We start from the raw sequence: 57671 nt of genomic DNA, 5'->3' as shown, positions 1-57671 counted from the left end.
GGCGCTGCTCAGACTAAAATCGTTAAGAAATTGTCTGGGGGCATTCGTACTGCTCTGGCTCAATATCGCGAACTGGCAGCGTTTTCTCAGTTTGCTTCTGACCTTGATGATGCAACCCGTAAGCAGTTGGATCATGGTCAAAAAGTAACTGAATTGCTGAAACAGAAACAGTATGCGCCAATGTCTGTTGCACAACAGTCGTTGTCTCTGTTTTCTGCGGAACGTGGTTATCTGGAAGATATCGAAATTGCTAAGGTTATTGATTTCGAATCTGCGTTGCTTGCATATGCCAACCGTGAACATGCTGATCTTCTGAAAGAGATTGACCAGTCTGGTGGTTACAACGAAGAGATCGAAGCAAAGCTGAAAGCTCTGCTGGATTCCTTCAAGGCAACTCAATCCTGGTAACACTATTCGGCCCGGTTTAATTAAACATGGGCCGTCTGGTTAATGAGGAGAATCAGGAATGGCCGGCGCAAAAGAGATACGTACCAAGATCGCCAGCGTGCAAAACACGCAAAAAATCACTAAAGCGATGGAGATGGTTGCTGCGTCCAAAATGCGTAAAACGCAGGATCGCATGGCGGCCAGTCGTCCTTATGCAGAAACCATACGCAGCGTGATTGGTCACCTTGCGTTAGGTAATCTGGAATATAAACATCCATACCTTGAAGAGCGTGAAACCAAATGTGTCGGGTATCTGGTTGTTTCTACCGATCGTGGCTTGTGCGGTGGTTTGAATACTAATCTGTTCAAAAAACTGCTTTCAGAAATGAAAGACTGGTCTGATAAAGGTGTCCAGTGTGATCTGGCGCTTATCGGCTCTAAAGCTACCTCTTTCTTTGCTTCTGTTGGGGGCAACGTTGTTGCTCAGGTAACAGGCATGGGAGATAACCCTTCACTGTCTGAATTGATCGGGCCAGTGAATATCATGCTGCGGGCATACGATGAGGGACGTCTGGATAAACTGTATGTGGTGACAAACAAGTTCATCAATACAATGTCCCAGGAACCGACTATTACTCAGTTATTACCTCTGCCTGCCGGAGATGATGAAACACTGAAGAAGAAATCCTGGGATTATTTATACGAACCTGATCCTAAGGCGTTGCTAGATATACTGCTGCGTCGTTATGTAGAATCGCAGGTTTATCAGGGCGTCGTTGAAAACCTGGCTAGTGAACAGGCCGCACGAATGGTGGCGATGAAAGCCGCAACTGATAATGGTGGTAGCCTGATCAAAGAGTTGCAGTTGGTTTATAACAAAGCTCGTCAGGCCAGCATAACTCAGGAGCTGACCGAGATTGTCTCGGGCGCTTCCGCGGTTTAACAGCTAGGTTTATGAATTACGTAGAGGATTCAAGATGGCTACTGGAAAGATTATCCAGGTAATCGGCGCCGTGGTGGACGTCGAATTCCCTCAAGATACCGTACCAAAAGTATACGATGCTCTTGAGGTTCAAAACGGCGAAGCTAAGTTGGTGCTGGAAGTTCAGCAGCAGTTGGGCGGCGGCGTTGTTCGTTGTATTGCAATGGGTACTTCTGATGGCTTAAGCCGTGGTTTAAGTGTCACTGATTTAGGCCATCCAATTGAAGTTCCGGTTGGTAAAGCGACATTGGGCCGTATCATGAACGTATTGGGTGAACCAATCGACATGAAAGGCGATATCGGTGAAGAAGAGCGTTGGGCTATTCATCGCCCGGCTCCAAGCTATGAAGAGTTATCTAACTCTCAAGAACTACTGGAAACCGGTATTAAGGTAATGGACCTAATTTGCCCATTCGCTAAGGGTGGTAAAGTTGGTCTGTTTGGTGGTGCGGGTGTAGGTAAAACCGTAAACATGATGGAGTTGATCCGTAACATTGCGATTGAGCATTCGGGTTACTCTGTATTTGCCGGTGTAGGTGAACGTACTCGTGAAGGTAACGACTTCTACCACGAAATGACAGACTCTAACGTACTGGATAAAGTATCTCTGGTATATGGTCAGATGAACGAGCCACCAGGAAACCGCCTACGTGTTGCGCTGACTGGTCTGACAATGGCTGAAAAGTTCCGTGATGAAGGCCGCGATGTTCTGTTATTTGTTGATAACATCTATCGTTATACTTTGGCGGGTACTGAAGTATCTGCGCTGCTTGGTCGTATGCCATCTGCGGTAGGTTATCAGCCAACTCTGGCGGAAGAAATGGGTGTTCTGCAAGAACGTATTACTTCTACCAAAACCGGTTCTATTACCTCCGTACAGGCTGTTTATGTACCGGCGGATGACTTAACTGACCCATCTCCGGCAACGACTTTTGCGCACTTAGACGCAACCGTAGTTTTGAGTCGTCAGATCGCTTCTTTGGGTATTTACCCTGCGGTTGATCCGTTAGATTCTACCAGTCGTCAGCTCGATCCATTGGTTGTTGGTCAAGAGCACTATAATGTTGCTCGTGGCGTTCAGTCTATCCTGCAACGTTATCAGGAGCTGAAAGATATTATCGCCATCTTGGGTATGGATGAACTGTCAGAAGACGATAAGCTGGTAGTTGCGCGTGCTCGTAAGATCCAGCGCTTCCTGTCTCAGCCATTCTTCGTTGCAGAAGTCTTTACTGGTTCACCAGGTAAGTTCGTTTCCCTGAAAGACACTATCCGTGGCTTTAAAGGTATCTTAGACGGCGACTATGACCACTTACCAGAACAGGCGTTCTACATGGTTGGCACCATCGAAGAAGCTGTGGAAAAAGCGAAGAAACTTTAATACGGCTGACCGGAGGTTGACATGGCTGCAATGACTTACCATCTGAATGTTGTCAGTGCTGAAAGCCGGATGTTTGAAGGTTTGGTACAGAAAATTCAGGTGACAGGTAGTGAAGGTGAACTGGGCATTTACCCAGGACATGCTCCGCTACTGACTGCCATAAAACCTGGCATGGTACGTATTGTTAAGCAGTTCGGTGAAGAAGAGGTCATTTACCTTTCTGGGGGTATCCTTGAGGTACAACCGAGCGGCGTTATCGTACTGGCTGACACTGCGATCCGTGGTAAAGATTTGGATGAAGCTAAGGCGTTGGAATCTAAACGTAAAGCTGAAGAACACATCCGTAATTCTCACGGTGATGTTGACTATGCTCAGGCATCAGCTGAATTGTCTAAAGCGATTGCGAAACTTCGTGTAATCGAGTTAACAAAAAAAGCGATGTAATACAGGCAGTTAAATAAAAAAGCCAGTTGGTGTGAGCTAACTGGCTTTTTTGTATTGCGAAATATGTAGTAATTTATCTTATAAACAGGTTTACTTTTCTCTCTTAAATTAGAGTTATCGGGTTTCTTATGTCTAACAGTGCAAAAAGTGTTGTGATCCTTGCCGCGGGTAAAGGAACCCGCATGTACTCTGATCTCCCTAAAGTGCTGCACTTGCTGGCCGGTAAACCTATGGTTCAGCATGTGATTGATACTGCAATGGCAATAGGGGCTAAAAATGTTCATCTGGTTTATGGACATGGAGGAAACCTGATGAAGCAAACCCTTTCTGATCAAACACTAAATTGGGTATTACAAGCAGAGCAGTTAGGGACTGGTCATGCAATGCAGCAGGCAGCGCCATATTTCGCTGATGATGAAGATATTTTGATACTGTATGGTGACGTGCCTCTTATTGGTACAGATACCCTTGAACGCCTGCTAGCGATTAAACCTGACGGTGGTATCGGTTTATTAACGGCAATTTTGGATAATCCAACAGGTTATGGTCGTATTGTTCGTGAAAACGGAGAAGTAACTGGTATCATTGAGCAAAAAGACGCGACTGAAGAACAACGTAAAATCAATGAAATAAATACAGGTATTCTGGTTGCTAATGGTGGTGATTTAAAACGTTGGTTGGCCCAATTGGATAATAACAATGTTCAGGGTGAATACTACCTGACTGATGTGATTGCACTAGCTTATAAAGAAGGTCGAAAAATTGAAGCGGTGCACCCAACTCGCTTGAGTGAAATGGAAGGTGTAAATAACCGCCTTCAACTTTCCGCTCTTGAGCGTATTTATCAATCTGAACAAGCGGAACAATTATTACTAGCGGGTGTTATGTTGTTGGATCCTGCTCGTTTTGATTTACGTGGCACACTAATTCACGGCCGTGATGTGGTTATTGATACTAATGTCATTATTGAGGGTAATGTAGCCCTTGGTAATAACGTACAGATTGGTACCGGTTGTGTGTTGAAGAATTGCATCATTGGTGATGATTCTATTATTAGCCCCTATACAATAGTTGAAGATTCTGAAATGGAAACTAGTTGTACTGTTGGGCCTTTTGCACGTTTACGTCCTGGTTCTAAACTCGCTGAAAAAGCCCATGTAGGGAATTTCGTTGAGATGAAGAAATCTTATTTGGGTAAAGGTTCTAAAGCTGGACATTTGACTTATCTTGGCGACGCAGACATTGGCCGTGATGTAAATATTGGTGCAGGTACTATTACCTGTAACTACGACGGCGCTAATAAATTCAAGACCATTATTGGTGACAATGTTTTTGTTGGTTCTGATACTCAGCTTGTTGCTCCGGTGACTGTTGCTAAAGGCGCTACAATCGGAGCGGGGACAACAGTGACAAAAAACATCGCTGAAAATGAGCTGGTTGTAAGTAGAACTAAACAAACACATATTCAAGGGTGGAAACGCCCGGTGAAAGAAAAAAAATAAAATAATAATCCCCACTCTACAGGCTCGGGGACCGGAAAAACCGGAAAACAATCAGGCTCTTGACATATAAAGGGCTTTCATCAGCCCTATTTTTAGGAATAAAACTGATGTGTGGAATTGTTGGTGCAGTAGCACAACGAGATATTGCAGAAATCCTGATTGAAGGACTTCGTCGTTTGGAATACCGAGGTTACGACTCCGCTGGCTTGGCGGTTGTTGATAACGAAAAAAATATGTTTCGCCTGCGTGAAGTCGGTAAGGTACAAGTACTTGCTGATGAGGTTGGTAAGCAGCCAGTCCTTGGTGGGACAGGTATTGCTCATACCCGTTGGGCTACACACGGCGAACCAAACGAGAAAAATGCTCACCCGCATGTATCTGATTATATTGCTGTTGTTCACAACGGTATTATTGAAAACTATGAAGAATTACGCGTTCAATTAATTGCACTCGGTTATCAGTTTATCTCGGATACTGATACAGAAGTTATTGCCCACCTTGTTCATTGGGAACAAAAACAAGGTGGTACTTTGTTGGAAGCTATTCAACGAGTTATTCCTCGGTTGCGTGGTGCTTATGGTGCAGTCATCATGGATAGCCGTGATCCTGGAACAATAATTGCTGCAAGATCGGGTAGTCCTTTGGTTATAGGCTTGGGCGTTGGAGAAAACTTTCTGGCGTCTGATCAGTTGGCGCTATTGCCTGTTACTCGTCGTTTTATCTTTCTTGAGGAAGGGGATATTGCTGAAGTAACTCGTCGTACTGTGCGTATTTTTAATGCTCAGGGCAAACCGGTTGAACGGGAACAGATTGAATCCAATATTCAGTATGATGCTGGTGACAAAGGTGTCTACCGTCATTACATGCAAAAAGAGATCTATGAACAGCCAATGGCAATTAAAAGCACTCTGGAAAGACGCTTGAGTCATGGGCAGGTAGATTTGTCTGAGCTTGGTCCTAACGCAGCTAAATTATTATCTAAAGTAGAGCATATTCAGATAGTTGCTTGTGGTACATCCTATAACGCAGGTATGGTTTCCCGTTATTGGTTTGAAGCATTGGCTGGTATTCCTTGTGATGTGGAAATTGCTTCTGAATTCCGTTACCGCAAATCAGCACGCCGTTCAGGAAGCTTACTTATCACCTTGTCTCAATCGGGCGAAACCGCAGATACATTGGCAGCCTTGCGTTTATCTAAAGAACTTGGCTATCTCACATCATTGACTGTTTGTAACGTAGCGGGTTCTTCTTTAGTACGTGAATCTGATTTTGCTCTGATGACCAAAGCCGGTGCAGAAATTGGCGTTGCTTCAACTAAGGCGTTTACAACTCAGCTAACAGTATTATTGATGCTGGTGGCTTACCTTGGACGCTTGAAAGGTGTTGATGCAGAGCAGGAGCAAGAAATTGTTCATGCATTACATGCACTGCCAAGCCGTATCGAAAGCATGTTATCGAAAGATAAAATTATTGAAGCGCTGGCGGAAGATTTTTCTGACAAACACCATGCTTTATTCCTTGGTCGTGGTGATCAATATCCGATTGCGGTTGAAGGCGCTCTGAAATTAAAAGAGATTTCTTATATCCATGCTGAAGCTTATGCTGCTGGTGAATTAAAACATGGCCCACTGGCACTGATTGATGCAGATATGCCGGTTATCATTGTAGCTCCGAATAATGAACTGTTAGAAAAACTGAAATCTAATATCGAAGAAGTACGTGCTCGTGGTGGATTGCTATATGTTTTTGCTGATCAGGACGCGGGTTTTACTGATAGTGAAGGAATGAAGATTATTCCGTTGCCGCATGTTGAAGAGCTGATCGCACCAATATTTTATACAGTACCACTGCAATTGCTTTCCTATCATGTTGCTCTGATCAAAGGAACTGATGTTGATCAGCCTCGTAATTTGGCTAAATCAGTGACCGTAGAATAATCGTTTTATAATAAGAAGTTGAAAAAAGCCTCTGTATTTTCAATGTACAGAGGCTTTTTTTGAGCTGAGAAAATTTATCATTATTTTGTTGCTGATAAAAATAAATCACGCCATTGTAATGTTATATTATTATAATTTGGCGAAATTATGAAGCCAGATATCCATCCAAACTACTGGGTAGTTGTATTTTAATACCTACTTTGCAATTGGCTGAGCGATTCCAGAAAAAATTCGGGCGTTTTATTGATAGAACTCACAGCTTATAACTTCGGGTTTACTGTCCATATTTAATTTTACTTCTGATTATCTTGAAAATAACTGACCTAAACTTTGTTTGGCAATGGAGTTAGCATAGTTGAATTTAATATAAATAAAATTTATATTTTATGCAAAATGAAATCTCATAAATGCTTGTTGTATAGTATAAAATTAAATCTTCAATTGGTTGTTTTTACTACAAATTTATCCTCGAAAATAGTTCATAATTTACTCTTATCAACGCATTTTTTCATAAACCACCGTTCTGGTCATTTATTGGCACCTGAATATAGCCAATCTTTGCCATATATACCCCCCGCTTAGTACCAATACGAGACTATTCTGTTGGAAATTTCACGGATTAGTGAGTTTTGAAAAATCTTCTATATCAGGAGATGTATCAGCTTTTAACCCAGATGGAATGAGTGTAGCTGAGGTAAGTAATCTGCCTGATTCTTGTGATATTTCTGGCAAATGGCAATATATAAATGGCGCTATTATTCCGCGTAAGTACACAAAGGGCGAGTTAGTTGCTCAAGCAGAGAGACATAAAGAAGAATTGCTAGCCCTTGCCAGCAAGGATGCTGTTGATCTAGATGAAGCAACTCTGGAAGAGATAGAGCGGCTCAAAGCCTGGAAAAAATACCGAATACAAGCAAACCGCATTAATCCCACCATAGCACCAGATATTGAGTGGCCCACACAACCGGTATAAATAATATAGGCCTGTCGTTCACAAACCGCAGGTCTTTTTCTACTCTGACTCTTTAGGTTAATCAATAAGTGTTTACCTAATGCGCCAGGTCTTATTGGAATGGAAAAAATACCTAGCCATACTTAACCAGGTTGATACTTCAAAAGCATCGAAAATCGACAGGCTAACATAGCCTGTCATCACTGAAAAAAGACCGGGGACAGAATAATGCTCGGTCTTGATAATTGTATTATTCTGGTATTTGTGGCCACTCAATATCTGAAACCATTGAAGTATCAACACGGCTCAGTAATACCACATATTTCTTCCAGGCAAGCAATAATGCTTTTTCTGTGTCTGAGGCCATCTCAGTCTCAATAGCATATTGTAATAAAGTCATGGCTTCATCAGCCTGTTGGCGAAGGTGATAACGTTGTTGTTCTGCTTGTTTAATCTGATTGGCTTTTTGAGCTTCAATGTCCGTTACCCATCTTTCACCGTCCCACTTATCAAAATCAGTGCTTGGCTGTTTGAACGTTAGAGTTTCTGGTAATTCACCTGGTTTAATGATCTCCTTCTGTTCCCCAGTTTGTGTGTCGTAGGCTATTTTTCCTCGATAATCCGGTACAATTTGCCAACTGGTTAAATCAGATGAACGGCAGGCGACATATCCCACTTGGGTTTCAGGTGGCACGTCTGTGCAGGAATTAGCAGGAAGACCGACACCAACGGGAAGATACTCATCAGAACTGTTTAAATATTCCAGCGTAATCGCATCGTAATTAAACACAACGATACTTCCGGTAATGATAGCAATATTATTTTTATCCAGTTCAGCCTTATTCATCAGGCAATCCTCACAATGTAATTAAATGCCACATTTCGTGGACGTGTTTCTATTCCTGTTGAAGCAGCAATCGCATTATCCATATAACCGAAACCACCCGCTCCCATTCCTATAGCGATGCCTAGTCCGCGCGGATCAATGCCGTAGTTAACGTTTTAGTAGACACTATTGAGAATATAGCTTGGTGTACCCACCTTCTCGGTTCCACCATTTGAGTTGGACCACATCCGTCCAATCCTGTGACTATGTGGAGCAATGTCTGCCAATTGAGAAGATAGGAGATATCGACCAATATCCACCCCACGTCCATCATCCCAGCCCCGAATAAATTCACCACGTAAATCAGGTAATTTACCACTGGGATAAGTTTCCGCTAATTTTGGATATAAAGACTTATCAAAGATTGCCCCATTACATTTCACCCCCCTATTTGGTGGTATGTCAGTCGGCCAAGGCAGTGGTATTCCTACCGGGATCTCTTCAAGTACAGACATAAACATTATGCTGCCCTTACAATATAGTTAAACGCTACATTACGTGGCCTTGATACCCCTATATAAGCTGCATTGGTAGTCCAAGTTGTTGCTGAACCTCCAGAAGCTCTAGCTCTTAATTGAATATCTTTATTTTGGGGAGTATCCCATTGTAATTTCGTACGCTCATTAACTGAGAAGTTAACAACATTATCAGCAGCTTGTTGAATTTCCTGTAGTAAATAAGACCCTTCTTGCCATACCAATAATGTACGATCCGGATCAACACCACGCTTATCATCCCAACCGCGAATAAATTCCCCTCGCAAATCGGGCAAATTACCACCAGGATAAGCCTTGGCTAATTCCGGAAATTTCGCTTTATCAAAGGCCGCACCATTGCATTGCAACCACCCATCCGGCAGTGTCGCCGTCGGCCAAGGAAGTGGTACACCTATCGGAATCAGCTTTTCTAATAAACCAAGGTTTTTCACAAAAGCATTTTTATCTAGGATATCCGCGCCATTTTGGTTTTTTGCCAATTTACTATTAGCATTATCATAAGCTACTTTTACCGCTTTGGGTGTTGCTGCTGTAGTTTCATCATTACTGTTAATGGCACTATTAAGTTTTGTAAAACCTTTCTCTGTCAACGTGGCATCTGGGTGATTACGGCTTTTTTCATGTTTCTGAATAGAGCTATCTACATAATCACGAGTTGCTAAAACTACAGAGGGATCGATTTTCAGCGTTACCGAATCCGTATTGCTGACAATCAAGATCATTCTGATAGTTTGTGTTCTACCCGAACCTTCCTGTAATTGTGGTTTATAGGTTTCCGGACAGTTTGCTACTGCAATCAAGTTACCTTCACTGTCAAACAGACCAATTTCACGCATCCACCAACCACCCTCACTTTCAGGGATAATTTGTTCGGCAATAATTTGGTTGGTGTTTACCGGGTCGACGCCTAATGTATTAATTGCAGCACGACGCTTTTCATTAACTAATTTTGTCTGATTGACATCAGGATCTGGTAATTTACCGCCACCGTCACCAACAGCCATGTGAGTAATATCGACTTTTGTCCCCAAAGCAGCAGCGTTCGCCAGTTTCGCCGCTCCCAGGTTGGTTAAAATTGCAAAGTATTTCATGGTGAAACCCTCAATGTATCTGTCTCGATCAAATGAATTGCTGCCCCTAAAGGAGCATTGTCGCTAGTTGTTATGACATCAGGGAGATATTGGTAAACAGTGAGGTCATCTCCACTATAACTCGTTGCAGCACAATAAAATTCGCCCTTAACATCCAGGTTGATTGACAAACCTATCAAATGACGACTTACAGGCTTGGCATCAGAAATTAGCCGTTCCAGCTCTAAAAAAGTTTCTTCGGTGATCCCGTTTTCCTGTACTCCTATCGCCAACCGGAATGTGCCCGGTGTTTCGTTGTTCAGCCACCATTCCTTTATTTGAATGAGATAACCAAGCGGTTCTACCACGCGACGGACGGCACCAATGGTTCCCTTATGTTTGTGTAGAAACAGCGAGTTTTTTATCACGTCTCGCTTAGTGCTTACCGACCACTTTTCGTCCCAGCGATCAACCGACCACGCCCACGCCAGATAGGGTAATAACTCTTCAGGGCAAGTATCAGGATTCCAGAGTTGGCGAAGCGGTACTGGAATATTTTGCAATTGTGAACATGCCTTAGCAGCAGCCAACTCCAAAACCGTAGAACCTGTTGGTAACAGGCGGTCATTCATCAGAACCTCCCACTATCAAACCTGGATTTGGTTTGGAACAATCAGCAGTTTGTGTTTTACCTATTTCCAGTTTTGCACCAGTACAATAAGGAGCTTGATCTTTACACAGAATTATGTCCTTCGTCGGGGCTCTCAGTTCTACCTGTTGTACTCCTGAGACATGCAGGGCAGCATAAATGGCAGATAACCGAATATCTCTCCCCAATTTATGTTGATCTAGCACGTACTTATCCATATTTTGTTGAGCCAATTTACGGATAGGTTCAGATTCAGGTGTCGGATAAAGATAAAGCACAGCATCAATTTGATATTCCACTATGTTGGCTGACTGCACTTTTACCCGATCAGCAACTGGTCTGACGTTTTCGTCATTAAGTGCCGCAATCACTTTGTCCAGTAACTCTTGTGAAGCTACACCGCTATGCTCTTTATCTTCTTCGTCTTCTTTATCTTTTTCCCATTTCCATTTCCGCGACAAAACAGTCACCGTCACATTGGCTGGTGATGGGCTGATGACGGAAACATCTGCGACAGTTTGATATTCACCTTTATATTCACTTTTATTTGCATGAATACTTTCATTAACCTTAAGAGCATGATATTCATACGCACCTATTGGCCCTGCAACACTTAGCCCTTCGAAGGCTCTTTGGATGCGATCACGGAAGGTGCTATCAGGCTCCATAACTGCTCGGGTAACGTTATAGTTCGCTCCTAACTGGTCTAAATCGCTATTGGTTGCATAGGCCAACATTACTGCACGAGCAGCTTCATTAACCCGCTGGCGCAATATCAATTCCCGGTAAGCATTTTCCTCAAGTAACTTAACCAGAGGTTCGGATTCCAATTCCAATGTTCGTGTAATAGCATCCCGTTGCTCTTCAGGATAAAGAGATATTAATTTGGCTTTACGTTCAGCCAACAGGCTTTCATAATCCAGTGGCTCGACTACATCAGGTGGCGGCAACTGGCTTAGATCAATGGTCGGCATTGTTTTACCTCACAGGGATAGATAGAGAAACCCCCCCAGGGGACAGCTGATAATGACCAGAGATATCTACTGTCATTTTGCCGTCTTGTTGGGTATTTATGGTGATAGCTGTCAGATTAATTCGCGGTTCCCAGCGGCTAATAGCTGTATAGGTGGCTGCCATAATTTGCAGGCGTAGAGCCGCGTTCTGTGGCCAGTCAATTAATTCAGGTAGCAGAGAACCATAAGTACGACGAGCTAAACGACTACCAATGGGGGTTAGTAAGATGTCGCTGACAGACTGGCGTACATGATCCAGATCCGTCAGGCTACGACCGGTTTGTCGATTCATTCCAAGGTACATCATTATACTGGGCCTCCTGTTGTCGCACCGCCTGCCATAACGCCGGTATGTTGGTGAGAATGTAAGGTCACACCATTAGAACTGAGTTTTCCGCCTGTATTTTCAACATTACCTTCCAGTTTCGTGTTTCCTTTCAACGTCAGTTCTGATGCCTTCAATTCGATTTTTTCTTCTGCTTCACACTTGACTTCATGTGATTTCATTTTGAGTTCTTTTGTTGCATCTAGCCCAATTTCGTTGAGTGCTTTCAATTCAATTTTGTTTTTTGCATCCAGTTTAATCTCGTTATATGACTCCAGTTTTATTTCGTTGTATGCCTTTAGTTTTATATTTGTCGCTTCAAGATCTATGGAATATAAAGCCTGTACCTTAGCAGTCTTTATACCAGTTACCTTTAATGCACCAGATAACGGTTCATACTCCATTACTGCTCCATCAGGAAAAGCTATATGGACAGCTTCGGAAGAAGCTGATGGCGCTGGAAATTGATCAGAATATACAGCCGGTAATACAAAGGAGGTGGTCAATTCTCCACCAACGGATAGTAATAAAACCTGTTCACTAACACTAGGAGACCACCAAGTACGGGAATGACCTGCTCGCATTGTCAACCAAGGTCGCCAATCGGTTTCAAGATTACCTGTCGCGACTCGGCACATACCTCGGGCATGATCTACCTCGGTAACAACACCAGTTCTGATCAGGTTACGCAATAAGCGCAAAAGTTCTGTTAGTTGTGTATCCATGTTTGGAAAAATGCCATTTGGTGGTTGTGGATTTATGTATGAAAGAATGCCAGCAAAGACAGCTGCCAACATCAAAGAGGAATTGTAAGAAAGACAAAACAAGTTTCTTGAAAAGGGAAAATATAACAACATAAATTAAAAAGCCCTTCCCGTAATTGAGAAAGGCCTTTATGTAATCTATGTTACTAGGTAATTCTTTTGTTAAAGTTTGACTCTAATAGTTCAAAAAATTCAAATTTTCGCTGCTTGATTATATATTAAGTATAACGTTCCAGTTCAACTGTTTATTTATCTAGCCAAAATAGATAAGTTTAATTTCCTGATATATACCTGTCATCTTTCAAGTTGCTTCTTTGTTGGCTGCACTCACTCACCCCGGTCACATAGTTATTATGCTCCCGGGGATTAGCTCCCTTGCCGTCGCGATGCATCTTGAAATCCATTGGGTATAGAGTGATAACTCTGTTTAAAACCATCAAATTAGTATGGGTATATTTAATCCCATAGTTGCAAAATAGGTTTCGTTGTAGCTGTCATAATTTCCGGCATCTCAACTTCTGTGCCATGTGGCAGAATTACACCATATTCGGCCAAGCCTGGGTTAACTAATAGTACCTGTTCTGTCATGCCTTGAGTCCGACCATAATGACGCCAGCATAAAGCATCAACAGTATCATTCTGCTGTGCAATTATTTTCATTAGGTATACCCCCTCTAATTTAGTCAATATTGTTAAGAGCCTATCTCAATAGGCGTAATTGTTGCAGGCAGTTTGAACACGGACAGCGCGGAAAAACCGGAGCGTACACGTAGTACGTGAGGATTTTGAGCACTGTCCAGGTTCAAAATGGCAAATAAAATAGCCCTATTGAGATAGGCAGTAAGTTAAAGTGTTATGGTGCGCTGAATAGTGGGAGAGAACCAATGAAACAATATTGTTAAGGAAACAGTACAAATGAGAAGCAAGAAGCCACTTTTCAGTGGCTAATTTAATAATTAATCATATCTTCCAAAATTTGCAGAATTCATAGGTAAAGTCTATTTCTCAGCTCATTTTCCAATACAATCATTATCAACTTAGAAACTTTAGATTATTTATCATACAGAATTCCCACATTTATCTGCCGCATTTATTCTTCAAGCGTTTCGTGGTGGTTAATAAGTTGTTTTGCAAGTGGTGTCGACAACTCAGCAATCCAAACTAAAGCAAGTTCTTTATCTTCAGCATGATTACATTCACTGCTCGTTGCCATTCTAGCTATAAAATTAATACGTTGCGCTATTACTGATTCCATAAGAAAGTCCACTGACAAACTTACCTCCGTATAACATAACTGTATATAAGAACAGTACACGTTGATTAGAAAAATTTAAAGTGATTTTTCATCTTTTTTGAGAACTATATTTGATAGTGTTAATATATTAATTATTGTTTTTATTGAAATAATTAATGGTTAAAAAGGTTTCTTTCCGATCACAATCCATTGTAATTAATAAGTTTTTCTTATTTTATCGATTGGAAGATTTTTTCTCTTTATTTAGATGACATAGTTTCACAAAGTATATAGATTGAAATTTATATGCCCATGATGCAATATCCCCTATCGAATCTAATAAATTTATTTGGGATCACTATAGCCCTTAATCAGAGGGCTTTGTGGAGACGGCAAACTCACCAAACTGTACTTTCAATGAAAAAAAACATAACTGAGATAAAAATGGGTGCAGATAGTGGAGGAAAGCAAGCTATCGAACGCCTTGTTAGTGCATATGGGTTTAAATCACGTCAAGCATTGAGCGACCATTTAGGTGTGTCTAAAAGCACAATGGCAAACCGTTATTTAAGAGACAGCTTTCCAGCCGATTGGGTTATTCAATGCAACCTTGAAACCAATGCTTCATTGTTATGGCTAAGCACAGGACAAGGAGAAATGTTCCCTGATGGAGAAGAGAAAAAGGAATCTTTAAAAAACATTATTACCCCGAAAATACAACGCGTTAAATTGGTTGGTGGAAAGCTGAGCGATGACGATCCAGTGATTTTAGATAATCAACTGATTGCCAGAGAAATAAAAAAACCTCTTATTGTCGATAACAATAAAACCTGGTATTTGCTAGATACAAAAGAACCTGATGTTCAAGATGGTTTATGGTTAATTGATATTGAGGGCATGCACAGCATTAAAAAAATTACAAAAATCCCAGTCAGTAAGATCCGAGTTTGTGATAACGACGTAACTTTTGACTGTGCAATTAATGAAATCAACTTTATTGGTCGCGTTTACCTGGTGATTTCCAGGTACTGACACACTTTTCAATTGTAAATAAATTAATTTACTTAGATGTGTAAATCCTATGCTGATGGCAATTCTTTACCCAAAAACGTCCAGATGCAGTGGATTTCATACACAATAGACTCTTTTGCTAGCAATAGCTGATTGTCAACTTATTCCGTTGTTTCTTTATTGTATGTATAGTGCGGCGGAAGTTTTTTGCATAGATAAAGAAACTTGATATATTTTGCATAAATTAAGAACCAATTAGCCTTGGATATTACTAATACAAAATTAAACGTTTAACTAGCCGCACTGCAAACATTAATTTGATCGACAATTTACTTTATTTACTGGAAAATATTTATATATTGTAGATAACGATATGTTGTAAATTAATGATAACTGTTTCCGTGTGTGGCCTTTTGCCAGCAATCTTGCTGCTTGTTGTTGTTCAATGAATGAAAGTGACACTGGTCTACCACCAATTCTCCCTTGGGCACGAGCCGCTATTAATCCTGCATTCGTTCTTTCAACGATTAATTCCCGTTCCATTTCAGCCAGCGCACTCATAACGTGAAAGAAAAATCGCCCCATAGAAGTGCTGGTATCAATGCTATCAGTCAAGCTTTGAAAATGAATACCGCGTTCACTTAAATCAGAAATTAAAGTTACCATATTTTTTACGCTACGCCCCAATCGATCCAGTTTCCAAACAACCAGAGTGTCACCTTTTTTAAGTTGTTTTAAAGCTCGTTTTAAACCTGGTCTGTTGGATGTTTTTCCGCTAATTTTATCCTCAAAAATTTGCTCACAATTTATACTTATCAATGCGTTTCGCTGTAAATCACTGTTTTGGTCATTTGTTGACACCCGAACATAGCCAATCTTTGCCATATGTAACCCTGCCTAATACCAATATGAGACTATTATTATTGAAATTATCACGAATTGGCGAGTTTTTAAAAACCTTGGTTTGGTGGAAACCGTGAATTTGGCGAAAAATGCTCTTCCTAAGGACTCAACTGAATCATTCACGTCAGGCAATCACAATATTAAAACAGGTGGAAATTATTCCAGTTTGTCACTAACAAAAAGCGATGGTCGATATGTCTTCATAGAAGCCACTTCTCATGAAGCAGATTCTTTTTGTGCAATAGGATATCGTGAGTCTGACTCCTCAAATATAAATGTTGTTCAACTCCCTCGAAAGAACGGCTATGTTGCAATAGCTAATGAGCATTATTCTAAATCAGAGTCTGACAGTCGATTTATTCAATTGAATACGGATACAAAAACATCAGGTTATATATTAGCTAAAACTGCAAACTATTATGATGATCCTAATTCACGTCATTTGGGACGTTCAGGTTTTTTAAGACCTAATGGAATTGGTAATTTGGGTGATTTAGCAATTCATATAGCTCACCCTAACGTTGATAGCCCTCAGCATGCTCGCGGGCTTTCTTTCGGGTATGGGGGTTATTCAGAAGCATTCAGCATTTCCACTTATGCTTTTGATAAAAATGGTAACTTCAGGGGGAAACGTAAAATATTAACAGAGGATGATATTCTTGTTGGTATTCCATTACCGTGGTCTAAGCCAACTGCACCAGCAGGTTATCTTATTTGTAGTGGCCAGCAGTTTGACAAATCTATGTACCCTAAATTAGGGGAAGCGTATCCCTCTGGCACACTCCCTGATCTACGTGGTGAATTTATTCGAGGTTGGGATAATGGGAGAAGTATTGATTCAGGAAGGGAGATATTATCCCACCAGAATTCAACAAAGTTACCTAATCTTTACACCCATGCAGCCTCTGCAAATATAGGATTATTGGTATCTCCTCCTATTAATCGTTTTTCAAGTAATTATCCATCAGAAATTATGGCTAGTGATTTTGAGGAAGCAGAATTCGGGAGCGGCCAATATTTTTCGACCCCATTAAATCCTACTGGTGCAGTTTCATTATCTACATTTAGAGTACGTCCCCGTAATATCGCATTTAACTACATAGTGAGAGCAGCGTAATGACAACACAGAAACAAAAATATTCCTTAGAACCAGAAACCGCAATATTGGGAAATAACGGATTAGCAACCAAGTCTGGGTGGTTGACAATCTACAATGCAGAGCCTTATTCCAGAGAATTTATTGGTGCCAGACCAGAATATCTAATGGAAGGAGTAGGACTTCCAGCTAATTCTTATCCAGATGCACCAAAACTTCCAGATTCTGATGACATGGCTGTTTGCCGCAACGAAGATAAAAGTTATTGGCAAATTGTACCTGATTACCGAGGAAAAATAGCTTATAACATGCAAACCCTAGCACAATATGAAATTACTGCTATAGGTGAACTACCAGAATATCTGACATTCAAACAACCTGTCACTGATTTTGATAAATGGGATGGTAAACAGTGGGTAACTGATAAATATGCTATAAAGGATAGCCAGATTAAACAGGCAGAGCAGCAGAGGGCAGCACTATTACGACAAGCGAATGAAACAGTTACATTGTTACAACATGCTGTAGATATTGAATTCTCCTCAGAAAAAGAAAAGCTATTGTTGTTAGATTGGAAAAAGTATTTAGTATTACTGAGCCGAATTGATATTTCATCAGCGCCAGATATTAACTGGCCTGAAAAGCCAGAATAAAATAATAACGGCCTGTTTTTCAGGCCGTAGATTTAAAACTTATAAACTAAATTTTAATTATTTATCGTTTCTGAAACTATTTTTATATTAAATTCATTAACATCTTTTTCAGAAAACGTTTTTAATTCTTGAAGTTAAAAACTCATAATTAATTTCAGAACTTTATGTATCTATATTTAATTAAATATTATTGTAATTAAACCAGTAACACTCAATGTCTCCTGGTAATCCATAAAAATCACTAATAATAAGAAGAAAATTATAAATAATAATTTCTCTGCAATAAGAATTGATGACTATAAAATCAGCGGTATTATTTGGAATATATAATGAAAAAATTTAAATTATATAAATAGCCAACTTAATATGGCTGGCTATTTATAGATGGTAATATTAAATTTAATTAAAAATTACCACCATAAAAATGATTCATTTTATTCTGGTTGTTCTGGCCATTCAATATCTTGTGCCGTGGTATCCATTCGATTTAATGCAACGCGATATTTCTTCCACTCCATCAACATTGTTATTTCGTTATCAGTAGCAATGCCTAAATCAATGGCATCTTGCAATGGTGCCATTTTAATTGTTGCTTGTTCTAATAAATAATATTTTTGGCGGTGATAGGCTTTATTTTTCTGTTCGATAATGGCCTTCTGATATAATGCTTTAGCTTCTTGAACACTGAAACCCATTGAGATTAATTGATGGGGTTCAGCTGGCACATTAACATATTCATAGCCATTTTTGTCTATTAGTTTATTTAATATTATCATATATCCTCATTATGGTTTCTTTTGATAACGTGTGTCATAATCCAGAGAATAAGGTATTGTATTATCAGTATATTCTTCACCTAATAATGGATCATTGATGGCTAATGATTTCACCATCCACTTCATTTCCCGCTTAAGATCTTCACTTGACCATCTATGTATTTCTGTCTCTCCTTCTTCACGTGAATAACGGATTGACTGAAAATTGCTGGTCGTAAAATAGGTTAAACCACCACGTAAATAACAACCACTATAAACGTAACAATCTACAATATCACCGGATTTTACATCGCCATAAAGGGGATATTTGCCGTCAACGGGTCTGGCGATGCTTATCATGGCGTGACGGATTGCTTTTACCGTTTTACGATAGGTTTGATTTATGCGTTTAATATTAAGATAGCGGGCATCACCTCCCCACGGAACATCCCCCCTTCTATTTGTGCAAGTAATCCGGCAACATGTGTCACACCTTCACCGAATGGTTTTTTTTCTGCATCATATGGATAGGGTCTATGAAGTGTTAACCAAGAATTCGCTCCGACATTAGGTGGGAGGCTCCACCAAACCGGATAATAACGTTCAGTATTTAGGCCAGTAAGATCAATCGTGGTGGTATCGCGCGGTTCACTCTGAATATCCGACGCGGTGGGTTTATTAAGCGTGTTATATTCTTGGGCCCAAGGTGTCCATGGTAAATTGTGATATTGGCTGCGTGTATATATCCGGCTGCTGTTATAAACAAAATAACGTTGAGTCACAGCATTATTTTTCAGAACGACAAGTGAACCAGCAAGCGATTCAGGGTAGTTAGCACCATTTTGGGCATAAATATTGTAATCTTGGTAATAAATCCCTGGTATTTTGTAGTTATCCAAATTTGCCTTATCACCCAAATAAATCGCCTGCTCATTAAAAATATCCTGAGACGTAATGTTGATATCCTCAGTCAGAACTTTGCTATTCACTTTCCGGCTATTTGGTACTGCTCCTTGAGCCAAATTCACGGTTTCCACCAAACCAAGTATTTCGTTAAAATATACAAACATTACCTGGAATCACCTTATCGCAGGTACTGGCGGTTATAGTATTTGGGATGACAGAATTTATTAAATAATTAAAACAAGGCGTTTTAATTTAACGCCTTGTTTCATTAACGAATTTTCTTGGTAGAGCCAAAGCATATAAAATAGAAAATATCACACTACCTACGCTAATTACCTCACTATTTAAATTAATAAACATTGATGTAATTTCATGATAACCATCATATTTAACAATAAACAATTGAGCAGTTCCAAACATGATTATTATAAAGAATGAAAAAACAGAAAGAATATAATTTCCTATTTTCTCTATAATAACTTTAATAATAAGAAGTAAAAATAATATTACCAAAGATAAAAAATAGTACAGTAAAATATCCTGCCAAGTAGATTGAGTGGAAATTGTAACATCTATATAGTCCATCATTATTTTTCCTTTTCTAGCTGATAAATACTCAGAGCTGTAGCGTTATCAACAATTAGTTCAGTAACTAAATCAATTCTGACATTTTATTATATCTTTGAAAAAATCATCTAGAATATCTTCTTGGCATTAAAATAATATACAATAAGGAAAATATAAAACCACCAATCTTTATACTTTCGCTTTTAAAATTAATAAAATTGGGTATATTGTACTCATATCCTGTTAAAATTAATTGAGCACTAGATAATATAAGAACCAAGATAACACCAAAAATAACCATAAGATTGTTATTTTTTTCTTCTATTATTATCTTAAGAATAAATAGAAAAAACAATATAACAAGAGATAAAACATAATAGTATAATATACCCGTCATCTTTCAAGTTGCCTCTTTGTTGGCTGCACTCACTCACCCCGGTCACATCGTTATCTATGCTCCCGGGGATTCGCTCCCTTGCCGTCGCGATCCATCTTGAAATCCATTGGGTATATATCCAGCCATGATGATTTAATAGAAATAATAATTTCGGTATAATCCATTATTGTTTTTCACCAGTAATTTATCGTCAACATTTAAACTTCCTTGGGAACATTATCATGATTAAAATTGAAAACATCACCGCACTTAATCTTATTACCTCATCATTTAAATTCAAAAATCTAAATGGTGGAATTAAGGAATAACCAAATTTAGATATAATTAACTGATCTATACAAAAAGAAAACAAAAACAACAGGTTAATTATGAATAGAAAAATACTCTTTTTACTTTCTGTGTATTTTTTAATAAATAAAAAAACATAGAAAAAATTATTATAAATAAAAAATATAATAAAAAATATAATAAAAAATCCATATCAGATGATTGAGTAGATATAATGAGTTCCCAGGGCGGGATTCTACTTTGTATAAAAATCAATCGTCACACGGATATTGATAATTTCGCATATTCAATATGCTTTTATTGATAGGTTTTAATATCTCTTTTGTATGTTTATTGAGCTCGCAAAGGGTTATTTTTACTCACAATAACCATATTAAAAATGTGAGATCCGACCCTGAATGAGTTCCTGATCCATATTATTTCTCTTCTTCTGTTATCTTATAAATACTCCAAAGAGTAACACCATCAACCGCCATTTCCATACTTAAGCTTAAAGAATCCATTTCTTTCCATCCTCTGGTAAAATCGCTATTAATATTTCTAAATAAACTCCAAGATTTCTCTCTTGGCTTCAAAACTTTTCTAAAAATGCCATAACCTGAAAGCACTAAATCAACAGTTGCATAAGTAATATCTGCATCTTTATCACTTAAACCAATTTTATTAGCAACATACCTATATCCTTCTCTGATACCACCATTAATATTTTCTCTATACAGTAAATAATATCCATTTTCAACAACATTATTATACCCATGAGCCATTAATGGCGCACCGAATGAGGCACATGCTAACCCTAAAGAAGCTTTACAGACTGTATAACCTGCAAGAATTTGAGTGCCACCACCAACAAACCCAATCTGTTTTAATATAAGATTAGTATAACTTGATTTCTCTTTTTCCCTTTCAATTATTGCATATTGCTTTACTCTGTTTGCTGTTAAATAGAAAGCTTGTTCTTTCAGGTGATCTATTTCAAACTGAATAATCTCAATTGCACCATTTGAAGATAAACAGTGAATACGAACCTGACCTAGTACTACAGCCGTACTTACTTTTTTCAACAGAAAAGACACTCATAGAAAAGCTTAATTCATGCGGCTTCTCAGAATTGTGAGTATCAAGGAAAATGCAACTTTCTGGTATCTACGGCTGTAGTACTAGGCTGTGTCCCGCAATAGACTGAGATAGAATAATCCCCTGGTTCTGATTTTCGGAAAAAACCTGTTATGGCTCGTTACGACCTTCCTGATGAAGCATGGGAGTTACTGCTCCCCTTATTGCCCCTCGAACATTCTCAACGGCCGGGACATCCTTATGTTGAACACCGCCGGGTTATCAACGGCATGTTTTGGATACTCTGTTCCGGTGCCCCCTGGCGGGATTTACCCGAACGTTATGGTTCCTGGAAAACCGTCTATAATCGCTTTAATCGGTGGGCAAAATCGGGGCTCATTAACCTCATTTTCAATAAGTTATTGTCAATACTGGATGAACAAGGTTTAGTTGATTGGTCAGCTATATCTCTGGATGGCAGTAACATTCGTGCGGCACATTGTGCGGCGGGCGCCAAAAAAAACATCCCGATGTCACCGAAGATCATGGCCTGGGTCGCTCTCAGGGTGGTTATGGCACCAAAATCCATCTGGCGGTCGATGGAAAAGGCTATCCACTGAATGTGGTACTCAGTGCAGGTCAATGTCATGAAAGTCAATATGCAGTGCGCCTGCTGGATGGTCTGGGTATTCAGCGTAAAAACGGTTTTATGAAACGTCGTTCAAAAGCGGTGATTGCTGATAAAGGTTATGCCAGCCACGCATTACGTAACCGGTTAAAAAGTCAGGGAATAAAAGTGATAATTCCCTATAAATCAAATGAAAAAGCGCGGTCAGATGGACGGGTTAAATTCGACCATGAAACGTATCGAAGAAGAAATGTTGTAGAAAGATGTTTTGGTCGACTCAAAGAGCATCGTCGCATCGCCACCCGTTATGAAAAGACAGCAAGAAATTATATCGCTATGGTGAAATTAGGTTGTATCCGCTTATTTCTTAAGGCCATAATTTAATTGAGGGACATAACCTAAATAAGTTTTCATAATTATGCTCCACTTCCAACCAGCCCTTGTGTACCAAGATATACAGCTTTTTCATCAAAATGGTCTGTATAATCAATGAGATAGGATACAGAACCAATATTGTTCAAAAAGAAAACAAAAGGCATAGGTGTATCAGTATTATGGAAAGCTATTTAGTATATCCTCTACAAAAAGATTTATTTTTGAATTAAAATCCATTCTTATTTTACTATGAGTTAAATAGCGAAAAGATAAAGTTTTCGCCAACTCTCTTAATTCCCTTACCTTTAAATCCAGTAGGTTATCTTGCTTCATATCTCCCCCTATAAAACCGATTTTTTATTTTCAAACCGAAAAATCATTAACATTAATTATATAACATAACAAAAATAAACCAATAAAGAAACAATCAACAGAACCATCAAATGCCATATAGATAAATCCACTCGAATAACGAGTGGATTTTCACATAAATAAATAGATTAAAATAATTAAACCAAGATACGCAGCATACGACGCAGAGGCTCTGCTGCTCCCCACAACAATTGGTCACCTACAGTAAAAGCAGATAAATACTCTGAGCCCATATTCAGCTTACGTAAACGTCCTACAGGAGTATTCAAAGTTCCCGTTACGGCAGCCGGGGTTAATTCGCGCATACTCAATTCGCGATCATTTGGAATAACACGAACCCAGTCATTATGCGCAGCCAGTAATTGCTCAATTTCAGGAATCGAAATATCTTTTTTCAATTTCAGAGTAAATGCCTGACTGTGGCAACGCAAAGCACCAATACGCACACACAACCCATCCACAGTAATGATGTTATTACCGGTATTCAAAATCTTGTTGGTTTCTGCCTGCCCTTTCCACTCTTCACGGCTTTGACCATTATCAAGTTGTTTATCAATCCACGGAATCAAACTACCAGCCAACGGCACGCCAAATTGCTCAGTTGACATAACTCCGCTACGGGTGAAATCCGTTACTTTTCTTTCAATATCCAAAATAGCCGATGCCGGATCTTGCAACTCTTTTGCTACCTGAGTATGTAGAGATCCCATCTGAACCAGCAATTCCCGCATATGACGAGCACCTGCACCAGAAGCTGCCTGATAAGTTGCAACAGAAGCCCATTCAACCAAATCATTAGCAAATAAGCCGCCTAAAGACATCAACATTAGGCTAACGGTACAATTACCACCAACAAAAGTTTTTATGCCTTTATTAAGACCTTGCTGAATATGCGTATGGTTAACTGGATCAAGAATAATAATGGAATCAGCATTCATACGCAGCGCTGACGCTGCATCAATCCAATATCCCTGCCAACCCGTTGCCCTTAACTTTGGATAAATCTCATTAGTATAATCTCCCCCCTGACAGCTAATAATAATATCCAAAACACCAAGAGCTTCGATATCGAAAGCATTCTGTAACGTACCTTGCTGACCAGTGAAATCAGGTGCTGGCTGTCCGTATTGTGATGTCGTGAAGAATACCGGACGAATAACATCAAAATCCTGCTCTTCAATCATACGCTGCATTAATACTGAGCCGACCATACCGCGCCAGCCGATAAAGCCCACATTTTTCATCATTATTGTCCTACTTTGGTGAGTGTTGATCAGTGATTCTGATTACATCAAAACTGACAAAATATGACCAGGGACGCAAGTGAATTTATTAACTAATTCACAAGATATTTAGCAACGTAGCTAGCAGCAAGATATATAACAAATCGAGCATCCAAGTAAAAAGCCACCTGTTTGGTGGCAAATATTTACCATTAACTTTTAATTTTCAAGTCACATTCAATTGAGTTTTAGTTTTTTCTTTGGGATGCGGCTTAACACTTATTACTTCACCAGGTTTGGAAATAAAGCGAACAAACGTTTCATGGCTGACGAAAGTTGCACCACAATTGATATTTTGGCATTGATTATAACGTTCTTTTGTATGGCAGGAATGCTCAAAGCTGCTGCGTGCATGAGCCGCTTTACCACAAAGAGGACACTTGATCATATTTTCTTACCCTTAACTAAAACATGAACTCTCATAATGTGAACAATATAGCAATGAGATCTCACTTAAAGAACAATTATTTCATGTCGAGATCATCAATTTTTAATTCCAGAGTCAGTGCTGTTGTAAAACCACCACCAGATCCATTCACCGTGTGAGTGACTGTCGTTAATGTCCATTCGGCAGCATCTATTTCTGGTTTAAAGCCGGTAACTTTGATTGGTATTTCAGGGTAGAGATCTGCACGCCCCTGAGCCAGTTGAATCGAAAACGTCGCTGCTCCGCGTTGTATTTTTTCCCAGGCAACCTTGGCAGCACGTTTAGCACTGGCTTCATCAGCATAAATACGGGAAAGTTCTAATACATTATCTTTGCTACCTACTAAATAAGAGGTTAATTTATCAGCATTTTTCTGACTTTTTCGCTCAACGGTTAAGGTATGTTTTTTCTCCGGTTTACGGACATCCAACCAGTTTGCTACCACGCCAGTATAAGCCTCTCGGTCGGATAGCGTAAAATTGTGGTTGTCACCTGACCGACGTGTAATCACTAATGCAGGGATAACCGCACCACTGGCTGTTTTATTCTGTCCCTGCCGAATAAATATCAACTTACCATTTTTTACTGAAGCAATTGCCCCTTCTTGCCTTGCCAAGCGCGTAAGAAAACTACCATCTGACTCATTCGTCTGATCAATATGATTAATAAATATCTTCGCAATATCCTGATGTAAATCAGCGGTAAGGTTATTTCTAGCAGCGATAGTATGGACAATATCACCTATTGTTTTCTGATGATAAGACTCTTCACGTCTCATATTGAGAGATTCACGGAAATCAGCACTACGGGCACGAATTGTTAATTTGTCCGGCGCTCCACTGTGACCAATTTCATCCACAGTAAAACGCCCTTTACTAATCAGTGGCTGATCACGCCATCCCAACGCCAATGAAATTACATTACCTCTGGAAGGTAGCACCAAACTTCCATCTGCATCATCCAGTTCAATATCAAGCTGGTCGGCTTCAAAGCCACGATTATCTGTCATTGTTAGTGATATCAGGCGCGATTGAATGCGCCCGCTGATATCTTTATTGTCAATTTCCAAAAGAAATGCCGGTGCACTGCCTTTTTCGGAACCTCTGCCAAATTCAGATGTCATGGCAACACCTCTCTGACTCTATCTGACAAATTGTCTGTAAGCATAGAGAATTGTTCCTGAAGATCACCGAACATTTCACTTAGAGAACTATCCACTCGCCGTAATGTCAATGTGAAATCAATTTTGCGGGCAGAACCATTCGACATAAATTCAGTTTTCGTCTGGTCGATACTCTCAATGACAAACATACCGTAAACCGTGCCACTGCCATCTATAAAGGACCAAGCTTTACCGCTATCAGCCATCACTTGTAGTACCGTCAATGATAAACGACCACCGGTAATTTCTGGATATAACGAACCGGAAAGTGTCATTGTGTCGTTATCCGGCCCCAGAAATTGCCAGGCAGGCCGCATCCCGATACGGCTGTTAAAAGCATGCCGCCATGACTGCTGATGTTGCATACTCTGGTATGGTGTGGTTTTCAACATAAAAACAAATAAACCCAGTGCAGCCATCATAATTAGAATTCTCCTCTATCAGAGAATGAACTGCGTAAACGCGCCTGCTGTTTACGTTCCCGATCATCCAATTCGCGCCTAACCGCTGCTGCAATATCCTGCGCAGATTGCCCCGGTGCACCATAGATATTTATATGATAGACCGGTGATTCACTGCGATACTCTACCATCTGACGTTTGGCCGCTTTCTTTTCCTGAATCTGAGGATAAGCATGAACCGGTAAGCTCTGAACATGCAATGGTGCGGTTCTGGCTGCGGCAGAAGGTGCCATTATGCTCAAAGAAAATGCCGCAGCGGCAGCAAGTTTGGCAGTCTGTCGTCGGCTAATAACATTGACAGGGCCAGTGACAATCTCTGGTCCATATTCACCCACAATACCAAATCGGCCAGCCGGAATAATGCCCCCTTTGTCATGTTTGGGCAGAACCGAACTAACATTAGGACTCACATTATTACTGGCGTCTTTTGAAATATCTTCCTTTGACCGCATCCAGTCAGGGAGATACTCAGACAATGAAGTCAGTTTATTTTTCAGGGCTTCCCATTTTTCATTAATCCCCTCCAATAAACTGTTAACTATCGCTGTGCCAACCTCTTTAAATTTACTTGACAGATTCATTACGTCAGTAATAATTTCATTCCATTTATCCGAAATCGATATTTTAATATTCTCCCAGATATCCAACGTGTTCTGCTTAACTAATTCCCAGGCATTACTGATATTAGTTTTAATACTTTCCCAGGTTTGCAAAACACTTTGTTTAATGGATTCCCATTTCTCACTTAGGCTAATTTTAATATTTTCCCAAAGCTGAGAAAATTTCGGCCCCAATGTTTCCCAGTTTTGCCAAATATAAACAGCTGCCATCGCAATGACACCAATAATGGCGAGGATTGGGTTAGCCATCATCAAACGACCGACGATCATCATAGTGCTACCCAACATTTTCAGAGCATTCCCGACTAATCCGAGCGCCCTCACACCAGTACTACCAAAGAAAGTAAGACTATATTTCGCTACAGCTAATGGAAGCAATATCGAAGCGATCGCCTGTGCCAATGCGCCAAACACAGTTAACATGCCTCCGACCACCACCGTAATAGTCGCAAGCGTTGCAGCCAAGCGTGGGTTGGCTTCCATCCATTCACTGACTTTATTGACTACATTTGTTACTTGCTGAGTGACTTCTCTTGCAGGACCTTCTACGCCAGAAAACATCTGAACGCCCAGATTACTCCAAGCGGCATTGAGTTTTTGGATATCACCGGTGAGATTATTCGTCACTACAGATGCAACTTTTTGGGATTCACCTTGAACATTTTTTAGTCCAGCGATAAAAGTTTGCAATCCTCCCTGCCCTGCCTGATTTACCAATATATCCAAAGCAGGAGCAGCGTTTTCACCACCAATTGCGGTGAAATAACTCGTACGTTGTTTACCGTTCATTGAACGGGTTTTATCATCTAGTTCAACGAGAATATCAGGTAATTGCCGTAAATTACCTTTAGCATCACGAGTTTTAATATCTAGTTGTTTCAATGCGGCGGCAGCAGCTTTAGGTGGTTCAGCCAACCGACTTAGTACATTGCTCAAAGCCTCTCCAGCTTCACTTCCCTTAATATTGGCATCACTTAGCTTTCTTGTAGCAGCCGCAACGGTTTCAATATCAATCCCCAAAGAAGTGGCCGCTGGAGCGGCAGATTTCATGGTGTCACCCAATCCCGCCAACGTTGTTTTTGAGCCAATAAACGTTGCCGTCAAAACATCACTAACATGCCCCATCTCTTCGGATTGTAATTTAAACCCTTCCAGTACATTAGTACTAATATCAACCACATTGGCGAAATCTGTACCGCTTGCCTGAGACATTAATACCGCACCAGGCATCACATTCTTTATCTGGTCAGGAGAATACCCCTTGGAGGCATACAGGCTCTGTCCCTGTGCAATCTGACTGGCCGGAATCCCTGTACTTTTGCTCAACTCACGACTTTGGTTAAGCAACATGGCGTATTCAGGAGAATTTTTTTCAATATTGGTTTGTGCCTGAATTTTAGACATTTGAACATTAAGATCATAACCCGGCATCAGAAAGTTTTTACTGGTTGTCAGTATGTTGCTACCGGCTGATTTTGCACTAGCACCATATTGGCTAACGCGGTCACGAAGCTCTTTGATTTTGCTATAACGACCTTCACCGCGATCTTCTTCCTTTTTGTTACTGGTATGCGCAGTTTCCTTCGCATATTCAGGAGCAGAATAAGGTTTAATTGCTTCATAAGTCTGATTTAATCGCTTGAATTCATCGCGATTTTGCCGGAGAGAATCCGCCAACCTTTTATTATTTCGCTGGGCAGATTTCAAGGCGCTGGTCAGCTTATTAACGGACTGTATTACCAATTTAAGCTGTGACTGTGTATTACTCATTTTCTGCACCACTTCGTAAGATGGCCCGATGTCGCCAGTCCAGTAATTCCGGTAGTGACATTTCATCTGTCACTGCCGGAGACCAGTGGAAAACGGTGGCAATATCTGCCACCAATTCATCTACGGTTAGTCGGTCTGGAAACCGGACTTCGCCGACTTCGGTAACAAAAAATTGACCACCTCAACACTGAGATTAATCAGATCGCCGGGTGTCATTGACAACAGGTCGCTTTTAGTGAGCGCTGGTGTGGTAACACGTGGCAAAACCAATATCATTGAATCCACATCCATCTCCAGCAAAGCCTGTAGCCGAGCACCCCGCAGCGCGCCACTGTTCGGTTTGCGCACCACCACTTCAGTGATGTTGCTACTACCACGTGCAAGCGGTTCTTCTAATACGATTGTGCGCTGCTCGTCGTTTTGAGTAATTAGTGTTTCTGTCATGGTTCAACCTTGTTTATCCGATTAGATTAAAGACCCATAGCGCGACGGTGATCTGCCAAGCGATCCTCACCATTAACGACTTCAACCATGTTAACGGTATCCACTTCGATCAGAACTTCACCGTCCCATGTCAATTTAAAATAGGTGTTTTTAGCGCTGATTTTGGTCTGAGTATTATCTCCTTGCTTATAAGTACCGTGGTCAAATTCATGGAAACGGCCACGCATCACGATTTCAACAGCAATCACATCGCTGGTATCATCGCGCTGGCAGGAGCCCGCAAAGCGCAACATCACGCCATCGGCTTTGGTCAGACCCCATTGCCGATAATGTTGAGCTTCCATACCTCCCAGAGTAAATTCAACGTCCAATGCACCTTCATCCAAGCCTAAGTCCACGGTTGCGCTACCGTTCATACCACCGCCACGATAGGTTTCCAGTTTACGACTCAGCTTAGGCAGAGTAAGTTCTTCCACGATTCCCTGATAACTATTGCCATCATTAAATAAGTTCAGGAATTTAAGTTTGCGAGGTAATGCCATCTGTGTCCCCTTAGCCGTTTATGCTTTTCGCGAAATCCATCAGGTAACGATCTGTAATACGCTGGCGTAACATCATGTTTTCCAGTGGTGGTACAGGTGTATAGTCGTAATCGAGGGTCAATTTGCCCGCTTTCAAGGTGTCTTTATCATTGGCGTTTTCGTCATACCAACACTGACCGTCAATAATGTAACCCCCAGATTTCAGTTCGCGGAACTTAGCATTGATACCTTCGATAATGTCTCGTACCAGTGAAGGAGTCAGTGGTTTATCGATCGCCCACATATGTGCTTCTGCCATAGTGTCAGCTAATACTTGGGCAGTACGAGTGTAACTTTCGAACTGGAACAATGGGTCATCTGCGCAGGTACGGGAACCCCAGAAACGGAAGCCGTTCTTACGGATAAGTGTCGTAATACCATTTTGGTTTAGCAGGCCTGAATCTGTTGCTGGATCTTGAAGATCCCAGAAGACGTCTGCTGAAAGACCGGTCACACCATTGACACCGATGTTGGACAGTGTTTTGTGCCAACCTGTTTCTTCATCAATTTTTGCACGCAAACCCAATGCACGAGCTGTAGCGTAGGCGATAGTTTCTTTATTAGAAACAGTATCCCAACTTAAAAAATCAGGCCAAATCAACATCAGTTCTCGTTGACTGAAGTTTTTGCGATATTCGATAACTTCTGAGATAGTCTTACTGCCATAGGCACTGATATAAGCCATTGCTCTCAGTTTCTGCGCGATACTCGCCAACTCAACAGCAACAGCTTTTGTATCCAGCCCAGGGACTCCCAGAATACGAGGCTTCACACCTAATTGGCTTTGTGCTGCCAACAGTGCCTGTATACCGGTTTTCTTACCTTCATTAGTTGTAGTACCAATGATGTTGCTGGTAGTTTGTTCTTCCGTTTCACCTTGTGCTACACGGACAACAACAGTAACGGGTTTAGACTGGTCTGAGATAGCTTTGAGTGCCTGAGGCAATGTACCGGTTTTACCAGCTTTGCCAATGGCGAGTGAAACATCAGTAATCAAGACCGGAGTGTTTAGTGGAAAAGTTTTTTCGTCTGCTTCAGGACCAGTACAGACCATACCAACAATAGCGGTGCTAACTGTAGTGATGGTACGCGTGCCCTCGTTAATTTCCTGTACACGGACGCCGTGATGATAATCTTGTGCCATATTAGCGGTTCTCCTGTTAAGGTGTCCCGCTATGTTGAAGTATCCGAATTATTAAATCATTCGATGGGAAATGTGTGGGAGATGATACAAATCAGGTTGGTTAATTTATTATTTTTTCTAATAATTTAACTACTTGTACTTTATTGCGTGTGGAAAAGGAAATCTCTACAAATCAATATCTGTTTCTTCTGGCGTGAACTTTTAGCTCTGTTCATTGATTATTTTTTCACAGATTTTCCCTACAAAAATAGATGATAATTTATACATATCAACGCATTTTTTCATAAACCACCGTTCTGGTCATTTATTGGCACCTAAATATAGCCAATCTTTGCCATATATACCCCCCGCTTAGTACCAATACGAGACTATTCTGTTGGAAATTTCACGGATTAGTGAGTTTTGAAAAATCTTCCTATGGTGGAAGCTCATTATGATTCAATGAATGTGGATGTAAGACACTTATTTCAGTGATTGTGGCGCCAGTGATCTTTATATTGTAATAACGTTCTTGAGCACCATTTGAGTTAGTTCGGTAAAAATCAATAGAGCATTCAAGAGACTCATTCTCAGAAATAGCAACACCGAGTAATGGTGATGATTTGTCGATAGGTTTTTGGATAATAATGGGTTGATGATCAACATTTTGAGCCCGTGTTATCGCATGGCTTAAGCTATAAACTAATATCTGATCAAGATGGTTTGCTTGATATTTATTACCAATAGAATCAACAGAAGAACATCCAGCCGATATTAACCCCTGTTTTTTTCCCTTTATTGTCATGTAAATCATGTCAGCCATATTATACCCCCAGATTATATTTAAGTGATGTTTTACAGAAACATTAAATAAATTACACTTTATTGGTTATAAATAACAGATAAAAAAAACGCCCATAGAGAATTAATATGAGCGCTTTTTAAATTGATAATAATATCAACTAGATATCAATGTTGGCTGCTTTCAGGGCATTTTCTTCAATAAACGCTCGCCGAGGTTCAACAGCATCACCCATCAGAGTTGTGAATAGTTGGTCAGTTGCAATGGCATCTTTTACTGTCACACGCATCATGCGGCGAGTTTCCGGGTTCATGGTCGTTTCCCATAACTGTTCAGGGTTCATTTCTCCCAAACCTTTATAACGCTGTATAGACAACCCACGGCGTGACTCTTTAGTCAACCAGTTTAGCGCTTGTTCAAAGCTGCTAACTGGTTGGCGGCGTTCACCACGTTCGATGTACGCGTCTTCTTCGATCAAGTTGCGAAGTTTGTCGCCTAATAGAGTGATACGGTGATATTCGCCACCGTGGACAAAATCGAAGTCCAATAGATAATCAGTATCAACACCATGTGTACGAACACACAGCACCGGTTCGTACATTTGGCGCTCACGATTTTCATGGAGGCGATAACTGTAGCTGCTGCCGTTTTGTTCACTGTCATTCAGACGGATGACCAGCATTTCAATCCATTCTTCAACTTTCGCCTTATCAGACAATACTTCTTCGGTCAGTTTCGGATGATAAATTAGGCTATTCAATAAACTTAGCGGATACAGACGTTCCATGCGTTTAATGATTTTTTGAACACCATTAAATTCGGTCACCAATTTTTCCAGCAGTTCGCCTCTCAAGGCTGGCGCGTGTTCATTGGTGTAAAGTGAAGCGCCATCTAGTGCAATGGATAGTTGGTACTCATCCATTGCTTCATCATCTTTAATATATTGTTCTTGTTTGCCTTTTTTGACTTTATACAACGGTGGTTGAGCAATAAACACATGACCACGTTCAATGATTTCTGGCATTTGACGATAGAAGAAAGTCAGCAATAGGGTACGAATATGAGAACCATCGACGTCCGCATCCGTCATGATGATAATGCTGTGGTAACGTAGCTTATCTGGGTTATATTCGTCACGGCCAATACCGCAGCCCAATGCAGTGATCAGGGTTGCTACTTCCTGAGAAGAGAGCATTTTATCGAAACGTGCTTTTTCGACATTCAGGATTTTGCCTTTTAGCGGCAAAATTGCCTGATTTTTACGGTTCCGTCCCTGTTTTGCCGAGCCACCCGCAGAGTCCCCTTCCACTAAGTAGAGTTCAGAGAGTGCTGGATCACGTTCCTGACAATCTGCCAGTTTGCCTGGCAGCCCAGCCAGATCAAGAGCGCCTTTACGACGTGTCATTTCACGCGCTTTACGGGCTGCTTCACGAGCGCGAGCAGCATCAATAATTTTACTGACAACGGTTTTAGCGTCGTTTGGATTTTCCAATAAGTATTCCACCAGCTTCTCATTCATCAGCGTTTCAACCGCAGTTTTCACTTCGGAGGAGACGAGTTTGTCTTTAGTCTGAGAAGAGAATTTTGGATCAGGCACTTTAACGGAAATAACAGCAACTAAACCTTCCCGGGCATCATCACCAGTGGCGCTGACTTTGGATTTCTTATTGTACCCTTCTTTATCCATGTAACTATTAAGGGTACGTGTCATCGCAGTACGGAAGCCAACTAAGTGAGTTCCCCCATCGCGTTGTGGGATATTATTGGTAAAGCAGTAAATATTTTCCTGGAAACCATCATTCCATTGCATTGAAATTTCAACGCCGATGCCATCTTTTTCTGTAGAAAAATAGAAAACATTTGGATGAATGGGTGTTTTGTTTTTATTTAGGAACTCAACAAACGCTTTAATTCCACCTTCATAATGGAAGTGGTCTTCTATATTAGTGTGCTTATCAATAAGACGGATGGATACACCGGAATTCAGGAAGGATAGTTCACGCAGGCGTTTAGCCAGAATGTCGTGCTGGAATTCTGTGTTATTACTGAAAGTATCCATGCTCGGCCAGAAGCGGACACGGGTACCTGTTTGTTCAGTTTCTCCAACGACTTTCAGTGGGCTTTGTGGCACACCAAGGTGATAAGTCTGTTCATGAACTTTACCGTCACGGCGGATAACCAACTCCAGCTTTTCAGACAAGGCGTTAACAACAGAAACCCCTACGCCATGTAAACCGCCGGAGACCTTATAAGAGTTATCATCGAATTTACCCCCCGCATGCAGCACCGTCATAATAACTTCAGCTGCTGAAACACCTTCTTCTTCGTGTATACCGGTAGGAATACCGCGGCCATCATCCTGTACGGAGACTGAGTTATCAGCATGGATAGTGACGATAACTTCACTACAGTGGCCTGCGAGGGCTTCGTCGATAGCGTTGTCGACAACCTCGAAGACCATGTGGTGTAAGCCGGTACCATCGTCTGTATCACCGATATACATGCCCGGACGTTTACGAACCGCATCCAGCCCTTTTAATACCTTGATACTTGAGGAGTCATATGTATTCGACATCAACGTTTCTCGCTCATTTTTAATCCTATGGTTGAACCTCTATTTTGCCATTTTCCACGCGAAACATCTTGCTATTTCCATCAAGCATGTCTGTTATTTGGTCAGGATTTATCGCACTGACAAATACCTGAGCTTGCGTGGATTTTAGACGAGCGGCCAGCAACTGACGGCGGCCGGCATCCAGTTCGGAGGCAAAATCATCAAGCAGATACAGACATTGTTGTCCGCTCTGTCGGGTGAAATATTCACCCTGTGCTAGCCGCAGTGCGCACATCAGTAACTTTAATTGACCGCGGGATAGCATATCTTCTACTGGCGTTCCTTCTGCACGAATGCGCAGATCTGCCTTATGTGGGCCGGAAGCTGTATAGGTTAACGTTCTGTCACGCTCAAATTGGCGCTCCAGTAATTCAGCATAATCACTCTCTTTGTCCCATCCTTGTTGAAAAGAGAAACTTAATGTAAATTCGGGTAAAAACTGCTTACAGGTATTCGTGATATCCTGAGTGATGTTTGTAACATATTCACCACGCCACTGATTTATTTGGTTAGCGAGTGGTACCAATTCCTGATCCCAAGGCCGTATCTGGCTGTAGCGGGTAACTTGTCGTAGTGCTGCATTGCGTTGTTTGAGTAGCCGTTTTAAGTTTACCCATGCAGAAAAAAAGCGTGGCTCATTGTGAAAGCATCCCCAGTCAATAAAAGCCCGTCGATACTTTGGCCCGCCATTTAACAGGGTAAACCCTTCTGGAGTAATAAGCTGCATAGGTAACATCTTGGCCAATTCTGCAATTTTACAGCCATCACTACCATCAATTCTAACTTTACTGTCGCCATTACGGTTTTTACTCAGACCGATAGACCGTTCCCGCTCATTCTCCTGTTGTCCTAACCGCCCATGTAGAACGAACTCATCGCAGTCATGACGGATTACCCGTCCCGCCTGAATACTACGAAAAGAGCGCCCGTGACCCAGCGTATAAATCGCTTCCAGTACGCTGGTTTTGCCGCTGCCATTAGATCCAACCAGAAAGTTAAATCCGGTAGCTAGAGGCAAATCAGCGGCGGCGATATTACGAAAACCGCGGATAAGTAAACGCGTGAGAGTCATATACCTGAAATAAAAATCCGGTTACAGGCGCATTGGCATCACGACATAAGCCGCATTGTGGTTTGCACAGTCTTCTATCTGAACACTGGAAATAGCATCAGTCAGTAGTAAACGGACCTCTTCACATCTTAGTGTATTGAGAACATCTAGCACGTAACTGACATTAAAGCCTATTTCCATTTCAGCACCTTGATAGCTGACATCTACAATCTCTTCGGCTTCTTCCTGTTCAGGGTTATTTGCTGTGATTTTTAGCTGGTTTTCACTGAAATAAAGGCGAACTCCGCGAAATTTCTCATTAGAGAGAATAGCTGCGCGTGAAAAAGCCTGTTTCAGCATATCGCAATTAGCTTCCAGAGTTTTATCCGGGTTCTTTGGTAATACGCGACGATAATCAGGAAAACGTCCATCCACCAATTTAGAGGTGAAAATAAAGTCGCCAACGTGGGCACGAATATTGTTACTGCCAATTTGTAACTGTAGCGGAGTATCGCCACCATCCAGCAATCTCATTAGTTCAATAACGCCTTTACGTGGCACGATGACCGAATGGGAAGGCAGCTTTTGACCAATTCCCATAGAACAGACTGCCAGACGGTGACCATCCGTTGCAACTGTACGCAGCTCTTCTCCTTCGGTTTCAAACAACATACCGTTGAGGTAATAGCGGACATCCTGGTGAGCCATTGAGAATTGAGTTGATTCAATAAGGCGCTTCAGTGTGGCTTGTGGCAGTGAAAACTCCACCTCACTTTGCCAGTCATCAAGATTTGGAAAATCAGAAGCGGGCAATGTGGAAAGTGAGAAACGGCTGCGACCAGAACGCACCAATAGGCGGTCGCCATCCAGTTCTACACTGATCTCGGCCCCATCTGGCAAACCTCGCCAGATATCAAAGAATTTACGTGCCGGTACCGTGGTTGCACCTTCTTCGTGTGGCAATGAAAGCGTGACTCTTGCCATCATTTCCATTTCTAAATCTGTGCCGGTCAGCAACAGGGAACCTTCTGTAACCTGTAGTAATAAATTACCAAGAATAGGCAGAGTAGGACGCCCACTCAGCGGGCTACTGACCTGTTGCAGTGGTTTTAACAATTGCTCACGTTCAATGATAAATTTCATAGCACTAGGAAGACAATGTTCTGATTAAGTTAGAAAAATCCTCTTTGATGTCGTGACTTTCTTCACGCAGTTGCTCGATTTTACGACAAGCATGCAGCACAGTTGTGTGGTCACGTCCACCAAAGGCATCCCCGATTTCAGGCAAGCTGTGGTTGGTTAACTCTTTTGCCAGCGCCATTGCCATTTGCCTTGGACGGGCAACGGAACGGGAGCGCCGTTTGGAAAGTAAATCGGCCACCTTGATTTTATAATACTCAGCGACTGTTTTCTGAATATTATCAATGGTAACCAGTTTTTCTTGCAGTGCTAACAGATCACGTAATGCTTCACGGACAAAATCAATAGTAATCGCTCGGCCAGTAAAATTGGCATTTGCTATTACCCTGTTCAATGCCCCTTCAAGCTCACGGACATTAGAACGCAGACGTTTGGCTATAAAGAAAGCAACTTCTCCTGGTAACTGGATTTCGTTTTCGTCTGCCTTTTTCATCAAAATAGCGACACGGGTTTCGAGTTCCGGTGGTTCAATTGCGACGGTTAGCCCCCAGCCAAAACGGGATTTTAACCGATCTTCTACCCCATTGATCTCTTTTGGGTAGCGATCTGATGTCAGAATAATCTGTTGATTACCTTCCAGTAATGCATTGAATGTGTGGAAGAACTCTTCTTGAGAGCGTTCTTTATTGGCAAAAAACTGAATATCATCGATCAGTAATGCGTCGACAGAGCGGTAATAGCGTTTGAACTCTTCTATTGCATTATTTTGTAATGCCTTGACCATATCCTGAACAAAACGTTCAGAATGCATATAGACCACCTTGGCATTTGCCTTACGTGCCATAATACTGTTACCTACGGCATGTAATAGGTGGGTTTTACCCAAACCCGTACCACCATAAAGAAATAGTGGGTTATAGGCACCGCCGGGATTATCAGCTACCTGTCTTGCAGCAGCACGAGCAAGTTGGTTGGATTTACCTTCAACAAAGTTATCAAAAGTATGTTTTTGGTTAACATTAGAGCGATAAGAGAGCTCTGGTTGTACCGTAGTGTTATCCCAACTGGGGCGTACTGATGCGCTCTGTGGTGCAGGTGTAACTGGCGTATGAGCAACAACCCTTTGTGGTGGGCTATCGTTTTTGGAAACGGGTTTATTGCCAACTTCGAAACGTAATAATGGTACTTCTGCTCCACAGAAGTCATTCAACAATCCATTGATATTGTTGATATACTTCTCTCTTACCCAGTCCAGAACGAACCGATTTGGGGCATAAAGTGCCAGAGTGTTACCACTTAGCTCTGCCTGAAGGGGGCGTATCCACATACTGAATTCTGTGGCAGGTAATTCATCCTGCAATCGGGCAAGACATTGCTGCCAAAGCGAAAGTGACACGGTGGACTCCCCTAAAACAAGGCCAATTAACAATTAAAGAAATCGGAGTGGTTAGCTCATTATATTGGGTACAAAACAACGACTCCTCTATGGCGAGGAAGGATCAATTGTTATGTATATGGCGATTTTTAATGTCATCGCTCCCCCATGATCCGAGGATAAGATCCAAATCATGGCTTGGGATCATAGCGCAAAAGACGATATAGATCTTCATTCTTTTACACAGTTTAAGCGCTTTTTATCCACAGGATAAAATTGTGTGTGAAATAAAGGGCTGTAAAGGGGTTGTAGTGGAATTATGGAGGATGCCAAATGCAGATCGAGAATAAGCCGATATTCAAAATAAAATCGGACCAAGGATCATAACAAAAAACGAAGATCTGCCAGTGATCGTTGCGCTTTGTTCAGTAGTCCGTATAATATTGCACCCTATGTGCGATACCAGAGTTTTTACCGATAATGTTTGGTGAAGGGTCTGGTGTACACATGGGCCAGAGTGTTGGTAAACATCCAACTCAGTAGAAAAGCCGGCCAACTTTGTGTTATGTAAATTGACTCAGGGCTGTACATTTTATTACAATCCCGCTTCTTTTATATTGATGTTGCGATTGAGGCATCGGTGTCTATTTCTCACTGGCTGCCAACGCATTTACTGAATCAGTAATAATCTTAAGTTAGGTAGAAATCGCTATGAAACGCACTTTCCAACCATCCGTACTGAAGCGTAACCGTTCTCATGGTTTCCGCGCTCGTATGGCTACCAAAAATGGTCGTCAGGTTCTGGCTCGCCGTCGTGCAAAAGGCCGTACTCGTCTGACCGTTTCTAAGTAATAAAGCTAACCATCTAGTGGTTAAGCTCGCTTTTCCGAGGGAGTTACGCTTGTTAACTCCCAAGCATTTTACTTATGTTTTCCAGCAACCCCAACGGGCAAGTTCGCCAGAGATTACTATCCTTGGTCGCCCGAACGAGCTGGGGCATCCCCGTATCGGTCTTACTATAGCCAAGAAAAATGTTAAACGTGCTCATGAGCGTAACCGGATTAAGCGGTTAGCCCGTGAAAGCTTCCGTTTAAACCAACATAACTTGCCTCCTATGGATTTTGTGGTATTGGTTAGGAAAGGCGTTGCTGAGCTTGATAACCGTGCGTTAACGGAGTCGTTGGGTAAATTATGGCGTCGTCACTGTCGTTTGGCTCGCGTTTCCTGATCGCATTAATCCGGGGATATCAGTTGGTAATAAGCCCGCTGTTGGGGCCTCGTTGTCGCTTTAATCCTACATGCTCTCAATATGGCATTGAGGCATTATGCCGATTTGGGGTGATAAAAGGCTGTTGGTTAACGGTGAAACGCGTATTAAAATGCCACCCTTTACATGAAGGTGGTGATGATCCTGTCCCACCGGTAAAAAACAACGATAACAGAGAACACTAACGATGGATTCGCAACGTAATCTTCTTCTCATCGCTTTGCTGTTCGTTTCTTTCTTGGTCTGGCAAGCATGGGAAGCAGATAAAAATCCGCAGCCAACGACAGTACAGGCCACGCAACAAACGGATATGCCGAGCAGTGAGAATCAAGCTGTACCAGGCAGTGGAAAAGGTAAACTTATCACGGTTAAAACTGATGTGCTCTCTTTGACCATCAATACTCGTGGCGGTGATATCGAAGAGGCTGACCTGTTAGCCTATCCTGATACCCTGGGTTCAAGCCAGCCCTTCAAGTTGTTGGAAACAACATCTGCTTTCACTTATCAAGCGCAAAGCGGATTGACGGGGAAAGATGGCCCAGATAACCCGATGAATAGTGAGCGCCCGCTGTATACCGCAGCACAGGATAGCTATGCATTGGCTGACGGACAGGATGAATTGCGTATCCCGATGAATTTCGTCACTAAAAATGGCATTGTTTACGTCAAAACATTTGTCCTGAAACGTGGTGAATACGCGATTAGTGTGGATTACCATATTCATAACACGACAGAAAAACCGTTACAGATGACCTTTTTTGGTCAGTTGAAACAGAGTGTTGAACTACCAAAGCATCGTGATACAGGCAGCAGTAACTTTGCCCTGCATACTTACCGTGGTGCAGCCTATTCTTCAGATGATACCAAATACAAAAAATACAGCTTTAGCGATATTGAAGGTGAATCTTTGTCCGTGACCACCAAAGGTGGCTGGATTGCCATGTTGCAACAATATTTTGCTACCGCGTGGGTTCCTGTGGCTAATGAAACCAGCACTTTTTACACTGCCGCATTAGGTAAAGAGATGGCTGCGATTGGCTATAAGAGTGCACCAATCTCTGTTGCTGCTAACAGTGAAAAAAAGGTTTCTTCTACACTGTGGATTGGTCCGGAAATTCAAGATGAAATGGCCGCTGTAGCACCTCATCTGGATCTGTCCGTAGACTACGGTTGGTTGTGGTTTATCTCTCAGCCATTATTTAAGCTGTTGAAGTTCCTGCATGGTTTTATTGGTAACTGGGGCTTCTCCATCATTGTTATCACCTTTATTGTGCGTGGTATCATGTACCCGCTGACCAAAGCACAATACACTTCAATGGCGAAAATGCGTTTGTTACAGCCTAAATTGGCGGCTATGCGCGAGCGTATTGGTGATGATAAACAGCGTATGAGCCAGGAAATGATGGCATTGTATAAAGCAGAGAAAGTGAACCCACTGGGTGGCTGTTTGCCTCTGTTGATTCAAATGCCAATCTTCCTTGCTTTATATTACATGTTGATGGGTTCTGTTGAATTACGTCATGCGCCATTTGCTGGCTGGATTAATGATTTGTCTGCACAAGATCCTTATTACATCCTGCCGTTGCTGATGGGTGTAACCATGTTCATTATCCAGAAAATGTCTCCGACAACAATTACTGATCCGATGCAACAGAAGATTATGACCTATATGCCAGTCATATTTACCATATTCTTCCTGTGGTTCCCATCAGGTCTGGTTCTGTACTATATCATCAGTAACTTGGTGACAATTATTCAGCAGCAATTAATTTATCGTGGGCTGGAAAAACGCGGTTTGCATAGTCGCGAGAAAAAGCCAGCGAAATAAAACATATACCCTATGGATTTCAAGATGCATCGCGTCGGCAAGGGAGCGAATCCCCGGGAGCATAGATAACGATGTGACTGGGGTGAGTGAGCGCAGCCAACAAAGAGGCAACTCGAAAGATGACGGGTATAGCTTCAGCCAGAATATGCTGGCCGTTGTCACGGGAAAGGCGGTCATTGACCGCCTTAACTATTTGAGTTAAAAAGCAATTTGAGCGAAAAAGTCAATAGAGAGATAACCATGAATACCACGGATACGATTGTTGCTCAGGCTACCCCACCAGGACGAGGAGGGGTTGGCATTTTGCGTGTTTCCGGCCCGAAAGCTGCACAGGTAGCTGAGGTGGTATTAGATAAATTACCCAAACCTCGTTATGCAGATTATCTGCCATTTCGTGATGTAGATGGTCAGATACTTGATCAGGGGATTGCTATTTACTTTCCGGGACCCAATTCATTTACCGGAGAAGATGTACTGGAGCTTCAAGGGCATGGTGGGCCGGTTATTCTCGATTTGCTACTTAAACGTATTCTGACTCTGCCAGGTGTGCGAATCGCTAATCCTGGTGAGTTTTCTGAACGCGCTTTTCTTAATGACAAACTGGATTTAGCTCAGGCGGAAGCCATTGCTGACCTGATCGATGCCAGTTCGGAGCAGGCTGCCCGTTCAGCGATGAATTCCTTACAGGGCGCTTTTTCGACTCAAGTTCACCAGATGGTGGAAGCACTTACTCACTTACGAATCTATGTAGAAGCGGCTATTGATTTTCCAGATGAAGAGATTGATTTCCTTTCTGATGGGAAAATCGAGGCCAAATTGGCTGAAGTGATGGCTGAGCTTGGGCGTGTACGTGCTCAGGCTCGTCAGGGCAGCCTTTTACGTGAAGGGATGAAAGTTGTTATTGCCGGTCGCCCTAATGCAGGGAAGTCCAGTCTACTTAATGCATTAGCAGGCCGTGAAGCGGCGATTGTGACGGATATTGCAGGCACGACTCGTGATGTGCTGCGTGAACATATCCATATTGACGGTATGCCGTTGCATATTATTGATACCGCAGGTTTGCGTGAAGCCAGTGATGAAGTTGAGCGTATTGGTATTGAGCGTGCTTGGCAGGAAATTGAGCAGGCTGATCGTGTACTGTTTATGGTAGATAGCACGACAACGAACGCGGTTGAACCTGTGGAAATCTGGCCTGAATTTATGGCTCGTCTGCCTAAATCGCTCCCTATCACAGTCGTTCGTAATAAGACAGATATGACTGATGAAGAGACAAGTATTGCAGAAGTAAGTGGTTACTCGCTGGTTAGACTTTCTGCCCGTAGTGGTGAAGGCATCGATTTATTGCGTGATCATCTGAAAGAGACGATGGGTTTTAGCAGTAATACCGAAGGTGGTTTCTTGGCTCGTCGTCGCCATTTACAAGCATTAAATACCGCAGCGGAACATTTACAACAGGGCTATGAACAATTGGTGGTTGCCCGTTCGGGTGAATTGCTGGCAGAAGAGCTGCGTCTGGCGCAGCAGGCATTGAGTGAGATCACGGGTGAATTTACTTCCGATGATCTGCTAGGACGGATTTTTTCGAGTTTTTGTATTGGTAAGTGAAGTGGTCATTTTTAAAGTGTAACGCTTCAAAACCCATTTACTTCGCTTTGATCCGTTTTACCGGAATTCCATCGCGCATTGCAAAGTCGTTTTCCGATTGCTTTTAAAAAAATGGCGCTGTTTTAAAAGCGCCAAATACAGTGCGGTATACGCTGTTCCAACAGCCACAACATCTGTTACCGGAACAAGATTGTTTTTAAATGATCGTCTGTCAAATCAAACTCAGGATCTTTACCTGTTAACGCTTTCGTTAGTGGCATAATTTTGGTCCTCACACCCATTCCTCGGTAATCGACATAGCCATAATCACGTAATACTTCCATAACAATGATATTTCTGGGTGAACGCTGTCCTGCTTTCATTTTTTCTACCGTCATGGAGTTTGGTAAAGAGCCTGGGCTAATGACTTCAAGCCGGTCAGAATAACTAGATACCTCAATTTCAACAAAACGTGTCCAATCGCGGTGCGCCAGCGCATTGACCAATGCTTCTCTAACGGCCTCAAGTGGATAAAACCACCGTGTCTCTCGCCTTAACTCTTCATTCACCTGATCAGACTCTTGAGAAATAAAGGGACTCATAGCCTCCATGAATCTTTCAATAACGCCACCATCGACTAGCCGTTTATCACCATTTTCAAGATCCCAGCGCCCGACCATTGGGCCATCAATGATGTCATCCAATGCAGCTTGGTATTCCTTATCTTCACCATGAAATACCATGACCCGTAAACCCGCTTGTTTGAGATAGCGTCTCGGGCTTTTACCAAATAACACCAAGCCAGCTATTGTGCAGCAAACATTGCCTGCGGCTTCGGTTAAAAAACCCAGTCCAAGTAGCCTTGCTTGCCATTCATCAGGCGTTTTAGGTACATCGGGATCTCGTAAGATATCCTTTACATAATTGGTTAGGCGAGCGTCATCCAAACAACTCATATCTGTACGAGGCACAGGCATTACTTCGGTATGCAGTATTCCACCCAATTCAAACAATCGTATCTGCTGCTCTCTAGTTGCTAGCCTCGATGTTGTCCCAATACGAATATAGATTTCCTCTTTTCCGCTATGGCGAACGATGTAGGGCTTCGAAATGCCGATGGGAAAGCTAACGACAGCAACCAGTTTGCCATCATCCAATTTCACTTCTTCGTAAAACGGCAGCATCATCGGATGAATTTTGCCCTGAAAGACATTCATAACCCACTCTTCAAGATCATGCCTTTGCACGCCACTAATAGTGCCGTCATCTTCCACACCTAGCAGTACCCGTCCCCCTTGAAAGTTGGCCATGGCAACAACTTCTTTGGCTAACTGCTCAGGACGTATATCATCTCGCTTAAACTCCACACCTGAATTTTCGCCATTGGCAATAATTTCCAACAATTCTGTTTTTAACATCGTTCTCTCCCAAGGAAGTAAAGCATTTAGTTAAAGCCGTACTTTTCACGGCGTTGATTAAACGCACTCTTACCACCTTCCAATATATCTGCCGCTAGTTTTTGCACTTTTGGCATATCGATCGCACCCTGCTGTTCTGGTAGGATCAACCCTTTGTTATCTTCCACACTCAGCACACCAATCCATTCCGCATCACCAAATACCGGAATATTGGCGTTGTGGGTTGCGAACAAGAACTGTCGGCTCAGCTTGGCTCTGCGCAGCTCAGCAACTATACGCTCAGCGATAAAGGCGTTATCAAGGTTATCCTCCGGCTGATCAAGGATAAGCGGATCTTGGTTGTCCAATAGCAATAGGTGTAAAATCGCCGTACATTGTTGGCCGGTCGATAGTTCCCCAATTGGGCGGAAAACGGCCTCCCGTTCACCGTGAGTTATATTCAGCTCAATCGCTATTGTATCGGGAAGCAGCAACTCTTCTAGCTCAAGCAGTTTACGCTCAGGCAAACGGCTTAACGCTCGTACAACGGAATTAGATATACCGAAATTAGAGGTTAATTCAGCCTCACCTTGGCGAATAGTGGCAGCAAGATTAGCTGGTGTGAACTCACCCTCTAAAACCCACGCTAGTCTTGCCTGCCCAACACCTTCCAAATTGCAATCACTCAGGAAATTCACTAATTCTTGGCGGTTACCTTTAGAATTCAGGCTAAGGCGTACCTTTTGATCCAACTTGCGAGTGAGCCGTTTAACCGATTTCTGCATGGTGCTAGCACGTGTACTGGTCTGCTGATCTAACTCAAGCAATAGTTTCTTCCGCTGACTATAGAGCTCGTTGAGTTGGGTTTGTCGGTTTTGCAAGGCAGTTTCTTTTGGGCGAATCTGTTCAATTTGCTTTAGTAAGGTTTGATATTCAGCACCAATCTGCCGACCCGTTTTACCCTGACTTGTAGGTATGTCTTTAAACGCATTTTCAAGTTGTTCTTCTTCCGCTCGCAACCTTTCCGACAGTTGTTGCTGTAGAGGAAGTAAATCACTCAAGGCTTTACTGGAGAGCTCCTCAACCTGGATTAAACATTGAGTTAAAGAATTCTTTAACATTTCCAAAACTTGACGCTTTTGTTTTAAAAGATCTAAGTGTGGCAATCCTTCTAAGCTGGCATCGCTTAAAAATACCGTATCTGGCAAACTGTCTTTTAAGATGTTGATAGCTTCTTTCACTTGAGTAATTTCTTCATTAACTCTTCCACTCAGTTGTTTTTCCTTTTCCAGCTTTGGAATCACTTTCAACTTTTCATCAATACCCAGCGCTTGGAATTGTTTAGCCTGATCCAATAACTTGGGTAAGCGCTCAACTTCTGCCTCAACATCTGCTTTTTGGCTAAGCGCACGAATAATGGTTTCACGATTATCCTTAAGGCTCATTAGCACTTTGACTATGGCCTTCTCAAACTGTTCGTGCTCACTTTCCAAGAATCGTTTAATAAGTAGGTTTCGGCTTTGCTCATCCCGAGTCATTTCATAAATTTCATTCTGACCGTACAGCTCAACGCCAGGCAGTAAATCTTCGGGGTGATAAGGTGAAATTCTGCCGTTTTCATTCACCACTGGCTGGTTTCCATATTTGCGGCTCACCGTAAATATGCGGCCATGCATGGTTGCAGAGCGAACACTTACTTCAACCATACCTTTTTCGATACCTAAGTTATTTTTTACAATAGCGTCATGCTGAGCTTTCGATGCTTTACCAAAAGGTTCTAAACCAAAAGCATAGCGAATACACTCCAGCAGGGTTGATTTGCCCGTACCTCTACCACCAATCACCGCGTTTAAGTGATCTGATAATTCAATATCCATACCATCAAGATAGCCACCGACAAAACGAATACGTTCGATAGCTGACGCATAGTTTTCCGGTTTGTCTGAATTTAGCCGCACTCTGGAGCCAGCATCTAAAAAAGCTTGCTTGAAAGAAGTGAAACAGGGCTTGGTCATTTTAATTAAACAAGAAGCGCCATCAGCTTTAATAGCTTCAGGCTTCGCCACATCAGCGGCATTGATGGCAGCCATTTCCCGTTCGCGGCGATAGTTATCATCCTTATTCAGGAAAACTTTACGATAAAAGTCGCTCTCTACACCCTTTAAGTCCTCAATTGAACCTGGGATCTGAGCAGCCAACAGCCCATTATGTTGCCAAATATGATTCATCCGCCGCTTTAACACGCCATCATCATTGGTACAGTGGGCCGCGAAAATGAAACCACCCTGAGCGTTTACGTAATTAATAATATCCGTAGCAGATTTCTGCACTGGGGCTTCCGGCTGGTTTATATCCACACCCAATGCCCCCAAATGCATTTTTATCTGATCAGCTGACTCTGATTCATCAAACAAGCAAACGAAGTGAATTTTCTCACTAGAGGCAACTTCGAAGCCGGGAAACACCACGATTCCATATTGTGCAAAGAGATCTCTGATCTTTTCAAAACCATTCACCGACCCATGATCAGCTAGGCCAATGACTTTAATTTCCATCTCTAGCGCAGCATTTAACAATTGCTGGTTATAGTCATCTTCAGAAAGCGCCTGTTGCTGCCCCCGATATTTTATGTAGCCTGAAGAATTTACCTGCAATGCACACTTGAAAAAGCGTGCTTTAGCGTACTTATTGGTCTGAATAGTCATACTTATACTCCACTTATACAGGCATATTCATCGTTCAGGCTTTGGTAATTTACATCGACAAAATTGTCTTAAAGCAGATCCGTATTAAGTCCTGCGGTTTTCAAACGCTGCGTCAAATTGCGCATTTTACTAAACTCAGTGCCAAAACTTTGGGTAAGCCCAACACCTTCACAAAAGTCTTTAGCTGTAATGTTCTTCAGCTCATCGGCATACTTAATCATTTGTAGATGCAGCTCAGCCGTGTACTGATTGCGTGGCGCATTCGCTAAAACCTGCTTGATCCTTTCGTAAATATCTTGTTCGTTTATCATAACCTTTACCATCGAACATCTAGCTAATTTAGCTAAATTAGCTAATTTATATGCGTACTGCAAGAAAGACTGTAGTTGCGTTGGTAAACGTTCTAGACTATTTGCAAATAGAATGAATATCTGTGCATGTTGATCGCAAGTATTCATCTGATAACAGTTGGATAATGCGGTTGCCTCAGGAAGATTTTTGCCAAACGCAATTGCAGCCACCTATCATCTTATCGAACAGATTAAAACAGAGTGTCAATCCTCAACAGGGAAACTTGATCCAGTTCCCAACAATTCAGAAAAATTAAAGAAAAAATAGCTAAGTCCGATAAAATATGAAATAAAATTTCAATAAGCTATATACCCAATGGATTTCAAGATGGATCGCGACGGCAAGGGAGCGAATCCCCGGGAGCATAGATAACGATGTGACCGGGGTGAGTGAGTGCAGCCAACAAAGAGGCAACTTGAAAGATGACGGGTATATAATATAGATGGAGTTACAAGATGAAGTATGACCCACGGTTAAAAACATTTGTTGATAATGATTACAGATTAGAAGATCATCTTGATTTTAAGAAGCAAATAGAAGAGCAAAAATATAACCGTATGCTATTGGAATTGGAACATCAATTTAAACTAAACCAAGAAGTTATTGCTTTATTGACAAAAGATGAAGCTATAGATTATATGAAAACACTAGATCATAATTTCTATAATTCATGGAAAAATAATATTAAAACCTTTTATTCATATGTTGATCCAGCTTCATCATTTTCTGGTAATATCCATGATTCTTTTGGGGTGGCAAGAATAGTAAATGATTTAAGAAGTTTCTGTGTGGAAGCAACAGAGTATTTTGGTAAGGATGGAAGAAGATATATAAAGTTATCAGGTTACCCTAGTGTAAGAAACTATTTAAACGCTACAAGATATCTGGCTAATAATCCACGTATATACCCGTCATCTTTCAAGTTGCCTCTTTGTTGGCTGCACTCACTCACCCCGGTCACATAGTTATCTATGCTCCCGGGGATTCGTTCCCTTGCCGTCGCGATGCATCTTGAAATCCATTGGGTATAGTGTCTTTTGGGGTAGGTACGCTAGGTATTGAAGCTGGAATTGCCCAAGGCGCTAGATTCGGTATAGTATTCTCAGCCGCATATAGACTAGTTGAGTTAATATTTAAAGATGAATATGGATTGGTTGATTTATTCGTTAATTTAACAATTGATGGTGCAAAATTAGCTATCTCAATAGGTATTGCTACGGCTACTAATACTCTAATCGTTTCTCCAATTTTAGCTTTAGGGGGAAGTCTTATGCTTGTAGCTCTTGGCGTTTTTGCGATTGGGTTTTTAACTTCTCTTGCTTTATATTGGTTAGATGACCACTTTAAAATTAGTGAAACGATAATATAAAATATAAAAAATAAAAAAACAAATCCGACACCATATCATCCGGATCAGTTTTTTAATATGTGGGGTAGGTTTAGTCGTGGATAATATAAATGAAAATAAAGCCAAATTATATTCTGGAATTTTATTACTTCTTTTTATGGCAGTGTTATCTATATTTTTTTCATTGAATAATTATATCGATTTTTTTAAGCATGATAGTGTTATTACATTCTCATGGAAAAGCGCGGGAGCTATTTGGTTTAGTCCTGTGTTGATTTATATTTCTTTTATTTTATATAGAATATCATTGGGTAAGGTGAAACGTCTTAATAGTAAAATTGGGGATTATATTTCATGTGTATCGATAATTGGATTTATTCTTACTTTATTTGTATCTTTTTATGTTGATGATGAATTGAAATCTGAGGGATATTTAATCTGTAGTAAATCATCATGGATGGCACCAAATAAGTATGTTAAGGATATTTCACTTTGTCACTAATAATATGTTTTTATTTACCGGTTATAACAGGTAAAACTATATTTACCGGCTGTAGCGTGTAAAAATTGATTTACCTGTCATAGCGTGTAACAATGAGGTTAACTTTTCAAATTGGTTGATCTCAATATGAAAGTGACTAACTCGAAACAACTTAGCGTATATTTAAAAGATATCAGGCTTACTCAAAAACTTTCTCAGGGCAAAGTGGCAAGCAAAGTGGGTATTCGGCAGGACACGGTATCAAGCTTTGAGCTACACCCAGATTCTACCAAGCTGGAGACCTTCTTTAAGATTATGTCGGCGTTGAATTTAGAACTCGATATCCGGCCAAGAAACGTTACTAAGATAAATTCGTCAGTGGAAGATGATTGCACAACGTCGGACCCGGTGTGGAAAGAGGAGTGGTAATGGCAGCACTGGATGTCTACATGAACGGTTATCGGGTTGGAGTATTTATTCACCAAAGCCAATCAAGAGGATTGAATATAAGCCCTTATCCGAGGTGGAACTAGAGAAAGTGCTAACCTTCGGCGAAAAAGTGTGAGAGTCATGGTGGCCCTGGGATTCCCGAGATCATGTCCTGCCTCTTGGGTTCGGTTAAAGCCGAGACTGACCGTTATGAATTTATGAAGATCCAAGTATTGTTTTGGCTGTTGGCTGCCACAGACGGCCATGCAAAAAACTTTTCACTGTTTATTGAGGCTGAGGGCCATTATCGGCTAACGCCTTTTTATGACATTCTTTCCATGTACCCTGTATTCGGAGGCAGAGGGCTTCATCCCCGAGATGCCAAATTGGCGATGGGGCTAACTGGGACGAGAGGTAGGAAGTACAATATAGAGCAGATATTCCCAAGGCACTTTTTTCAAACAGCCAAGGCCGCTGGATTTGATAAGGATTCGATGGCAAGAATTCTTACTGAATATGCTGAGACGGTTGATACCGTTGTCATGAATGTCAGAGGCCAGTTGCCGATAGATTTCCCTGTTCATATCAGTAACTCGATATTGGGAGGGTTACAAGCCAGAGCAAAGCGTCTGAAAATTGGGTGGGATTAACATTCTCATCAACATTATCTACAGCAAGTGCCATATAAATATGGCACCTACTCACATTATGGGTATATATACCCTATGGATTTCGAGATGCATCGCGACGGCAAGGGAGCGAATCCCCGGGAGCATAGGTAACTATGTGACCGGGGTGAGTGAGTGCAGCCAACAAAGAGGCAGCTTGAAAGATAACGGGTATAACTTACTTTTTACCTGCAACGTCTAGTTGCTGATAAATATAGTGTTTATAACTTTCCACCAGCGCTTTATCCTGACAATCATCCAACGCTCCCCGGCAGAGATGACGCATTGTCATATTCGCGCGATAAAAAGGTGAAGCATCCAGTTTAGCTCTCTCCATAATCATGCTACCGAGGAATGAAATATCCGTCAGTTCATCAGTCTGAATAGATGCTCCCTGGTGCAAGTTATCCCGCATAGTAAATTGGGTGATATGACCCGGATTTGAAAATACGCCATTGTACTGATTTAGGCTGATATTGGGTTGATGATCACCAAAGTAGAGGAACATGGTTGGCTTTTCCCGTTTAGCAACAAACTCACTGAAATCTTTGATTGCCGGATCAGAAGCTTTGATTTTCTCCATGTAGTGACTGAACTTACCCACTGCCTGTGAATTTTTTACATGTCCGGCAAGCTCGTAATCATCAGCATGATCTTCATCATATGGGCCGTGTTCATACATAGTCAGTGAGAAAATAAAGAGCGGCTTATTCGTTTCCTGTGCCAAAATTTCTTTCACATAGCCCAACATCTCTTGGGTAGAGATAGTCCACAGATTTTTATCGAGACTGGCGGGATATCCCAATTCCTGTGGCTGAATAATGCGATCAACGCCGAGAGTCTGATAGGCATGACCGGAATGATAAGAAGATTTATTAAATGGCGTCAAAACAACCGTGTAATAGCCATTCTGTTTCATTTCACGGAACAAGCTGTATTTCAGGTGATCAACAATAAAATAAAAAACCGCATTTTTACGTGAGCCAAAATCATCTGTATTTAAGCCCGTCAGAGCAGAAAATTCAGATAACCAGGTACCACCACCGAAAGTTTGCACCCGCATTGGACTTTGTGCGCTGACACCCAAATCCCGCTGAAACATATAAAGATTAGGTAAGCGGGTATCATCAGGCAGTTGATAGATATGCGGAGTCACGGTGGATTCCTGTAATAACATCACCACGTCAGGTTTAATCGCTGACTGCGGTACAGGCAGAACAATATTCCTAGCCTGTTGTAGAAAATAATCGGATGATTGCCCAAACTGAGGCGCATGATATTTGGCATCTTTAGCCGACATCACCATATTGGTGACTGTACCACGTCCTTTTGGTAGTGAAGATTCCCACTGCGCTCTGAATGCATTGGCAGTAGCGCTCACTTCCCATGTACAGAACGCCGCCAGAACCAAGCCGACAGTACGCCATTTGAATCCACGGAGGGGAGATGATTTTTTCCAACTCAGCGTCATGTTAAAAATCAACCAGATAAACATAGCGACAACGCCTAAACCGGCCAGCCAATAGTGGCGTAATGTTTCCTGATTGGCAGGATCAAACATCAAGTTTAGATCGGAGAACATCAACTGTTCTTTGTAGTAATGCACTTTTATCTGATTGAGGAACTTAAAGATAATAAACAGTGTTCCGGTAAAGGCCGTAGAAAACAGTAACCGGGCTGACACAAAAAACACGAGGCCAAATATCACACCAAACACGCCGACAGCGATCAGTGCCGGGTAAATATCTTCACTTTTTTCAAAAACCAGTATTAAAGTTGCAATAAACAATAATCCCAGATAAACACCCGATATTATCTTCTTTTTCATATCGTATTGAATCCAATTAATAGATGGTCCACGGTTGGCAAAATAACACAGATCAGTTGAATCGATGAAACAAGACGGTGATTTTGCCGAAATCATCTATATTTTAAATAAAAAAATCATCAGAATAGCCCATTATCTCTGAGAATATGCGACTCAGCCCGACGACGAGTAAAACCACTGCGATCAAAAAATTCCAATATCTGAATAGCCAATTTACGACCGATACCGAGTTGATCACGAAAATCCGCAGCGGTAATTGCACCATAATCTTGATTAAATTGGCGAATTAGCTCCGCGAATTGTTGAATTCGTTGGCTACAATAATAACGATCAGGAACAATCGCGATAATATGCCCCAATTGAGCGGATTTTTTCAACAAATTGCGGACTGTTGCCTCTTCTTCTTTTAAATCAGCAGCCAGGTCGCGTACCCACCACGGATCATCTGTGAAATAGGGGGCTATTCGTTGCCATAATTTTGCCTGTTCATCACTAAAAGACAAACCGTGTTTAGGAAGATATAACCAACCTCGTAATTGCTTTAGCTGTCCATCACTGAGCAATGCATCTATCAAAGTGTAAACTAGCGCTTCATCCAGCGTTGGCAGCGCCATCCGTTTTAGACGTGCTCTGCCTAAACCCAGTTGATCGACATGTTGCTGGTGATATTCAGCCAAAACTTGTAGTAATTTCTGCTTTGCTAATCTGGCATTGTTCTGTGATAACACCATACCATTGGCAATAATCACATCCTTATCAATGAGTAGCTGGTGGAGAGTTGCTTCCGTTAACTGACGTGCCCAAGAAAAGTGGTTGAGAGAAAGTGCGCCTCGTGGCAAATGGAGCGCTAAATTAGCTGCATGATCTGATGTTTTGGCAAGCCGAGTGAGCCAATGCAAAAATTCTGGCTGGCGCTTACCACGACGGGGGGAATTTAGATTTATCACTCGCGCACCAGCAACTGTTTTTTTGGCACTGATATCTCGCAATATCAGCCGGTCATTCTCAACCAACCACAATGGGCTATCAAGCGTCAATTCAGCCAGCAGAGGCTTATCAGAAAGTTGATTTAGTAATGAAATTCGCCCCGTTATATGGCTGGTAGCATGATGAATATGAATTGGTTGCCAGTTTCGCAAAGGTTCATCAGTTTCTACTTCCACCAATACCTTTTCTACATGCTCAAAGGGTTTGTGGGAAAGTAGCCAATCACCACGGGAAACCTGTTCTTTACTCACATCACCAGTAATATTCAGTGCAATACGTTGCCCGGCTTGAGCCGTATCGGCCTGTTGATTCTGAGCATGCAAGCCACGTACTCTGACTTGCTGATCCCGGCCGGTTAGCCAGAGGGTATCTCCCACCCTGACCCGGCCGGCCAATGCTGTTCCCGTTACGACCAGACCCGCTCCTTTTACACTGAAAGCGCGATCTATCGCTAGACGAAAACGCTGATGTAATTTTTCATGCTGCTTATTTTGCTGATGCAACTGCAACAGATGCTGCCTCAAAGGGACAATACTTTCTTCATCCGCCGCAGCCGTTACAAACAGAGGGAACTCGCTCCAACCCTGCATTGCCAGTTGATGTTCAATTTGTTGGCGGACTTCAACTATTCGTTGCGATTCCACTCGATCTGCTTTAGTGAGCGCAACTGTCATCGCCGGGCGGCCAATCAAACGCAGAATAGCTAAATGTTCTCTCGTTTGAGCCATTACCCCATCGTCACAGGCAACCACTAATAAAACATGATCAATACCTCCGATCCCTGCCAACATATTAGCGAGGAATTTCTCATGTCCGGGCACATCGATAAAACCAACCGAAGAGTCATCCGGTTGCGGCCAATAGGCATAACCTAAATCGATGGTCATCCCACGCTTTTTCTCTTCCGGTAAATGGGCTGTATTAACGCCGGTAATCGCTTGAATAAGTGTGGTTTTACCATGATCAACATGGCCCGCGGTGGCAAAAATCATAATAGTTTCAGAAAATTATTGTATTTCAGAAAATTACAGCAATAGTGCCTGCAATAGTGCTTTTTCATCTTCAAGACAGCGTAAATCCAGCCATAAACGTCCGCCAGAGATACGACCAAGAACGGGTTTCGCTAATCCACGCCAGCACCGGGCCAACCGCTCTAACGAGCTCCCCTGACCATCAACGGCAGCGAAAGTCAAAGCCCAACTCGGCAGACGATCAACCGGCAGTGAACCACTGCCAATCTGTGAATAACAGGGTTCATCACGAACAATAAATTGGTCACCGTAATGTGCTTGAAGCTGAGGTAATAGCTGTTGTGCCATATCATGCATTTGTTGTTGTGAACGGGTTAACAGACGTAACGTTGGCAACTGTTGGCAAAGCTGTTCGGGGCGCTGATATAACCGCAATGTGGCTTCCAAAGCGGCCAGCGTCATCTTATCTGCCCGCAAAGCACGTTTCAGCGGATGACGCTGGATTGCTTCTATCCAGCGCTTTTTGCCGAGAATAATGCCAGCTTGTGGTCCCCCCAGTAATTTATCACCAGAGAAAGTGACCAAATCGATGCCCTGATTCAGATAATCTTGAGGCATAGGTTCGGCTGGCAAGCCATATTGCGCCATATTGATCATGGAACCGCTACCCAGATCAATTGCAGTAGGAATTTGCGAGGCTATTCCCAGAGCGGCCAATTCACGGCCAGACACTTCCGTGGTAAAACCTTCAATATTGTAGTTACTGGCATGCACTTTCATGAGGAGAGCGGTCTCTTCATTAATCGCCTGCCGATAATCTTGCAGGTGAGTGCGGTTTGTTGTGCCGACTTCAACTAATCGGCATCCTGCCTGAACCATCACATCAGGAATACGGAATGCGCCACCAATTTCCACTAGTTCGCCACGAGAAACCACAACTTGCTTACCGGATGCTACGGTTGCCAGCAATAACAACACCGCCGCTGCATTGTTATTAACAATACAGGCATCTTCCGCCCCGGTTAATTCGCACAGTAAATCCGCCAAAGCATGGTCACGGTGTCCACGTCCGGCGTCATTGAGGGAATATTCCAACGTTACAGGTGAACGCATCACTTGTGTTACCGCTTCAATCGCTGATTCTGCCATTAATGCTCGGCCAAGATTGGTATGAATCACCGTACCACTAAGATTAAACACCGGCTTTAAAGCCAAAACTTGTTTCTGTTCCAGTTGCTGACCAAGTGCCAAGGCCCAGTTATCACACCAATCAGGCAGTACCTGATACTGCTTGATATTGATTCTGGCCTGCTCCTGCATTCCTCTTAATGTGGCAGTGACCAACGTCTGTCCATATTGTTCCACGAATGGGGCTATCTGTGGCTCATGCAATAGACGATCAATGGCGGGGAGCTGGCTGTACAATGGGTATGGTTTATGTGTCATGGCAATTCCGTCAATTCATTGTTACTCATTTGGGAACAAAAACGGGTTGATGCTACTGCGGGCAAAACCTTCCTCTTCCATTTTGGCATCGAGGATCAGTGAAGCTAGATCATCAGCAACAGCTTCAACTTTCGGATCTTTCTCCTGATAGAGAATTTTCAAATAACTACCACAATCGCCGCAACTTTCCGCTTTCACAGCGGCATGTTCACTATCCAGTGACCAATAATTAAGATCGCGTGTTTGTTCGCAGTTACTGCATTTTACCCGTACCACATGCCATTCACTTTCACACAAACTACAATGCAGATAACGCAACCCGTTGGTTGTGCCGATATGAACGACACTAGAGACCGGCATACTATTGCAAACCGGGCAAAACTGACGATGTTCACCATATTCTGCCCTCGCTTTTCCTGGGATTTGATTTGCCATTTGTGCCCAATAGAGGGAAAGTGCCGCCCAGATAAAAAGTGCTTTTTCAGGGCTGATTTTACTGAATTCATTTTTCAGCAGAGCATCGGCCATCTGTTCCAGCTCCTGTTCTGGCGCTTTTTCTAGATTATCCAGAGCGGCATTAACATGTTCCGACGCATCTGGCAGTAATTCTGCTATCAGAGAGTGAAGTAATTTTTGCCAGTGTTCAGTACGTTGGAAGGTTTTGCAATCCAGAGGCGGTTTACCTTCAATGACAGATTTTTCTAAGATATCTGCTATCTCCATTTTCAATGGATTATCATGCAACGCTTTTTGCTGAGCTTGGGCAACTTGTGCTGAAAAGTTAAGATAATCAACGAATGGACTCTCTTTTGCCAATTGTTGCAGGCGTTCTGCTCGATGCTGATAAAGATTTCTCAGATTAGCAAAAAGCAATGGTGGGATATAATCTGCTGTTTTTTCATTGATGCGATCTTTGCTCAGCTGTTCTTGAGGAACGATGTGGATACTCATTAAGTTCTATCTTCCTGCTGTGGGGCTTTTAGATTGATAATAATCTTAAGCTTGTTTTTAGCGTTCAGCATAGATCAAAAGTGGTTTCTGGGCTACAGAGATAATACTTGAAATTATGTGGTCGGTAATAATCAATATATTCATGAAATGGTTATCAATCTTTTTATAATCATTCATTCTTTGTGTGAGTTTTCTGAAAGAAAAATATTATTAAGGCATATCTTTTAATTTAATCTTAAAAACCCCTAAAAAGAGTTAATTGTGATTTTTAACATTTCTTTCTATCATATTTTATATAGTCTGAGAGTTAATTACTTACGGCTAAAAACATATAATTAAAGTGAGTAAGCAATTGTCAAAAATGAATCAAATTTTCATTATCTCATAAGGAAAAGATAGCAAAGTTAATAATTACATTTGGGGATAAAAGTGTTTCAACTATATACCCTATGGATTTCAAGATGGATCGCGACGGCAAGGGAGTGAATCCCTGGGAGCATAGATAATTATGTGACCGGGGTGAGCGAGTGCAGCCAACAAAGAGGCAACTTGAAAGATGACGGATATATATGGTTAGTTATAGTGGTACTATCTATGTTCTATATAATAACCTCATTTAAAAATACAGAAAGGGTAATTCAATGCTAATCGATCTCATTACATCATATAGAAAAACCGCTGCAATCTATACTTTTGTTGATGCTGGTTTATCTATTCACTTTAAAAATGGAGACTATGTAGATATTAACAAACTTGCCAGTCAATATGGTATTGATTATTCAAGACTTAATCGGCTATGTGATTTCTTAATTGAAATAGGAGTATTGGTTAGCAGCAACCAAGGGGTTGCACTTTCTGAGGAATGCAGTGCACTTGCTGATCCTAATAGCGTAGAATTCTTAACAGTAAAATATGAAATCAATTCAGAACATTGGGATTCTTGGTTAATGTATCCAAAATCCTTACTGGAAAACAATGGTAAATCGGCATTTGAAATGGTGCATGGAAAATCATTCTTTGAGCATTTGGATAGTAATAAGGGATTAAAATCAGATTTTGATGCTTTAATGTCAAAATACACAAATAAAATAATTAAAGAATTGCTTGTTATTTATGATTTTAATAAACATAACAGAATATTAGATCTGGGGGGTGGAGACGGAGAGCTTTTGATCAGAATCAGTGAACAGGTCAAAGGAAAAGATTACGCTGTATTGGACAGATATAATGAAGTGCCTATTTCAGAAGGTATAAATTTCATAAGCGGAGATTTTTTTAAGCCAATTCCGACAGGTTATGATTTATATATTTTAAAAAATGTTCTCCATAACTGGCCTGATAATGATGCTATATCCATTTTGAAGAATTGCCGAGAAGCGATGGATAATAACACAACCCTCTTGATAATAACCTTAATGAAAAAACCACAATCCTTGGTAGTTAAATCTGTGGATATATTAATGGATATGCTATTTTCAGCGAAACAACGTTATTTGTCTGAATTCGAAGATATAGCTAGCCAAGCGGGACTTGTCATTCGATCTTATGAA

At 41.6% G+C, this 57671-nt stretch carries 60 protein-coding genes and 3 pseudogenes (2 of these 63 cut by a window edge); 26 read left to right on the top strand and 37 right to left on the bottom strand.

From position 1 onward, the window contains the following. From atpA to AAC155_RS24435, 8 genes are all read left to right on the top strand, one after another. A protein-coding gene (gene atpA / locus AAC155_RS09115) for a F0F1 ATP synthase subunit alpha (RefSeq protein ID WP_113041872.1) crosses the window boundary here: on the top strand, positions 1–408 show its final stretch. It extends 1134 nt beyond the left edge of the window; only the last 408 of its 1542 coding nucleotides appear in the window; the start codon falls outside the window, past its left edge; it ends in the stop codon at positions 406–408. Between the two features lie 58 nt (positions 409–466). Continuing rightward, positions 467–1330 (top strand): F0F1 ATP synthase subunit gamma, encoded by an 864-nt coding sequence (gene atpG, locus AAC155_RS09110; RefSeq protein ID WP_113041871.1) that lies wholly within the window; start codon positions 467–469, stop codon positions 1328–1330. Between the two features lie 34 nt (positions 1331–1364). Continuing rightward, the gene (atpD, locus tag AAC155_RS09105) at positions 1365–2747 is read left to right on the top strand and encodes a F0F1 ATP synthase subunit beta (RefSeq protein WP_011144453.1); all 1383 of its coding nucleotides are present in this window, start codon (positions 1365–1367) and stop codon (positions 2745–2747) included. A gap of 21 nt (positions 2748–2768) precedes the next feature. Further along, the gene (locus AAC155_RS09100) at positions 2769–3191 is read left to right on the top strand and encodes a F0F1 ATP synthase subunit epsilon (RefSeq protein ID WP_011144452.1); all 423 of its coding nucleotides are present in this window, start codon (positions 2769–2771) and stop codon (positions 3189–3191) included. A 128-nt stretch (positions 3192–3319) separates the two neighbouring features. Then, positions 3320–4693, top strand: coding sequence for a bifunctional UDP-N-acetylglucosamine diphosphorylase/glucosamine-1-phosphate N-acetyltransferase GlmU (glmU, locus tag AAC155_RS09095; protein ID WP_113041870.1), 1374 nt, complete (start codon positions 3320–3322; stop codon positions 4691–4693). Between the two features lie 107 nt (positions 4694–4800). Further along, positions 4801–6630 (top strand): glutamine--fructose-6-phosphate transaminase (isomerizing), encoded by a 1830-nt coding sequence (gene glmS, locus AAC155_RS09090; RefSeq protein ID WP_113041869.1) that lies wholly within the window; start codon positions 4801–4803, stop codon positions 6628–6630. Between the two features lie 622 nt (positions 6631–7252). Then, entirely contained in the window at positions 7253–7603 is a 351-nt protein-coding gene (locus AAC155_RS09085) for a tail fiber assembly protein (RefSeq protein WP_146748076.1), read from the top strand. Positions 7604–7682: 79 nt separating this feature from the next. Next, positions 7683–7775: a tail fiber assembly protein gene (locus AAC155_RS24435; RefSeq protein WP_113041867.1), complete on the top strand. Its 93-nt coding sequence runs from the start codon at positions 7683–7685 to the stop codon at positions 7773–7775. A 57-nt stretch (positions 7776–7832) separates the two neighbouring features. On the opposite strand, the gene AAC155_RS09080 is transcribed toward AAC155_RS24435, so the two are convergent. From AAC155_RS09080 to AAC155_RS09040, 9 genes are all read right to left on the bottom strand, one after another. Then, positions 7833–8429: a tail fiber assembly protein gene (locus AAC155_RS09080; RefSeq protein ID WP_113041866.1), complete on the bottom strand. Its 597-nt coding sequence runs from the start codon at positions 8427–8429 to the stop codon at positions 7833–7835. A 155-nt stretch (positions 8430–8584) separates the two neighbouring features. Beyond that, the gene (locus tag AAC155_RS09075) at positions 8585–8923 is read right to left on the bottom strand and encodes a phage tail protein (protein WP_229015677.1); all 339 of its coding nucleotides are present in this window, start codon (positions 8921–8923) and stop codon (positions 8585–8587) included. Between the two features lie 5 nt (positions 8924–8928). After that, the gene (locus AAC155_RS09070) at positions 8929–10056 is read right to left on the bottom strand and encodes a phage tail protein (RefSeq protein ID WP_113041865.1); all 1128 of its coding nucleotides are present in this window, start codon (positions 10054–10056) and stop codon (positions 8929–8931) included. Further along, positions 10053–10667 (bottom strand): phage tail protein I, encoded by a 615-nt coding sequence (locus AAC155_RS09065; RefSeq protein WP_036783328.1) that lies wholly within the window; start codon positions 10665–10667, stop codon positions 10053–10055. Before AAC155_RS09065 ends, AAC155_RS09070 begins: the two co-directional genes overlap by 4 nt. Further along, entirely contained in the window at positions 10660–11658 is a 999-nt protein-coding gene (locus AAC155_RS09060; protein WP_113041864.1) for a baseplate assembly protein, read from the bottom strand. Before AAC155_RS09060 ends, AAC155_RS09065 begins: the two co-directional genes overlap by 8 nt. 4 nt (positions 11659–11662) lie before the next feature. After that, positions 11663–12004 carry a GPW/gp25 family protein gene (locus tag AAC155_RS09055; RefSeq protein ID WP_113041863.1) on the bottom strand — a complete coding sequence of 114 codons (342 nt, stop codon included), beginning with the start codon at positions 12002–12004 and terminating at the stop codon, positions 11663–11665. After that, positions 12004–12747, bottom strand: coding sequence for a phage baseplate assembly protein V (locus AAC155_RS09050; protein WP_113041886.1), 744 nt, complete (start codon positions 12745–12747; stop codon positions 12004–12006). Before AAC155_RS09050 ends, AAC155_RS09055 begins: the two co-directional genes overlap by 1 nt. A gap of 495 nt (positions 12748–13242) precedes the next feature. Next, the gene (locus AAC155_RS09045; RefSeq protein WP_011144439.1) at positions 13243–13446 is read right to left on the bottom strand and encodes a tail protein X; all 204 of its coding nucleotides are present in this window, start codon (positions 13444–13446) and stop codon (positions 13243–13245) included. Positions 13447–13876: 430 nt separating this feature from the next. Further along, positions 13877–14041, bottom strand: coding sequence for a hypothetical protein (locus AAC155_RS09040; protein WP_191214813.1), 165 nt, complete (start codon positions 14039–14041; stop codon positions 13877–13879). A 396-nt stretch (positions 14042–14437) separates the two neighbouring features. Between AAC155_RS09040 and AAC155_RS09035 the strand changes: the two genes are divergently transcribed. After that, positions 14438–15052, top strand: coding sequence for a phage repressor protein CI (locus tag AAC155_RS09035; RefSeq protein ID WP_113041862.1), 615 nt, complete (start codon positions 14438–14440; stop codon positions 15050–15052). Between the two features lie 291 nt (positions 15053–15343). Here AAC155_RS09035 and AAC155_RS09030 read toward each other — a convergent pair whose 3' ends face one another. After that, positions 15344–15916 (bottom strand): recombinase family protein, encoded by a 573-nt coding sequence (locus AAC155_RS09030; RefSeq protein ID WP_113041861.1) that lies wholly within the window; start codon positions 15914–15916, stop codon positions 15344–15346. 97 nt (positions 15917–16013) lie between these two features. On the opposite strand from AAC155_RS09030, the gene AAC155_RS09025 reads away from it, so the two are divergent. Both AAC155_RS09025 and AAC155_RS09020 read left to right on the top strand, forming a co-directional pair. Next, complete coding sequence (locus tag AAC155_RS09025) at positions 16014–17051, top strand: phage tail protein (protein ID WP_223121419.1); 1038 nt, start codon at positions 16014–16016, stop codon at positions 17049–17051. Beyond that, on the top strand, positions 17051–17683 hold the full coding sequence (locus AAC155_RS09020; protein WP_191214811.1) for a tail fiber assembly protein: 633 nt from the start codon (positions 17051–17053) through the stop codon (positions 17681–17683). The genes AAC155_RS09025 and AAC155_RS09020 overlap by 1 nt, the downstream gene beginning before the upstream one ends. A gap of 434 nt (positions 17684–18117) precedes the next feature. Here the strand turns inward: AAC155_RS09020 and AAC155_RS09015 are convergent, their stop codons facing one another. The 3 genes from AAC155_RS09015 to AAC155_RS09005 all read right to left on the bottom strand — a co-directional run bounded on the left by AAC155_RS09015 (position 18118) and on the right by AAC155_RS09005 (position 19508). Next, a complete protein-coding gene (locus AAC155_RS09015) occupies positions 18118–18378 on the bottom strand; it encodes a tail fiber assembly protein (RefSeq protein ID WP_262405134.1) in 261 nt (86 codons plus the stop codon). Positions 18379–18468: 90 nt separating this feature from the next. Further along, positions 18469–18798, bottom strand: a complete 330-nt coding sequence (locus AAC155_RS09010; protein ID WP_113041858.1) for a hypothetical protein — start codon at positions 18796–18798, stop codon at positions 18469–18471. A gap of 41 nt (positions 18799–18839) precedes the next feature. Then, on the bottom strand, positions 18840–19508 hold the full coding sequence (locus tag AAC155_RS09005) for a pyocin knob domain-containing protein (protein ID WP_113041857.1): 669 nt from the start codon (positions 19506–19508) through the stop codon (positions 18840–18842). On the opposite strand from AAC155_RS09005, the pseudogene AAC155_RS09000 reads away from it, so the two are divergent. Next, positions 19483–19572 (top strand): annotated as a pseudogene (locus AAC155_RS09000) (type VI secretion system tube protein Hcp); the annotation flags it as partial. The gene AAC155_RS09005 and the pseudogene AAC155_RS09000 overlap by 26 nt on opposite strands. Positions 19573–19596: 24 nt before the next feature. Here the strand turns inward: AAC155_RS09000 and AAC155_RS08995 are convergent. Both AAC155_RS08995 and AAC155_RS08990 read right to left on the bottom strand, forming a co-directional pair. Beyond that, entirely contained in the window at positions 19597–19932 is a 336-nt protein-coding gene (locus tag AAC155_RS08995; protein WP_113041856.1) for a hypothetical protein, read from the bottom strand. A 1080-nt stretch (positions 19933–21012) separates the two neighbouring features. Beyond that, positions 21013–21660, bottom strand: coding sequence for a DUF4225 domain-containing protein (locus AAC155_RS08990; RefSeq protein ID WP_223121418.1), 648 nt, complete (start codon positions 21658–21660; stop codon positions 21013–21015). A gap of 165 nt (positions 21661–21825) precedes the next feature. Between AAC155_RS08990 and AAC155_RS08985 the strand changes: the two genes are divergently transcribed. Further along, positions 21826–22664, top strand: a protein-coding gene (locus tag AAC155_RS08985) for an IS5 family transposase (protein ID WP_228902760.1) whose coding sequence is annotated in 2 segments (ribosomal slippage) — positions 21826–22165 and positions 22165–22664 — 840 coding nt in all. Because the reading frame shifts where the segments join, the coding sequence is not laid out codon by codon here. Between the two features lie 168 nt (positions 22665–22832). On the opposite strand, the gene AAC155_RS08980 is transcribed toward AAC155_RS08985, so the two are convergent. The 15 genes and pseudogenes from AAC155_RS08980 to dnaA form a co-directional block, all read right to left on the bottom strand. Further along, positions 22833–22988 (bottom strand): hypothetical protein, encoded by a 156-nt coding sequence (locus AAC155_RS08980; RefSeq protein ID WP_158536527.1) that lies wholly within the window; start codon positions 22986–22988, stop codon positions 22833–22835. A 176-nt stretch (positions 22989–23164) separates the two neighbouring features. Then, positions 23165–24271, bottom strand: a complete 1107-nt coding sequence (gene asd / locus AAC155_RS08975) for an aspartate-semialdehyde dehydrogenase (protein WP_113041854.1) — start codon at positions 24269–24271, stop codon at positions 23165–23167. Between the two features lie 205 nt (positions 24272–24476). Continuing rightward, positions 24477–24698: an ogr/Delta-like zinc finger family protein gene (locus tag AAC155_RS08970; RefSeq protein WP_011144421.1), complete on the bottom strand. Its 222-nt coding sequence runs from the start codon at positions 24696–24698 to the stop codon at positions 24477–24479. Positions 24699–24774: 76 nt separating this feature from the next. Beyond that, a complete protein-coding gene (locus tag AAC155_RS08965; RefSeq protein WP_113041853.1) occupies positions 24775–25860 on the bottom strand; it encodes a phage late control D family protein in 1086 nt (361 codons plus the stop codon). After that, the gene (locus AAC155_RS08960; RefSeq protein WP_112878681.1) at positions 25857–26321 is read right to left on the bottom strand and encodes a phage tail protein; all 465 of its coding nucleotides are present in this window, start codon (positions 26319–26321) and stop codon (positions 25857–25859) included. The genes AAC155_RS08965 and AAC155_RS08960 overlap by 4 nt, the downstream gene beginning before the upstream one ends. A 2-nt stretch (positions 26322–26323) precedes the next feature. Further along, entirely contained in the window at positions 26324–28750 is a 2427-nt protein-coding gene (locus tag AAC155_RS08955; RefSeq protein WP_229015660.1) for a phage tail tape measure protein, read from the bottom strand. Further along, positions 28743–28862 carry a GpE family phage tail protein gene (locus AAC155_RS08950; protein WP_011144425.1) on the bottom strand — a complete coding sequence of 40 codons (120 nt, stop codon included), beginning with the start codon at positions 28860–28862 and terminating at the stop codon, positions 28743–28745. The genes AAC155_RS08955 and AAC155_RS08950 overlap by 8 nt, the downstream gene beginning before the upstream one ends. Positions 28863–28876: 14 nt before the next feature. Continuing rightward, entirely contained in the window at positions 28877–29194 is a 318-nt protein-coding gene (locus tag AAC155_RS08945; protein WP_011144426.1) for a phage tail assembly protein, read from the bottom strand. A gap of 26 nt (positions 29195–29220) precedes the next feature. Continuing rightward, positions 29221–29736: a phage major tail tube protein gene (locus tag AAC155_RS08940; protein ID WP_036782412.1), complete on the bottom strand. Its 516-nt coding sequence runs from the start codon at positions 29734–29736 to the stop codon at positions 29221–29223. Positions 29737–29746: 10 nt separating this feature from the next. Beyond that, a complete protein-coding gene (locus tag AAC155_RS08935) occupies positions 29747–30919 on the bottom strand; it encodes a phage tail sheath protein (protein WP_036782415.1) in 1173 nt (390 codons plus the stop codon). Positions 30920–31337: 418 nt separating this feature from the next. Next, a pseudogene (locus tag AAC155_RS08930) lies at positions 31338–31721 on the bottom strand (Hcp family type VI secretion system effector); the annotation flags it as partial. A 139-nt stretch (positions 31722–31860) separates the two neighbouring features. Continuing rightward, on the bottom strand, positions 31861–34275 hold the full coding sequence (gene gyrB, locus AAC155_RS08925; RefSeq protein ID WP_113041851.1) for a DNA topoisomerase (ATP-hydrolyzing) subunit B: 2415 nt from the start codon (positions 34273–34275) through the stop codon (positions 31861–31863). Positions 34276–34300: 25 nt separating this feature from the next. Next, positions 34301–35386, bottom strand: coding sequence for a DNA replication/repair protein RecF (gene recF, locus AAC155_RS08920; protein WP_113041850.1), 1086 nt, complete (start codon positions 35384–35386; stop codon positions 34301–34303). Positions 35387–35407: 21 nt separating this feature from the next. Continuing rightward, complete coding sequence (dnaN, locus tag AAC155_RS08915; RefSeq protein WP_112879278.1) at positions 35408–36508, bottom strand: DNA polymerase III subunit beta; 1101 nt, start codon at positions 36506–36508, stop codon at positions 35408–35410. A gap of 4 nt (positions 36509–36512) precedes the next feature. Next, positions 36513–37901: a chromosomal replication initiator protein DnaA gene (gene dnaA / locus AAC155_RS08910; RefSeq protein WP_113041849.1), complete on the bottom strand. Its 1389-nt coding sequence runs from the start codon at positions 37899–37901 to the stop codon at positions 36513–36515. Between the two features lie 690 nt (positions 37902–38591). Here dnaA and rpmH point away from each other — a divergent pair. Genes rpmH through mnmE form a run of 6 tightly spaced genes read left to right on the top strand, consistent with a single transcriptional unit; the run spans position 38592 to position 42580 of the window. After that, positions 38592–38732: a 50S ribosomal protein L34 gene (rpmH, locus tag AAC155_RS08905; RefSeq protein WP_004093983.1), complete on the top strand. Its 141-nt coding sequence runs from the start codon at positions 38592–38594 to the stop codon at positions 38730–38732. 16 nt (positions 38733–38748) lie between these two features. Further along, the gene (gene rnpA, locus AAC155_RS08900) at positions 38749–39108 is read left to right on the top strand and encodes a ribonuclease P protein component (protein ID WP_113041848.1); all 360 of its coding nucleotides are present in this window, start codon (positions 38749–38751) and stop codon (positions 39106–39108) included. Further along, on the top strand, positions 39072–39332 hold the full coding sequence (gene yidD / locus AAC155_RS08895) for a membrane protein insertion efficiency factor YidD (RefSeq protein WP_112879275.1): 261 nt from the start codon (positions 39072–39074) through the stop codon (positions 39330–39332). Before rnpA ends, yidD begins: the two co-directional genes overlap by 37 nt. Positions 39333–39334: 2 nt before the next feature. Further along, positions 39335–40975, top strand: a complete 1641-nt coding sequence (gene yidC, locus AAC155_RS08890; RefSeq protein ID WP_113041847.1) for a membrane protein insertase YidC — start codon at positions 39335–39337, stop codon at positions 40973–40975. Next, positions 40923–41177: a hypothetical protein gene (locus AAC155_RS08885; RefSeq protein ID WP_146748075.1), complete on the top strand. Its 255-nt coding sequence runs from the start codon at positions 40923–40925 to the stop codon at positions 41175–41177. Before yidC ends, AAC155_RS08885 begins: the two co-directional genes overlap by 53 nt. Positions 41178–41215: 38 nt before the next feature. Then, entirely contained in the window at positions 41216–42580 is a 1365-nt protein-coding gene (gene mnmE / locus AAC155_RS08880) for a tRNA uridine-5-carboxymethylaminomethyl(34) synthesis GTPase MnmE (RefSeq protein WP_113041846.1), read from the top strand. 176 nt (positions 42581–42756) lie between these two features. On the opposite strand, the gene AAC155_RS08875 is transcribed toward mnmE, so the two are convergent. The 3 genes from AAC155_RS08875 to AAC155_RS08865 form a co-directional block, all read right to left on the bottom strand. Then, positions 42757–43977 (bottom strand): RNA-binding domain-containing protein, encoded by a 1221-nt coding sequence (locus tag AAC155_RS08875; RefSeq protein WP_113041845.1) that lies wholly within the window; start codon positions 43975–43977, stop codon positions 42757–42759. Positions 43978–44003: 26 nt separating this feature from the next. Next, complete coding sequence (locus tag AAC155_RS08870; RefSeq protein WP_191214807.1) at positions 44004–46661, bottom strand: TrlF family AAA-like ATPase; 2658 nt, start codon at positions 46659–46661, stop codon at positions 44004–44006. Between the two features lie 68 nt (positions 46662–46729). Continuing rightward, positions 46730–46969 carry an HTH-like domain-containing protein gene (locus tag AAC155_RS08865; RefSeq protein WP_041381254.1) on the bottom strand — a complete coding sequence of 80 codons (240 nt, stop codon included), beginning with the start codon at positions 46967–46969 and terminating at the stop codon, positions 46730–46732. A 1064-nt stretch (positions 46970–48033) separates the two neighbouring features. On the opposite strand from AAC155_RS08865, the gene AAC155_RS08860 reads away from it, so the two are divergent. The 5 genes and pseudogenes from AAC155_RS08860 to AAC155_RS08840 all read left to right on the top strand — a co-directional run bounded on the left by AAC155_RS08860 (position 48034) and on the right by AAC155_RS08840 (position 50140). Then, the gene (locus tag AAC155_RS08860; RefSeq protein ID WP_240002826.1) at positions 48034–48381 is read left to right on the top strand and encodes a hypothetical protein; all 348 of its coding nucleotides are present in this window, start codon (positions 48034–48036) and stop codon (positions 48379–48381) included. Between the two features lie 76 nt (positions 48382–48457). Continuing rightward, entirely contained in the window at positions 48458–48862 is a 405-nt protein-coding gene (locus AAC155_RS08855; protein WP_240002824.1) for a DUF1240 domain-containing protein, read from the top strand. A gap of 126 nt (positions 48863–48988) precedes the next feature. Then, positions 48989–49270, top strand: a complete 282-nt coding sequence (locus AAC155_RS08850) for a helix-turn-helix domain-containing protein (RefSeq protein WP_065388823.1) — start codon at positions 48989–48991, stop codon at positions 49268–49270. 149 nt (positions 49271–49419) lie between these two features. After that, positions 49420–49920 (top strand): annotated as a pseudogene (locus tag AAC155_RS08845) (HipA domain-containing protein); the annotation flags it as partial. A gap of 40 nt (positions 49921–49960) precedes the next feature. Further along, positions 49961–50140, top strand: a complete 180-nt coding sequence (locus AAC155_RS08840) for a hypothetical protein (protein WP_125026265.1) — start codon at positions 49961–49963, stop codon at positions 50138–50140. Here AAC155_RS08840 and AAC155_RS08835 read toward each other — a convergent pair. From AAC155_RS08835 to fdhE, 4 genes are all read right to left on the bottom strand, one after another. After that, the gene (locus tag AAC155_RS08835) at positions 50117–51766 is read right to left on the bottom strand and encodes an LTA synthase family protein (protein ID WP_113041882.1); all 1650 of its coding nucleotides are present in this window, start codon (positions 51764–51766) and stop codon (positions 50117–50119) included. The two genes, AAC155_RS08840 and AAC155_RS08835, sit on opposite strands and share 24 nt — an antisense overlap. 119 nt (positions 51767–51885) lie before the next feature. Continuing rightward, positions 51886–53745, bottom strand: a complete 1860-nt coding sequence (selB, locus tag AAC155_RS08830) for a selenocysteine-specific translation elongation factor (protein ID WP_113041843.1) — start codon at positions 53743–53745, stop codon at positions 51886–51888. A gap of 33 nt (positions 53746–53778) precedes the next feature. After that, the gene (selA, locus tag AAC155_RS08825) at positions 53779–55170 is read right to left on the bottom strand and encodes an L-seryl-tRNA(Sec) selenium transferase (RefSeq protein WP_113041842.1); all 1392 of its coding nucleotides are present in this window, start codon (positions 55168–55170) and stop codon (positions 53779–53781) included. A gap of 21 nt (positions 55171–55191) precedes the next feature. Then, positions 55192–56121, bottom strand: a complete 930-nt coding sequence (gene fdhE / locus AAC155_RS08820; RefSeq protein ID WP_113041841.1) for a formate dehydrogenase accessory protein FdhE — start codon at positions 56119–56121, stop codon at positions 55192–55194. A gap of 510 nt (positions 56122–56631) precedes the next feature. Here fdhE and AAC155_RS08815 point away from each other — a divergent pair. Beyond that, the gene (locus tag AAC155_RS08815; RefSeq protein ID WP_158536526.1) at positions 56632–56769 is read left to right on the top strand and encodes a hypothetical protein; all 138 of its coding nucleotides are present in this window, start codon (positions 56632–56634) and stop codon (positions 56767–56769) included. Then, a protein-coding gene (locus AAC155_RS08810) for a methyltransferase (RefSeq protein WP_113041840.1) crosses the window boundary here: on the top strand, positions 56763–57671 show its 5' portion. Its footprint extends 45 nt past the window's final position; 909 of the gene's 954 nt are visible here — the first part of the coding sequence; it begins with the start codon at positions 56763–56765; its stop codon lies off the right edge, out of view. The genes AAC155_RS08815 and AAC155_RS08810 overlap by 7 nt, the downstream gene beginning before the upstream one ends.

The sequence above is a fragment of the Photorhabdus sp. HUG-39 genome (assembly GCF_963878365.1).
Lineage (GTDB): Bacteria > Pseudomonadota > Gammaproteobacteria > Enterobacterales > Enterobacteriaceae > Photorhabdus > Photorhabdus kayaii.
This window is presented reverse-complemented; position numbering and strand designations above follow the sequence as displayed.

Excerpts from the sequence above, each read along its gene's own strand:
- atpG (WP_113041871.1), top strand. The coding sequence starts at position 467 with ATGGCCGGCGCAAAAGAGATACGTACCAAGATCGCCAGCGTGCAAAAC.
- atpD (WP_011144453.1), top strand. The coding sequence starts at position 1,365 with ATGGCTACTGGAAAGATTATCCAGGTAATCGGCGCCGTGGTGGACGTC.
- AAC155_RS09100 (WP_011144452.1), top strand. The coding sequence starts at position 2,769 with ATGGCTGCAATGACTTACCATCTGAATGTTGTCAGTGCTGAAAGCCGG.
- glmU (WP_113041870.1), top strand. The coding sequence starts at position 3,320 with ATGTCTAACAGTGCAAAAAGTGTTGTGATCCTTGCCGCGGGTAAAGGA.
- glmS (WP_113041869.1), top strand. The coding sequence starts at position 4,801 with ATGTGTGGAATTGTTGGTGCAGTAGCACAACGAGATATTGCAGAAATC.
- AAC155_RS24435 (WP_113041867.1), top strand. The coding sequence starts at position 7,683 with ATGCGCCAGGTCTTATTGGAATGGAAAAAATACCTAGCCATACTTAAC.
- AAC155_RS09080 (WP_113041866.1), bottom strand. The coding sequence starts at position 8,429 with ATGAATAAGGCTGAACTGGATAAAAATAATATTGCTATCATTACCGGA.
- AAC155_RS09075 (WP_229015677.1), bottom strand. The coding sequence starts at position 8,923 with ATGTCTGTACTTGAAGAGATCCCGGTAGGAATACCACTGCCTTGGCCG.
- AAC155_RS09070 (WP_113041865.1), bottom strand. The coding sequence starts at position 10,056 with ATGAAATACTTTGCAATTTTAACCAACCTGGGAGCGGCGAAACTGGCG.
- AAC155_RS09065 (WP_036783328.1), bottom strand. The coding sequence starts at position 10,667 with ATGAATGACCGCCTGTTACCAACAGGTTCTACGGTTTTGGAGTTGGCT.
- AAC155_RS09060 (WP_113041864.1), bottom strand. The coding sequence starts at position 11,658 with ATGCCGACCATTGATCTAAGCCAGTTGCCGCCACCTGATGTAGTCGAG.
- AAC155_RS09055 (WP_113041863.1), bottom strand. The coding sequence starts at position 12,004 with ATGATGTACCTTGGAATGAATCGACAAACCGGTCGTAGCCTGACGGAT.
- AAC155_RS09050 (WP_113041886.1), bottom strand. The coding sequence starts at position 12,747 with ATGGATACACAACTAACAGAACTTTTGCGCTTATTGCGTAACCTGATC.
- AAC155_RS09045 (WP_011144439.1), bottom strand. The coding sequence starts at position 13,446 with ATGAAAATAATTGCACAGCAGAATGATACTGTTGATGCTTTATGCTGG.
- AAC155_RS09040 (WP_191214813.1), bottom strand. The coding sequence starts at position 14,041 with ATGGAATCAGTAATAGCGCAACGTATTAATTTTATAGCTAGAATGGCA.
- AAC155_RS09035 (WP_113041862.1), top strand. The coding sequence starts at position 14,438 with ATGAAAAAAAACATAACTGAGATAAAAATGGGTGCAGATAGTGGAGGA.
- AAC155_RS09030 (WP_113041861.1), bottom strand. The coding sequence starts at position 15,916 with ATGGCAAAGATTGGCTATGTTCGGGTGTCAACAAATGACCAAAACAGT.
- AAC155_RS09020 (WP_191214811.1), top strand. The coding sequence starts at position 17,051 with ATGACAACACAGAAACAAAAATATTCCTTAGAACCAGAAACCGCAATA.
- AAC155_RS09015 (WP_262405134.1), bottom strand. The coding sequence starts at position 18,378 with ATGGGTTTCAGTGTTCAAGAAGCTAAAGCATTATATCAGAAGGCCATT.
- AAC155_RS09010 (WP_113041858.1), bottom strand. The coding sequence starts at position 18,798 with ATGATAAGCATCGCCAGACCCGTTGACGGCAAATATCCCCTTTATGGC.
- AAC155_RS09005 (WP_113041857.1), bottom strand. The coding sequence starts at position 19,508 with ATGTTTGTATATTTTAACGAAATACTTGGTTTGGTGGAAACCGTGAAT.
- AAC155_RS08995 (WP_113041856.1), bottom strand. The coding sequence starts at position 19,932 with ATGATGGACTATATAGATGTTACAATTTCCACTCAATCTACTTGGCAG.
- AAC155_RS08980 (WP_158536527.1), bottom strand. The coding sequence starts at position 22,988 with ATGAAGCAAGATAACCTACTGGATTTAAAGGTAAGGGAATTAAGAGAG.
- asd (WP_113041854.1), bottom strand. The coding sequence starts at position 24,271 with ATGAAAAATGTGGGCTTTATCGGCTGGCGCGGTATGGTCGGCTCAGTA.
- AAC155_RS08970 (WP_011144421.1), bottom strand. The coding sequence starts at position 24,698 with ATGATCAAGTGTCCTCTTTGTGGTAAAGCGGCTCATGCACGCAGCAGC.
- AAC155_RS08965 (WP_113041853.1), bottom strand. The coding sequence starts at position 25,860 with ATGACATCTGAATTTGGCAGAGGTTCCGAAAAAGGCAGTGCACCGGCA.
- AAC155_RS08960 (WP_112878681.1), bottom strand. The coding sequence starts at position 26,321 with ATGATGGCTGCACTGGGTTTATTTGTTTTTATGTTGAAAACCACACCA.
- AAC155_RS08955 (WP_229015660.1), bottom strand. The coding sequence starts at position 28,750 with ATGAGTAATACACAGTCACAGCTTAAATTGGTAATACAGTCCGTTAAT.
- AAC155_RS08945 (WP_011144426.1), bottom strand. The coding sequence starts at position 29,194 with ATGACAGAAACACTAATTACTCAAAACGACGAGCAGCGCACAATCGTA.
- AAC155_RS08940 (WP_036782412.1), bottom strand. The coding sequence starts at position 29,736 with ATGGCATTACCTCGCAAACTTAAATTCCTGAACTTATTTAATGATGGC.
- AAC155_RS08935 (WP_036782415.1), bottom strand. The coding sequence starts at position 30,919 with ATGGCACAAGATTATCATCACGGCGTCCGTGTACAGGAAATTAACGAG.
- gyrB (WP_113041851.1), bottom strand. The coding sequence starts at position 34,275 with ATGTCGAATACATATGACTCCTCAAGTATCAAGGTATTAAAAGGGCTG.
- recF (WP_113041850.1), bottom strand. The coding sequence starts at position 35,386 with ATGACTCTCACGCGTTTACTTATCCGCGGTTTTCGTAATATCGCCGCC.
- dnaN (WP_112879278.1), bottom strand. The coding sequence starts at position 36,508 with ATGAAATTTATCATTGAACGTGAGCAATTGTTAAAACCACTGCAACAG.
- rpmH (WP_004093983.1), top strand. The coding sequence starts at position 38,592 with ATGAAACGCACTTTCCAACCATCCGTACTGAAGCGTAACCGTTCTCAT.
- yidD (WP_112879275.1), top strand. The coding sequence starts at position 39,072 with ATGGCGTCGTCACTGTCGTTTGGCTCGCGTTTCCTGATCGCATTAATC.
- yidC (WP_113041847.1), top strand. The coding sequence starts at position 39,335 with ATGGATTCGCAACGTAATCTTCTTCTCATCGCTTTGCTGTTCGTTTCT.
- mnmE (WP_113041846.1), top strand. The coding sequence starts at position 41,216 with ATGAATACCACGGATACGATTGTTGCTCAGGCTACCCCACCAGGACGA.
- AAC155_RS08875 (WP_113041845.1), bottom strand. The coding sequence starts at position 43,977 with ATGTTAAAAACAGAATTGTTGGAAATTATTGCCAATGGCGAAAATTCA.
- AAC155_RS08870 (WP_191214807.1), bottom strand. The coding sequence starts at position 46,661 with ATGACTATTCAGACCAATAAGTACGCTAAAGCACGCTTTTTCAAGTGT.
- AAC155_RS08850 (WP_065388823.1), top strand. The coding sequence starts at position 48,989 with ATGAAAGTGACTAACTCGAAACAACTTAGCGTATATTTAAAAGATATC.
- AAC155_RS08840 (WP_125026265.1), top strand. The coding sequence starts at position 49,961 with ATGGCACCTACTCACATTATGGGTATATATACCCTATGGATTTCGAGA.
- AAC155_RS08835 (WP_113041882.1), bottom strand. The coding sequence starts at position 51,766 with ATGAAAAAGAAGATAATATCGGGTGTTTATCTGGGATTATTGTTTATT.
- selB (WP_113041843.1), bottom strand. The coding sequence starts at position 53,745 with ATGATTTTTGCCACCGCGGGCCATGTTGATCATGGTAAAACCACACTT.
- selA (WP_113041842.1), bottom strand. The coding sequence starts at position 55,170 with ATGACACATAAACCATACCCATTGTACAGCCAGCTCCCCGCCATTGAT.
- fdhE (WP_113041841.1), bottom strand. The coding sequence starts at position 56,121 with ATGAGTATCCACATCGTTCCTCAAGAACAGCTGAGCAAAGATCGCATC.